Below are 57,671 nucleotides of genomic sequence, written 5' to 3' on the forward strand. Positions count from 1 at the left end.
CGCGGCCAGAAATAGAATATATCATGTATGGGTCAGCATTGCAAGCATTTTTTTAAATTAGGTTGGATACACCGCTTCCCGCATACCCCGTAATCCATTACACCAATTCTAAGCCATCATTCTAAACCCACAGAGCCAAGGAACTGCTGTACAATACAGCGCCCCTTGGCTCTGTGAAATAGAACATTTGAAATTATTCTGTCTTGTTGCGCATATGCGGGAACAGCAGAACATCACGAATTGAGGCAGCATTGGTCAGCAGCATGATCAGACGGTCTACACCGATTCCCAGTCCGCCTGTAGGAGGCATACCATATTCCAGAGCACGGATGAAGTCATCGTCCATCTCATGGGCTTCATCATTGCCCTGCTCCTTCTCCTGAATCTGTGCTTCAAAGCGCTGACGCTGGTCAATCGGGTCGTTCAGCTCACTAAAGGCATTAGCGTGCTCGCGTGCGACGATAAACAGCTCAAAGCGATCGGTAAACCGCGGGTCTTGATCGTTCTTTTTGGCCAGCGGCGAGATTTCAACCGGGTGACCCATTACAAATGTAGGCTGAATCAATGTTTCCTCAACAAACTGCTCAAAGAAGGCATTCAGGATATGGCCGAAGGTCATATGCTTTTCAACCGGTACACGGTGCTCCTTGGCCAAACGCTGTGCTTCTTCATCCGTCATCTGAACGCCAAAGTCGACACCCGTCACTTCTTTGACGGCATCAACCATGGTCACACGGCGCCATCCTGGCGAGAGGTCCACTTCCTGGCCTTGATAGTTGATCTTCTGGCTGCCAAGAACCTCTTGGGCGATATGAGCAATCATGCTCTCGGTCAAATGCATAATATCCTTGTAGTCGGCATAAGCCTCATACAGCTCAATCATGGTGAACTCAGGATTATGACGCGTCGAAATGCCCTCATTGCGGTATACACGGCCGATTTCATAAACTTTTTCGAGTCCGCCGACAATCAGACGTTTCAGATGCAGTTCAATCGCAATCCGCATATACAGCTGCATATCCAGCGTATTGTGGTATGTGATGAACGGACGTGCAGCGGCTCCACCGGCAATCGCATGAAGTGTTGGAGTTTCAACCTCAAGGTAGCCAAGGGAGTCCAGGTAACGGCGCATCGACTGGATGATCCGTGAACGGGCAATAAAGGTCTGCTGTACTTCAGGGTTAATGATCAGATCTACATAACGCTGGCGGTAGCGCAGTTCAACATCCTTCAGGCCATGGTACTTCTCAGGCAGCGGCAGCAGAGATTTGGACAAAACCTCAAGATTGGACACTTTAATAGAGGTTTCGCCAGTTTTTGTTTTAAATACGATACCGCGCACTCCGATAATATCGCCCAAATCGAGAACATTAAAGGCTGCGTATTGCGCCTCAGGGATGCTGTCCTGACGCACATAAATTTGGATTTTGCCGCTAAGATCCTGGATGTGGGCAAAACTTGCCTTACCCATGACACGTTTAGCCATAATCCGACCGGCAATGCTGACTTCCAGAGCCAGCTCGTCCAATTCCTCTTTTGTTTGTCCGTCATACTTAGCCAGAAGGTCCCCGGCACCTGCTGTGCGGTCATATTTTTTGCCAAACGGGTCAATTCCCAGTGCCCGCAGCTCGTCCAATTTAGCACGGCGAATCTGCAACAGCTCACTAAGCTCTTTTTCCGTGGTTTCCACGGTATTCATTTCCTCAGTCATGTTCCTCATCCTCTCTAATGCCTCATGTCATATACACAAGAAGAAACGGCTCCACCCTCATAATTGAGGGCAGTCCGTTCCAGTACAAAATATAAGCTATATGTGTTCAGCCATATTTTTCGGGCGATATCTCTTCTTTATTTAGAAAAAAGCTTCCCTAAGGAAGCTTTCCGGGCCCTGTTCCTTCTTCTGCCAGTGCAGTGCAGTTCTCTGTGCGAGGGCAGCATGTCTATTCACAGGCGCAAAGCGCCTGTAGATTACTTCATTCGGATATCAAGAATTTTATATTGAATGACTCCTGCAGGTACACTAACATCTACAACAGTGCCGATTTTCTTACCGATAATAGCTCTGCCTACCGGGCTTTCATTGGAGATTTTATTGTTAAGCGGATCGGATTCGGCTGTACCAACGATTGTATATTCCATCACATCGCCATATTCCATATCTTCAACGCTTACAGTAACCCCGATACTTACCACATCGGTAACGATCTCATCGCTATTGATGATGCGCGCGTTGCGGAGCATTTTTTCCAAAGTGATAATACGCCCTTCGATAAAGGCCTGTTCATTCTTCGCGTCCTCATATTCGGAGTTCTCGCTGATATCTCCGTAGCCAATCGCCACTTTAATCCGTTCGGCCACTTCGCGGCGTTTCACGGATTTGAGGGTCTCCAGTTCTTCTTCCAGACGCTTAAGTCCGTCCGGCGTAAGGATGACTTCTTTATCGCTCATCTCAACCGATTCTCCTGTCGTATACATTTATTGAAAACACCATACTATATGCGAATCCAGAGGGATAAGAACCCTCCATGCTGCATTGCCCTTGCTGTAACGGCGATTTTATACTGTGAAATTATATTGGAACCGCTACAAAATGTCAATGACGCCCCATATAATGTTCCGGTGTTATCTCTTAAAGCCAGTGGAGACGGTAATTAAACTGCCGAGAGAGACGGATTACGGCCCTCTTGTTCTTCTTCATCTTTAAGCTGTACGACAAAATCATTCAAGATCCGCACCATTTCATCGCGTTTGGTTTCTTCCATAATGACATCCTTTACGCGGGCAGCAGCCTTAAGACCTTTTAAATACCAGGCCAAATGCTTACGCATTTCACGAACCGCTACCGCCTCGCCTTTAAGGGCAACCAAACGGTCCATATGAAGAATCGCCACTTTAATCTTCTCTTCCGCTCCGGGTTCAGGCGTCAGCTCACCTGTGCTCAAATATTGAATGGTCCGGTAAAGCATCCATGGATTGCCCAGCGCGCCGCGTCCAATCATAACCCCGTCGCAGCCGGTCTGATCCAGCATCGCCCGGGCATCCTCAGGTGTGTTAACGTCACCGTTGCCGATGACAGGAATCGAAACAGCCTCTTTAGCCATTTTAATATACTTCCAGTCGGCATGGCCGGTGTAGAGCTGCTCACGGGTACGCCCATGCACACTGACAGCCTGGCCTCCGGCACGTTCCACTGCGCGGGCATTCTCTTCTACAAAGATATGCTCGCTGTCCCAGCCGATCCGCATTTTTACGGTAACCGGCTTGTCAACGGCTTCTACAACCGCCGAGACCATCTCGTAGATCTTGTCCGGATTCAGCAGCCAGCGGGCCCCGGCATCACATTTTGTTACTTTCGGTACGGGACACCCCATATTAATGTCGATAATATCGGCATTGGTCTCCTTATCCACAACTTTGGCCGCCTCAACGAGCGACTTACGGTCTCCGCCAAAAATCTGCAGGCTAAGCGGCTTCTCCCGTTCATCCACGAACAGCATCTCACGCGTACGCGAATTGCCGTGCAGAATAGCTTTGTCACTGACCATTTCCGCACATACCAAGCCGGTGCCGAATTCTTTTGCAATCAGCCGGAACGCTGGATTACATACACCGGCCATAGGCGCCAGAACGACCTGGTTCTTCATCTCAATGCCGCCAATTTTCAGCACATTTCTTCACTTCCTTTAGTTCTATTTTTAATGAATGGACGTCTTCCTAAGTAGAGGGATTGGCCAACTCCTCGACTGAAACCTCAAGAACATCCGCAATTTTATTTAAAATTTTATCTTCCAAATGTCGGTTTCCCCTCTCGACTGCGCCTAGCACAGCCAGTGAAATTCCGACAGAATCCGCCAACTCTTGCTGGGTGTATCCTTTCAGCTTTCGGAATGCTCTGACCCGCGTTCCCATACGTTTGATGTCCACAAGCGCATTCCTTCCTTTCCGTCTATATCCTGCAGCGCTGCTGTAATGATTCCCCGGAGTCCGGAAGAATCCTCATCCAGCAGTACGATGTCACTGAGCGGAAACAGCACAAACGCCCGTTCCAGCATCCGGGGATGCGGAAGCGTTAAATCTGCCGTATCATAGCTCTGTCCTTCTACCCACAATAAATCAAGATCCACTGTTCTCGGGCCATAACGGATATCACGAACCCGGCCTAGCTGCGCTTCAATGTCGAGCATCACATGAAGCAAGTTCTCCGGCGCAAGCGTGGTGCGGAGGGCGGCTGCCATATTCAAAAACTGCGGCTGGTCGAGATAGCCGACAGGCTCTGTCTCATATACATTGGAGCAGCGTACAACTTCAATCCCGTCATAATGATCCAGCCTGTTCAAAGCTTCCTTCAAGGTGCCTTCGCGGTCACCCAAATTGGCCCCTAAAGCAATATAAGCCTCTGATACCTCAGAGGTGGAGTGTATAGTCATGGGCCTTGTCTCACTTTCTCGTTCTATGCAGTTCTACAGTCACTCCCTGAAAATGAATGTCGAACGGCGGATGCGGCTTGGTTACTTTGACTGTTACTGCATTGATAATAGTATAAGTGTCCAGTACTGAGGATGCAATATGTTCCGCCAAAGCTTCAATCAGCTTAAAGGACTTTGTTTCGACAATTTTTTTGACGAGCGCATGCACTTCGGCGTAATTTACGGTTTGATCCAGATCATCCTGAAGACCAGCCCCCCGCAGATCAAGCTCCAGCTCCAGGTCAATATAGTAACGTTGTCCAAGCTTGCGTTCCTCTTCGAACACACCATGATATCCATAATACTCCATGCGGTGCAGCTTCATTTTATCCATCCTGATACCTGCTTTCTAAGACAAAATAGTTCGTTCAGCAATAGCCATCTATTCATGCAACCGCGGAGAGGCGGCATAGAGCATCGCATCACACATAAGTACGGTACGTTTCATCGTGGCCACATCATGCACCCGCACAATCTGGCAGCCTTGGGCAATGCCGAATGCAACGGTAGCGGCGGTTCCCTCCATCACATCATCAGACGGGAGGTCCAGCACGGTACGGATGAATTTTTTGCGGGAAGTGGCAAGCAACATGGGATAACCCAGCATCGCCAGTTCATCCAGTACCATCATCGCCTGCAAATTCTCCGCATAATCCTTGGCAAAACCAATGCCTGGATCAAGGATGATATTATGCGGCTTCACCCCGGCCTCCAGCGCCAGGTTGATGCTGCCATTGAGGTCAGCCGCCATATCCGTGGCCAAATTCTGATAATTCCGGTCGTGGCGGTTGTGCATCAAAATAATCGGACAGTCCGCCTCAGCAGCCACAGCTGCCATATCAGGATCGGCTTTGCACCCCCAAATATCGTTGATGATATGCGCCCCTGCCCGAATCGCCTGACGTGCCACCTCCGCCTTATAGGTATCTATGGATAATATCAACTGAGGTGCAGCGCGGTGGATACTCTCGATAACAGGCAGTACACGGGCCAGCTCCTCTTCCAGACTCACCGGTTGATGGCCGGGACGGGTTGACTCTCCGCCTATATCGATAATATCGGCACCTTCAGCAGCCATTTGCAGCGCATGTTCTACCGCTTGATCCGGTTCATTCCATAGTCCGCCATCAGAGAAGGAATCCGGGGTTACATTTAAAATGCCCATAATTAACGTTCGGTCACCAAGGATCAGCTCGCTGTTGTTCCAGCGGTAGGTCCGCTTATAGATTACGGGTCTCATACCGGCTCTCCCGTCCTTTCCCTGTATAAAGCAATCAATTGCGCCGTGTGTGGCCCGCAGCGCCCTGTGCCTACAGTCAGCGCCTCATCACCGTGCCACAGTGTGGTAACCGGGACAATCTCCTGCACCGAATTGGTGAGAAACACCTCATCGGCAGCCTGAAGCTGTTCCCAGCGGTACAATCCCTCTTCCACGCGGAGTCCGGCGGCAGGAGCCAGCTTCAGGACCATTTCCCGGGTAATTCCCGGAAGGATGCCTGTGGCCAGGTCAGGCGTGTGCAGCACCTTATTGCTGATGAAAAAAATATTGCTCACAATTCCCTCAGCAATGTTCCCTTCTGCAGTCAGCATAAGCCCTTCCGTGCCGCCGGCCGCAGAGGCATATCCGGCAAGCTCCCGCTTGGCCAGTATATTGTTCATATAGTGGAGTGACTTGAGCCTTACCGGTCCTTCGGGGGTATTACGCCGCAGCTGCAACAGCTGCAGCCCTTTGCCTTCACTGTAGAGAGCGGCTGGCTGGCGCGGCAATTCTTTGATATAGAGCAAATGATTCGGGCGGCTATAGTCACCAGCCGGAAGGCCAAGAATGTCCTCACCGGCTGTAACTGTGTACCGTATATAGGCATCCTTCAGTTCGTTTTTGTCCATCACCCGTGTAATCCAGTCCCGCAAGGACGCTTCATCCGGTTCAAACGGAATGCCTAGCTGCCTGCAGCCCTCAGCCAGTCTGTCCAGATGACGGCGCAGCAGGAAGGGCACGCCGTTATAGGTGCGAAAGGTTTCAAACAAGCCCATACCGTATAAAAAACCGTGATCCAAGGTGGAGACCACGGCGTCTTTAGCCTCAACTACGCTTTTGTTGAGCCCTATATATTTCATGCCGTTTCCCCGGTTCTCCGTTTCAGGAAGTTGCGCAGCATGATGTGCCCATGATCCGTAATAATCGATTCAGGGTGGAACTGCACGCCTTCAATCGGGTACTCTTTATGGCGCAGCGCCATAATTTCGCCTTCCGCAGTCTCGGCTGTAATCTCCAGACAATCCGGCAGACTCTCACGCTCTACAATCAGGGAATGATAGCGGGTTGCGGTAAAGGGAGATTCCAGTCCTTCAAATACGGATGTGCCGTGATGGTGAATCGGCGATGTTTTGCCATGCATCAGACGCTCCGCACGGATAACATTGCCGCCAAAGGCCTGTCCAATAGCCTGATGTCCGAGACAGACTCCAAAGATCGGTATGACCCCCTTGAAATGCTGCAGCACTTCCAGACTGATGCCGGCTTCGTTCGGTGTACAAGGTCCGGGAGAGATCAAAATATGGTCCGGAGCCAGCGCCTCTATCTCCTGAATACTGATTTCATCGTTGCGGAATACTTTCACTTCTTCCCCCAGCTCACCCAGGTATTGCACCAGATTGTACGTAAAGGAATCATAATTATCGATGACCAAGATCATTGTATTGCTCCCCCTTCGGCGCCGCCGGTCGTCCGCAATTCCTGCTGATGTTCACTGCAGAGAACCGCCTTCACAACCGCTTTGGCTTTATTATGGCATTCCCGGTATTCGCGGTACGGATCGGAATCAATCACAATGCCCGCGCCCGTCTGAATATACCCGACTCCGTCCTTCACCGCCAGTGTTCTTATAATAATATTTAATTCCATATTGCCGTTATAGTCAATCCAGCCCAGTGATCCAGTATATGGACCACGCCGTACCGGCTCCAGCTCCTCGATGATTTCCATTGTCCGCACCTTGGGAGCGCCGGTAATGGTGCCGCCGGGGAACAAGGCGGCCATGACATCATAAGCATCCTTGCCGGGGGCGATGCTGCCCTCGACCTGCGAGACGAGATGCATGACATGCGAGTATCGCTCCACGGTCAGCAGCTCCGGCACGCTGACCGATCCATAGGCCGCGACCCGGCCGATGTCGTTTCTCTCCAGATCGACAAGCATAATATGCTCGGCGATCTCCTTCTCGCTCCCGCGCAGCTCCGCCTCCATGGCGGCATCCTCCGCGGGAGTCAGGCCCCTGCGCCGGGTACCGGCAATGGGGCGTGCGCTGACCTTGTCCCCGTGCAGCTTGACCAGCAGCTCCGGCGAAGCGCTGGAGAGTGCGAAGCCGGGCGAACGCATTAGCCCCATGTACGGGGACGGGTTGAGCTTGCGCAGCCATTCATACACATCCTCCGGCGAGGAATTCAGCTGCGCCTCCTGACGCAGCGACAGGTTGACCTGGAATACATCGCCCTGGCGGATGTATTCCTGAACGTCAAGCACAGCCTGCTGGAATTGCCCGGGCGAGAAAGCAGAGGTCATGCCTGGCCATTCACCGGACAGGTCGGCGCTTGATTCAACAGCAGCGATAATTCCACGTTCCTCTTCGCGGTCTTCCTCCAGGCCGGGAGCAGAGCATATCCCATGCCACTGTTCCACCATGCCTTCTGCCCGGACGATTGCGTCTTGATACAGTGACTTCAGAGCGCCCAGCTCAGACGAGCTGGCAGCAGCAACCGGCACATGCACGATGGAATAGAGCGTGTTCTCAAGATGATCATAGATCCACAGCTCTTCCAGCCGCATGAAGAGATAGTCCGGAAATCCGGGATCATCCTGGGCAAGCACAGCGAGTTGCTCCAGAGAGCGGACTACATCATAGCCGAGGAACCCCGCACAGCCTCCACGGAACGGGGGCAGGCCGGCAACCTGCAGTTTGGGCGAGGTGAAGCCGCTCATCCAGTTTTGCAGCACTTTCAGCGGCTCTCCCTGCAGCTCCACAGCTTGCGGCACAGGTTCATTCGTTCCCGCTGCCTCAGGGGACAAGCTGAGCACCTCGGCATCCCCGCCTTTTCCTTTTAGTATTGAAACGGGCTGCAACCCCAAGTATGTGTATCGTCCGCCTTTCCCGCTCTCCAGCACCACTGAATAGGGGGAGGCCAGCTGCCAGGCCTTCATCCAGGAAGAGGGCAAGCCCTCCTTGTCCTGCGTTGATTTTATGATTAAAGGGAGGAGGCTCCAGTCCTCTTGTGCCCACTGCTCCCAATCCTGCCAAGCCGTTATGATTTCCAAAGCCATCCTCCTAAAAGTTTTGTGAAGCCTGCGCTTCTTGAAATTGCTTCGTAACAAAACTTGCTTCGTAAGCATTCGCTTAAGTTCTATGAAGCTACGCTTCTTGGCATTAAGCAATCTAAAGTTTATTGCCTGTCAGTATACTGTACTTCGTGCTGCTTTGAAAAGCCTGAACCTTGGATTTTCTGAAAAAATCTGCTTCATCTGACCCCAGCCTCATCTGCTGTGGAAGCACAGGGAGGATTATATCTTTCATCATGCACAAAAAAGAGCCTTCGTTATCCCTGTCTTAGCGGATGCGAGGACTCTTAGTCATTTGCTTTGTCAGCAATTATGCTTCGAAGTTATACAGCGGTGTGCTCAAGTAGCGTTCGCCGTTACTTGGGATGATCACAACTACTTTTTTGCCTGCGCCCAGTTCCTTAGCTACTTTAAGAGCCGCGAATACAGCTGCACCGGAAGAAATACCGGACAACACGCCTTCCTCTTTAGCAACACGACGAGCAGTTTCAAATGCTTCATCGTTCTCTACGTGAATGATCTCATCGTAAATGTCCTGGTTGAGGATTTCAGGAATGAAGTTTGCGCCAATCCCCTGAATTTTGTGAGGTCCCGGTTTGCCGCCGGCCAGAATTGGCGAAGCAGCTGGTTCTACCGCATAAATCTTCACATCAGGATATTGACCCTTCAACACTTCACCTGCACCGGAGATAGTTCCACCTGTACCCACGCCAGCGATGAAAGCATCCAGCGGTCCACCAATGGATTCAATGGCTTCCACGATTTCCGGGCCGGTTGTTTCAAGGTGGATTTTCAAGTTGGCTTTGTTCTTGAATTGTTCAGCCAGGAAGAAGCTTGGGTTCTCGCTTAAGATCTGCTCCGCTTTCTTAACCGCACCGTTCATACCTTCCGATCCTGGAGTCAGCACCAGCTCTGCGCCGTAAGCACGCAGCAGATTGCGGCGCTCAAGGCTCATCGTTTCCGGCATAACAATAATAGCCTTATAACCTTTGGCTGCAGCTACAAGCGCAAGGCCAATACCTGTATTGCCGCTGGTTGCTTCTACAATCGTGCCGCCTGGTTTCAGAAGACCTTCCTTCTCAGCCTCTTCTACAATACTGAGGGCAATGCGGTCTTTAACGCTGGAGCCCGGGTTTTGGTATTCCAGCTTCAAATAAATTTCCGCTGATCCTTCAGGAACAATACGATTGAGACGAACGAGCGGTGTGCCTCCGATCAAATCTGTTACACTGTTGACGACTTTAGCCATGAGTAAAAACCTCCTTGGAATGATAAATGATATATATGGGTGCATAACTTGTGACATAGATAAGTCTTCAGCTTGTAATTCCGGGTGTGCACCAGGAGATTCAACACCGCAGCACCAAGTTATAGCGCTGTTCCACGGCCAAATATGATCCGCCGCTATCTATTTCCGACTAAAACAGTAGGTTTTCCATTTAATTTCATATTATCAATCTTGCAGGCTGTTGTCAATATATATCGCTGTATCATATTTAGCGCGCAAATCACTCTCCACCTGCTGTAATGGAGCCGCCTGCTCCAGTGCCAGCTCCCGGCGAACCTGCTCACGGATTTCCGTCTGATCCTGGCTTTTGGGATCAATCATTTTCTCCAGCCGGATAATAGCATAATCATCGCCCGTCTGCAGAGGACCTGCGATATCCCCTTCGTCAAGCTGCGCTGCCGTCTTCAGCAGGTCCTCCGGCCAAAAGGGATCCTCCTCCTCCACCGTTCCGATGCTGCCGCCGCGCCCCCGGCTTTCCTCATCTATGGATAATTCCTTGGCAAGTGCAGCAAAGTCCTCTCCTTGCTCCAGCCGGTCCATTACACGCTCAGCTTCGCTGTAGGTGGCCACCTTGATTATCGAGAGCTGCATTTCTTTCCTCGGTGTGAACCGCTCGGAATTCTCCGCTAAATAATTATCAATTTCCGCATCAGTAATTGTAATGCCTGCAGTTGCAACTGCCTGAAGAGTCAGACGATACACCGCTTCTTCACGCACTTCCTGACGGGAAAGCCCCAGCTCCGACTGCATCTGGGCATAGTATTGCTCTTCCGAACCGTAACCGGTCATGCTGCGCTTCAATTCCTGCTCAATCTCCACATCTGTCACAGCAACACCAAGAGCCTTGGCTTCTTTGTCGACTACAATATGATTAAGCATGCCCAGCAGCACATCATTACCGTACTTTTTTTTGAGTTCCTCCACCCAGGCTTGATCCGTTACCGGTTGGCCTCCCGCAGAGGCGATGTCCGAGGACTCGCCGTCCGCCGGCTCTCCTTTAAGAATGGACATCGCCCGCAAACTCCAGAATAAAAGACCTCCGAGCATCAAAGTCGCGACAGCCAGTAGAATAACGGCATTGCGCAGCGCGCGCTCCTGTCTTGTCATCATCCCCAGCCCTACGATTTCGCTTGATCCAGGATAACCTGCAATTCATCCTTATTAAAAACATAGGCCTCGTTGCAAAAATGGCAGACAACCTCAGCCTGATCATCTTCTTCAATCAAACGTTCCAGCTCTTTCTCACCCAAGCTGACCAGGGTCTGCTCCACCCGTTCACGCGAGCATTGGCAGACAAAATTGATATCCAGCTCATCCATAATCACTGCATCCGGTAAAAGATAACGGAGCATCTCTTCGGGTTCCAGCCCCTCCTCCAGTAAAGCGGTTACTGAAGGCAGCGACCCTACCGCCCGCTCAATCTCGGTGATCTCTTCATCCGTAAGCCCTGGAAGCAGTTGTACGATAAATCCTCCGGCTACGCGCACGGAATTATCGGTTTCAACCAGCACACCAAGACCCACCGCAGCCGGCGTTTGTTCGGAAACTGCAAAATAATATGTGAAATCATCGCCGAGCTCACCGGAAATAATCGGTACACTTCCCCGGTAGGGCTCCTTCATGCCTAAATCCTTACTGATATCAATAAACCCTTCCGTACCCACGGCGCCTGCGACATCCAGCTTGCCAAGACTATTGCTCGGCAGATGAACATGCGGGTTGGTCACATAACCGCGTACCTCTCCAAAAGCATTTGATTCTGCAGTAATCTGTCCGATCGGTCCATTGCCCTTGACCATCACGGCGAGTTTCTCCTGACCTTTGAGCATTGCGCCCATCATGGCTGCAGCGGTAACTGTACGGCCCAGTGCGGCTGTAGCCGTTGGATACGTATCATGTCTGCGCCGCAATTCATCAACCAGCGCTGTCGTGCGCACAGCAAAAGCTCTGACTCTGCCATCCAGCGCCGTTCCCCGGACCAGCCGGTCCCTTTTGTTATCCATCGGGTGCATACTCCTCCTATCTCTTGCCCTTTAAGGCTTCTTTATTTTATTTGTTGCGGTCATAAATAATACGCAGACCTTCCAGCGTCAGCATTGGATTCACTTCATCAATACAATCCGTTTCACCGGCAATGAGCGGGGCAAGTCCACCCGTAGCGATGACCTTCAGCACCGGCGCATTCATTTCCAGCTTAATGCGCCTTACAATTCCTTCAACCTGCCCGGCATAGCCGAAAATAATCCCTGCCTGCATAGCGTGGACCGTGTTCCGTCCGATTACCTTCTTCGGCTTCTCCAGCTCAATTCGCGGCAGTTTGGAAGCCCGCTGATATAAAGCCTCCGTAGAAATGCCGAGTCCCGGCACAATCGCCCCGCCAAGATAATTGGCACCTGCGTCAATGCAATCGAAGGTAGTCGCAGTTCCGAAATCAACAACAACGAGCGGACATTTATATTGCTCAATGGCAGCAACCGCATTAACAATCCGGTCAGCGCCTACCTCACGAGGATTCTCATAGCGCAGGTTAAGCCCAGTCTTGATTCCTGGACCTACCAGCAGCGGATCCTTGCCAATATATTTCACACACATCTCCACGATGACCTGAACAAGCGGCGGAACTACCGAGGAGATAATAACCCCTTCGATATCCTTCACCGAAAGTCCCGACATGCTGAATAGATTATGGATCAGAACTCCATACTCATCCACAGTGGACTGGCGTGCAGTATTAAGCCTGAAGTGGTGCAGCAGCTCACGCTGCCGGTACACACCGAGAACAATATTGGTATTGCCGATATCGACGGCGAGCATCATGACAGCGGGCCCTCCTTCTTCGCATTCAGATCCAGACTGATATCCAGACTGGAGAAAGAATAGGTGAGCCGGCCCACTGAAATTACATCAACGCCGGACTCTGCGATACGGCGAACCGTTTCCAAAGATACATTACCCGATGCTTCAGTCTTGACATGAGGCGATTTCGCCTTAATTCTTCTCACAGCTTCCTTCATCAGTTCAGGAGACATATTATCAAGCATGATGATATCGGCTCCGGCAACAAGTGCTTCCTCCACCTGCTCAAGGTTTTCCGTCTCTACTTCAATCGTCATTGTATGCGGAATATTAGCCCGTGCACGTCCTACAGCCTGACGGATTCCGCCAGCGCCTTTGATATGGTTGTCCTTAATCATTACCGCATCATATAATCCGAATCGGTGATTCGCTCCACCACCTACCCGTACTGCGTATTTCTCCAGCATCCGGTGACCGGGTGTTGTCTTGCGCGTATCCACCAGACGTGTCGGCAAGCCATGAAGCTCCTGAACGAAGGAGGCGGTACGTGAAGCCACCCCGGACAACCGCTGCATCAAATTAAGTGCCAGCCGTTCCCCGGTGAGGATCGCATGCGTGCTGCCTTCAACTTCTGCGATAACCGTTCCCTTGGACACACTCTGGCCTTCTTGCACCAGTGCCGTGAACACAAGTGACGGATCCACAATTTCAAACACAAGCTCCGCTACAGGGATTCCGCAGATAATGCCGTCCTCTTTGGCATGAATAATGCCCTTGGACTCATGGCCTGCAGGTATCGTCGTACGGGTCGTTATATCCCCGGAGCCCACATCCTCCTGCAGCCAGCCTTTAATTGCCTGTACCAGCTCTTCATTATATCCATTAAACATCATCACTTAATTCCTCCACTATTCCCAGTTCGCGAATCTGTAGCAGATGTTTCTGCCACTCTGCATCATTCCGCAGCGGATAGTCTTCACGGTAATGTGCTCCGCGGCTCTCCTCCCGCGCCAAAGCCGATTCCGTAATCAGCAGGCAGCAGGTCAGCATATTGGCGAACTCGTACTCCTCACGTTTGGTCAGCGCCGAAGCAAAAATCGGCAGCTGCCGTTTCAATTCCTCCAGCCCCTTGGACAACATCTCCTCATTCCGCCGCAATCCGGCGTAACGGACCATTACCTTCTGCAGCTTAAGCCGCCGCTCCACAATAGCTTGTGTAGGAGACTCAACACGGCCTTGCTGACTGACTGCCGAAATCGTCTCCCGCGGGAGCGGAGGAAGCTGGCGAATGCGTTCAATAATCCGCCGCCCGAACACAATGGCCTCGGACAAAGAATTGCTAGCCAAGCGGTTGGCACCATGCACCCCGGTGGAAGACACCTCACCGCAGGCGAATAAACGGGAGATATTGCTCTCTCCGTTGAGATCGGTCTTAATGCCCCCCATCATATAATGCGCAGCAGGAGCCACGGGAATCCAGTCCGTTGTAATATCCAGTCCGTAGCCCATACATGTCTCGTATATCGTGGGAAAACGATGTTTGACCATATCGGCCGATTCATGCGTAATATCCAAATAGACAAAGGTCGACTTGGTCAGCTCCATCTCACTGACAATGGCCCTGGCCACGATATCGCGGGGTGCCAGTTCCAGCAGCTCGTGATATCGTTCCATGAACCGCTCTCCATTGATATTGCGCAGCACGGCGCCCTCGCCGCGTACCGCTTCCGAGATCAGAAACCTCGGGGCTCCCGGATAACTAAGCGCCGTCGGATGGAATTGGATAAATTCCATGTCGCGCACATGGGCTCCGGCCCGGTAAGCGATGGCTACGCCGTCTCCGGTCGCAACTTCCGGATTAGTAGTATAGCGGTACAATTGTCCCGCCCCCCCGGAGCATAGAATCGTTGCATCGGCCTGCAGGAACAATCTGCCTCCGCCCGGCCGCTGTACCAGCGCCCCAAGGCATTCGCCGCCCTCGGTAACGAGATCAATGACATAATGATCATCCCATACCTCTATATTGTCATGTTCAGTAACCTGTTCAGAGAGTGCACGCACAATTTCAAAGCCCGTAGCATCCCCGTTGGCATGCAGAATCCGGCGGTGGCTGTGTGCTCCTTCTTGAGTCAAAGCTAATATGCCATCTTCCTTGTCAAATACGGTGCCGAGCCGGATCAGCTCATGCACCCCGCCCGGTCCTTCATTCACCAATACATCAACAGCAGCCGAGGAGCAGAGCCCTGCACCAGCCATTAGTGTATCCTGGCGGTGATATGCCGGAGAGTCATCTTCGGCTATTACAGCGGCAATTCCTCCCTGAGCATATCTAGTATTGCTCTCCATCAGCGTTTTTTTAGTAATCATAATGACATGCCGGTCTTCACTCGCTTTAATAGCCGTGAACAATCCGGCGATACCTGAACCGATAACAATGCAATCCGTCTTTATTGTAGGAAGCTCGCGAAGGTCGAAATCAACCAAATACTGTGGAATCATGACCGCTTTTCACCTGTTTCAACGAAAGAGTAGCGCATGCTACCGGACTTGTAGCATGCGCTCTAGGGAAGTTCTGGCTTTGTCGGCGACAGCGGGCGGTACGTAAATCTGCGGCTTCATCGTCTCCAGGCATTTGACCAGTTTCTTTAAATTATTGACTTTCATATTAGGGCATACAAGAAATTTTGTTGCAAAATGGAATTCCTTATCCGGACTATCCAAGCGGAGCTGGTATCCGGTACCGTCTTCTGTTCCAACAATGAACTGCCGGCGGTCCGATTTCCGGCAATATTCAAGAATCGAGGTGGTGCTGCCTACATAATCGCCCATGGCAACTACTTCAGGACGGCATTCCGGATGCACCACAAACTCGGCTTCCGGATATTTCGCTTTCATTTCCACTACATCTTTAACGGTAAGCATATCATGAGTGTTGCAATAGCCTTCCCAGATAATCAGCTTCTTGCCCGTCTGATCCTGGACATATTGGCCCAGATTCTTATCCGGCACCCAGATAATTTCTTCCGCATCGAGTGATTCAATGACCTTCACAGCATTGGCAGAGGTACAGCAAATATCAGTCTCTGCTTTAATTTCAGCCGACGAGTTGATATAAGTCACCACTTTAGCATTCGGATGCTGTGCTTTCAGCTTGCGCAAGCCATCCACATTGACCATATCGGCCATTGGACAACCGGCGCGTTCATCAGGAATAAGCACAGTTTTGTTAGGCGCCAGAATCTTAGCGCTTTCCCCCATGAAATGAACACCGCAGAAGACAATCACTTCCGCATCGGTCTCCGCTGCTTTTTGAGCGAGTAAAAAAGAGTCCCCCCGAAAATCGGCAACCTCCTGAATTTCATCACGCTGATAATAATGAGCCAAAATGATTGCATTCCGTTCTTTTTTCAGCTGTTCGAGGCGCACACGAAGTTCGCGATTTTGTTCCTGCTTGCGCTCAAGCGCCAGAGCTTCCACGGTTAGTTCTCCCCCTTATTTCTTCACGGCGTAAGCCGGCTCTACATTCGAATAGATTATATGTTCCTTGCGGATCTGCACAGCCACTCAGCTCTGCTATAGATAGTTATCCATTATTTAATATTTAATCACTAATGTACACAAGGTTCCACCCTCTGTCAATGTAACCGGGAGTCGATCAAGCTGTACGGTAGGAAGCCTAAAGGCGAAAAAAATCCGGAGAACTTTAAGGTTCTCCGGACGAGCTTGCGTAGCTTCATTCAGTTAAGGGGCTCTTTAGACGAGGCCTCCGCCGCCGTCTTTATTGCCGTCGTTAGAATCATTTCCATCCCCGGACTCCGGATTATTCGGAATATCCTTGGTCAGATCAGGAATTGTGGAAGAGGTGTCGTCCTTGCCTTGAATGCGGACACGCACATCACCGATAGAATCAATAACTGGTTCGCCGGCTTCGTGTGTCACACCCGGAGTCTCTTCCGGTTTACCGTCTTCAGTCAGATAGCCTTGCTCGATCAATTCTCTAATCTGATCCAGTTCCAGCGTTTCTTTCTCAAGCAAGGTGTTGGCAATGAGGTGCATTTCCTTGGAGTGCTTGGTAAGCAGCTCACGGCAGCGTTCATAGCTGCTGCGGATAAAGTTCTGCATCTCCTGGTCGATTTCATAAGCGATGGAATCACTGTAGTTCTGCTCATGCCCGATATCGCGGCCCAGGAAGACCTGGCCTTGGGATGTACCGAACTGCATAGGTCCCAGCTTATCACTCATACCGTATTCCATAATCATGCTGCGGACAATACGCGTAGCCTGCTGGAAGTCGCTGTATGCGCCTGTGCCGATTTCACCGATGAACATCTCTTCGGCAACACGTCCGCCGAGGAGTCCGGTTACTTTATCAAGCAATTCCTGCTTCGTAACAAGCATGCGGTCTTCTTTAGGAAGCATAATGACATATCCGCCTGCGCGTCCGCGCGGGATGATCGTAACTTTGTGAACCATGTCTGCATGCTCCAGGAAGTAACCGACAATCGTATGACCGGCTTCGTGGTAAGCTACAATACGCTTCTCACGGTCGCTGATCACGCGGCTGCGCTTCTCGGTACCTACAATTACACGGTCAATCGCTTCATCTACTTCACGCATGGTAATATCCTTGCGGTTGCGGCGTGCAGCGAGCAGAGCCGCTTCATTCAGCAGGTTCTCCAGATCGGCACCGGTAAATCCGGTAGTGCGTTTGGCGATAACATCAAGTCTTACGTCTTTCGTAAGCGGCTTGTTGCGGGAGTGAACTTTAAGTACAGCTTCACGGCCTTTAACATCTGGGCGGTCAACCGTAATTTGACGGTCGAAACGTCCCGGACGAAGCAATGCCGGGTCAAGTATATCTGCACGGTTGGTAGCTGCGACAATAATAATGCCTTCGTTGCCGCCGAAACCGTCCATTTCTACAAGCAATTGGTTAAGTGTCTGTTCGCGTTCATCATGTCCGCCACCAAGTCCGGCGCCGCGCTGACGTCCCACTGCATCGATCTCATCAATAAAGATGATACATGGTGCATTCTTCTTGGCATTTTCGAACAAGTCACGTACACGGGAAGCACCGACACCTACGAACATTTCCACAAAGTCGGAACCGGAAATACTGAAGAACGGAACTCCTGCTTCACCGGCAACTGCACGGGCCAGCAAGGTTTTACCGGTCCCTGGAGGACCTACAAGGAGAACCCCTTTAGGAATACGTGCGCCTACAGCTGCGAATTTACGCGGATCCTTGAGGAATTCCACGACTTCCACCAGCTCTTGCTTCTCTTCATCAGCCCCTGCAACATCCTCAAAGCTGATTTTCTTCTTCTCTTCATTATATAACCGGGCCTTGCTTTTGCCGAAATTCATTACTTTGCCGCCGCCACCCTGTGCCTGATTGAACAGGAAGAAGAACAGGATGAACATAATAACCAGCGGAATGATGGAAGAAAGGAATGTCAGCCAAATGCTGTCACCTTCCATTTTTTTGGTAACCAGCTCTACACCGTTGACTTCGCTGGCTCCAATAAGCTCATCAAGGGTCTTGTCTGTAGGAGGAACAAATGTGGAGAAATTTTTCGATTTGGCATCTGACGGCTGCTCTCTATATTCACCAGTAACGGCAAAAGCATTGCCTTCAAACTGAATCGTCATACTCTTCACATTATTGTCTTTCAATTCCTGCCTTAATTCATCGTATCTAGGGAAATCGGCGGATTCATTTCCATTGCTCACAAACTGGACAATGCCCACCACGACTAAAAATAAAATCAAATAAAAACCAGAATTCCGGATGAACCGATTCATCCCCTACCTCCTCTCACAACGCTCAAGTTATTGTACCATAGCCTGCCCAGAGTCCTCAAATGCTCAGAGGTCCGGAAATCTGATCCGTGGATCTAAGGCTGTCAATTAGCTCATTTGGAATAAATTTCAGGCTTCAGTACACCGACGTAAGGGAGGTTCCGATACAGTTCGGCATAGTCGAGTCCGTAGCCGACTACAAAAGCATCAGGAATCACAAAGCCGGTATAGGCAGCTTCGAGATTAACAGTGCGTCCTGTCGGTTTATCAAACAGGGTAACCACAGAAATGGAAGCAGCGTTGCGTCCTTGAAGCATTTCAATTAAATAACTGAGTGTAAGACCGCTGTCGATGATGTCTTCGACGATCAGTACATCGCGTCCTTCAACTGACGCATCCAAATCTTTGATGATTTTGACCACACCGGAAGATTTGGTGGATGCTCCATAGCTGGATACAGCCATGAAATCCATCTCAACAGGTACTGTGATGACTTTAACCAAATCTGCCATAAAGATAAACGCGCCTTTCAGCACACAAATTACCAATGGCGTACGTCCTGCATATTCTGCGCTCAGCTGGGCGCCGAGCTCCCTGATTCTTTGTTGGATTTCTTCTTCGCTGATCAAGATTTCTTGAATATCGTTCTGCAACTTGCGAACCTCCTAAGTTATACTATGAAAGACTTACTTCGACCATTACGCTTCTTCGTGCTGCTCCATGTCCTCCAGAGACAAGAGAAGAACCGAGGCCGTGTGCCGCCCTACTGCGGCATGCATCGAGCGCCTTACGCCCGGAATCCAGACGATATTGCCCAAACCATCACAAACGAGGGGAATCTCAGAGCGTTCGGAAGAAGGTATTTTATCATCAATGTAAATATCTTTTACCTTTTTGCTTCCGTTTAATCCCATAACCCTTATGGTATCTCCAGGCAATCGGGAACGAATGGTCAGCGGCAGGACCAGCTCATCACTGTCAAACCAAGCCGACATCTTCCCATAGTCCTCCCCCTGTACTAAAAAAGTTTCTTTCTCCAGCACCGTCATCGTCATTACTTTTCCTATTTCCGTCAGCAAAAGCCGGGAATGAGGCAAAGACAGGCGATATGTATAACTTACCTTCCGCTGCGGAGGCTTGGACGAGAACAAAATTGTATCATATTGCCGCACACAGATCAGACCTCCACCCAAATCCAAACTCCATACGGTGGGGTGTTCCTGCAGCGTCCCCCGGCGTACAGCCTCGATCTTGGAAAAATCCAGGGTCGATGAATCCGCCGACAGATAATTTAATATTAGTTTAATCAAACGCCGTTGTAAAGCGGAGGGTATGGCCGCGAACAAAGCTCTCTTAAAGGTGTATTTTCCATGCTTCATCAAAACCAGCTCATCGAAGCATTTTGCTGCGTTCGCCTCCATAAATTCATCTTCGGCTCCGACAATTTCGGACAATTGCAGAAGCGACTGTTTGACTTTCGGGTTGTACTTTTCCAGTGAAGGCAGCACCTCCAGCCGGATGACATTCCGCTTGTATTTAGTCAGCAGATTGCTGGCATCTTCGGCGTAGGGAAACCCTTCATCCCGGCATAACCCGACAAGAGCCGTTTTGTTAATACGCAGGAAGGGTCGGATGAGTTCCACCTTTTTTTCTGTCCTCTTCCAGCGCATTCCGGCCAGACCGGAAGGTCCGCTGCCCCGCAACAGACGCATAAGCACCGTCTCCGCCTGATCATCGGCATGATGTGCCAGCGCAACGGAGCGTGCGCCATAGCGGTGCGCGGTCTCGATCAGAAACTGATATCGTTTCTCGCGTGCCGTCCCCTCGGGGCCAAGCCCGCTCCCTTTGGCGAGGGAAGGGATATCAAATTCGGCCAGCTCAAAAGGCACCCCCAGCTCCCCGGCCATTTGCCGGACGAACTCCGCCTCCTCAACCGACTCGGCTCTGAACCCGTGGTTCACGTGGGCGCATACCAGGTTTAGCGGTATCCGGTTCACGGATATTTCATGCAGAATACGCAAAAGAGCCACAGAGTCCGGCCCTCCGGAAACTGCGACTACTATGGTGTCATGGGGCGCCCACAGCCCGTGCTCGTCTGCAGACTCCAATACGGATTCCACAAGCTCATTCATTTGCTCCATACGGTGCTCCCTTTCTTGCCCTATCATTTACACAATCTTTGACCGGTATGGCCAGCATTCCGGTATATGTATGAGATCAAAAACGCAATACCCAATAAATTGTAAAAGCCAGCACAAATAACGATAACCCAAACGCACTTTTTAGCCAGCGCGGGGTCGCCATGGCATCCTTCGGCTGTTTGCGCGTTCCGTATATATGAATCTTCCAGATCTCAGCAGCCTGCGCGGAACCGGGAAATCCGCCTTTCAGTGCAAGACACAGCCAAGAGGAGAGCTTCCTGTCGGGCAAACTTTTGGCCAGCTTAACCAGTTCATCGACGCTTCTTGTCTGCGGCAGCTGCTGGGCAGCGGCTTTCAGCCCGTCTTCATTATGCAAACGAAGGCAGAGAACGGCAAAAGCAAACAGATCATAATTCTCGTCGCCGGTACGGCTGCCTGCATTCCAGAATCCACGGTCATGCCATTCGGTAAATTGCTTCACACTGCGTCCCATGGGACTTGCGCCGCCATAGTCGATCAGTTCGGCTTCGCCGTAATCGGATACCATTACATTCTCGGGCTTGAGATCACCAAACACAAAACCGCATTCATGCAGCGTCTGCAGCTTCTCTAACAGCTTCAGTCCTACCAGACTCAGCCAGGAGATCCCGTTTTTGGCCAAAAAATGGTGCAGCTGTTTACCTTCAACGTAGCGCATCACATAAAAAGGGGTATGCTCTCCATCTTTGAAATCATCCGACTCCAGCAGGTAGGAGGACAGCGCGGATTCACGGCGGGCGCGAAACTCACTTCGCTTGCGGCAGGATTGCAGCGAGGTCAGCACGTTAATTTCCGACTGCAGCTCAAGCGTATCGTTTCCGATCTTGAGCGCATACCGCTCCCGTCTGCCTTCTCTTTGCACGAGATATACGGTTCCATTGGCCCCTCTTCCCAGCATCCGTTCAATGACATAACGGTTCCCCCGCCATTTGCCGCTAATAACAGTGCCTACAGGGTAGGGCGGATTAGACGACATACCCACCAATCATCCCTTCTCTTTCATCGTGATCCCTGCCCGGAAGGCGGTCACGGTGTTCATCCAGTGTATCACAACGGTAATGTTCGAGCACCTTGAAAATAGCCGGTCCTGTAGGCGTAGCTCCCCTCATTTTCAACTTGGAGAACAGCGAGCGGACCTCCGACACATTGCTCGTCCAGTCCATATCCAGCATGGCCTCCTCGCTGCTCGAGCGCCCGGGAAAATGGAACACGGAAACCTCACTGCTTCCTTCCCGCGCTTCCAGGCTGAGGGCCAAATCACGGATGGCATCCTCTACGGCACCCAGTTTAGGCTTCATACTTGCGCTTGCGTCAATCAGCAGTGCGATGCGCAGCGGCGAGGTTTCTGTCAACTCATCTACGACGGTAACGACCTGCGAACGTTTCAATGGCGGCAGCTCTTCCAGCGAGCCTTCGCCGAGTATTTTTTTTACCTCTTTATTAACCGCCTGCTGAATGGTCTGAACCACAGTTTTTCGGGTCATCATCTGGATGGTCTGCGCCAGCTGCGGCGTACCGACAATCCGGCTCAGTCCGCCCCCTGCTTTGGCAATATCGGAAATTTCCCGGCTTCCCAGCTCGCCAATGGTTCCGTAATCGACCACACCAACCACGTTAACGGTGATTCCCTCCTGCCGGGCATGCGCCGCAGCCATCACCGGACTCTCCCCCACATTAGAACATCCGTCCGTAATGAGCAGAATTTGCTTCATGACCGTTCACTCCCCTTTGCCTTGTTATCTGTTTCTAGCATATCCAAGGTTGAGAGATTTCAAACGCCTCTTAGCGGAGATATTCAGATAAAGACAATAGTGAACTCGGGGAACTACGAGGAACTTTTGGGCTTCCGATCGCTGTTGTCCCCGGATTTATTGAATTGGCCACATGGTGCAAATCCGGGGACAAAGGCGAACGCTAACGCTTCTCCAGCTCCAAAATTCCTCTCCGTCCCATAGATTCACGTTATGTTTGAAATCTGAAAAAGAACGCCGCTGAGCCAGCGGCTTTTGAAACGGGGCGGCGGTTAAATAAGGCCCCGCCGAATTAGGATACTCCATTGCTTCCATATATAGCTCACGAAAGAATAACGTGAGTTAGATGATAGATTACCTTACTAGCTGACCGTGCGCGGCCGCTCCATCCGGCCGATACCAGGCATATGCAGGCTGGACCACTCCGGATGATAATGATCGACCCGGCTGACGACAATGGTCATGTCATCATGGATTTCATTGCCTTGATAACGGATAACCTTTTCCAGCAGACTGTCGGCCATATCCTGAGGATCATCTCCCTCCAGCTCCTGGATTAACCGCTTCATCCATATCTCTTTATTAACGGCATATCCCGGCGCATCATAAATACCATCGGTCATCATAATGAGAATATCGCCCGGACGCAGCTGCATGCTGATCAGATCCACCTCAATGTCTTTTATGATTCCGATCGGAAGATTGCTCGAAGTAATCGGGATGACTTCGCTGCCCCGGCGGATAAAGGAAGGCGCAGACGCGATTTTCATAAAAGTGGTATGCGCCGAATACTGGTCGATCAGTGCCATATCCACCGTCGCATAGAACTCATCCGGAGAACGCAGCAGCAGAATAGAATTGACGGACTTTACCGCCAGCTTCTCGTCCATACCGGACTGCAGCAGCTTCTCCAGCATGGATAACGCGGCACTGCTCTCCATCCGGGCCCGCTCTCCGTTACCCATCCCGTCGCTGATGGACACAGCGAATGTGCCATTTCCAAGCTCTACGGTACTGAAGCTGTCGCCGGAGAACATATCGCCTCCTTTGGCCGCCCCTGCCACTCCGGTATTCACCTCATAAGCTTTGGCAGATCCAAAGGTGACCATCGACAATCCCTCGCGGGGATGCACCGCCGTTTCACTTACGACTGCAATATTCTCCTCCAAAATATCAGATAACAGCGGCGCAACCATCTTGCGGCACTCATCAAAACCGCGGGTATAAGCATGAACCACTTCTATTTCTACCCGACCGGGATCGAGGCTTAAAATCTCAATCGAATGAATGGACAACCCCAGTTTTTCCAGCGCCTCGCGGATCTGGGCCTCCTGCCGGTACATTGCCTGGCCTTCACGTTTGATCTCCTTCGCCAGGTCCTCCATCACCTGTGAGACGCCCGAAAGCTGCTCGGCAACAAATTGGCGGCTGTCGTATATTTGTCTTTTCCAGCGCATATCATGCTGGTATAGCTCATACTGGCCCTTCATCACTTCCAGCACCTCCCCTGTCTTGCCGCAGATCCGGCTCCACTCGGGCGGAAGCTGGGCTGCGGTGACATCCGGGCATTCTTCTACGGTCGTCATCATATCTGTCATATACCTGTACGTCTGATAAAACTTCGTGTCCCAGCAGTGCGAACGCCGGATACAGCCGGCGCAGGCGCCCTCAGTTACGGTACTCATGAAGTCTTCCATTTCACGTTCACTTTTACCGGCTTCCCCAGCCCGGGGAATCTGCCCGAAGCTGCTCGACAGCTGCTGGAATACCTGCGAGAACTGGGTTACCCGGTCTGCTGTAATATCTCTCACTCTTCGGGCATATTCATGCTGTGACCGGCTGTGATCCGGTGTGCCCGGCACATATTTGGCGATGGCAGAAATAATCCCCTTTGGTGTTAGAAGAAACAACAGCACTGCAGCGCAAGTCTCCCAAGTTGAGGCCATCACATCACCCGGGCCCAGAAAGTAGACTGAAAGTATAGTCGAGCCCAGCAGCATTCCGATCGAGACTGCTCCTTTGCGCCCGGACTGCATCATCCCGGCCAGCATTCCGGAGAAAGCCAGGAGACTCATCTGATAAATAGCTCCGATATCAGCTAGGCTGAGGATCAGTCCGGTGACTACCCCGACGGCAGCACCGAGCGGAGCTCCCCCGGCGAGAGCAAACAACAGAATAAGAAAGCGTGACAGAATATGTTCCAGCGACAAGCCGTTTATGGTCCAGCCCACAAGGCCGGTCATGACGGAAGCCAGCAGAATAATCAAGCATAGAACTTCTTCATTCCGCAGCGCCCGGCTCCTTTGCTTGTAAGTAAACAGAGGAAGCGCCTGCAAAAATACCAGTGTAAGCACAAAGCCAAGCAGCGCATCGAGTGTCGCCATCATCAGCGGGTACCAGGTAAGGGAGGGACCCATGATAATCCGGAACAGTCCGACCATAAATGAGGATACAAATACCATCAGCGGCGCGTAGGATAGATCAATCCGCTGGAAGCTCTCAAAACCTTTGTACAGCAGGTAAAAGATAATTAGCTCTGCGGCAATCACTATAGCTCCGGGGAACGGGGTGAACAGACTGCCAAGGATCGTGGCTGCAGCCACCGGAAGTATGGAGTCTTTACGCATAAACACAATGACAGCAAAGTAAGCTACAGCAAAGGGTGACAGCTCGTCCAAAATCATTGCCCGTCCCAGCATAAAGCCCATTAAGCTCAACAACAGCATCCATTTCTTCACTGTTAAAAACTGAAGCAGCGGTTGATTCATCCCCCAGCTCTTTACACGCATGCCCCAGGCTTCCTTCTGCTCCTTGTCTTTGCTTCCCGCTTTTGTCCACTCCGGCAAATTGACCACATTGCTTTTATTCATTCCTCAGCACCACCCGTTTAAGAATTTATGGTTCTCATTATATAGCGGGGGTCTTAAGAAAGTTTGTCAGAAACAGAGAGCGAACTGTAAAAAATTTCCGACAAAAAAGCCTGTCCCGACAAAGCACCCGCGAAGCCTCTCTATCCCATGCGGGGCATTGGATTGATAGACTCGACCATCGGATTGCCGCAAGACTGTGCAGAGGCCAGCAGCAGATTTTCGTCAGCGATTGCTCTGGTGTTATGTGAGAATGAGATAGATGCTGTCGGCAATTTGCCGGGCACCGACAAAAAAACCGCAAGGGCGAAAGCCCCTGCGGTTATTTATGATGTGCAAGTAGATTATACGCGTTTGGCTCCACGGCCTCCGCGCTTTCCTTCTGTGTTCTTCTTGATCGAAGATATCCGTTCTTCGCTGTCTTTCAGGAAGCGTGACATTTTATCCTCGAATGAAGGTTTACCGGCTGCAGGCTTGAATGGACGCCCTCCCCGTTCACGATTGAAACCACCACCACCGCCGCCGCCTCCACCACCACTGCCGCCACCGCCGCCGAAACGGTCTCCACCGCTTGGACGTTCTGGTCTTGGAGCTCTAGGGGGACGTACTTCCGATGCCGGCTTATCTACAGCCTGCTTGATGGAAAGCCCGATCTTGCCGTCCTTGTCAACGTTGATCACCTTGACAGTTACTACATCACCAATCTTTAAATGATCGTTAACATCCTTGACGTAGTTATCGGCGATTTCCGAAATGTGAACGAGACCTGTGACACCTCCTGACAGATCCACAAATGCTCCGAAATGCGTGATGCCTGTCACCTTGCCTTCTAACTTGGTGCCCACTTCAATTGCCATAGAATAAAATGATCCTCCCTTAAAAATATACAGACGAATATAAAGTCCATCCAGTCTGCGGTGATTTGATTATACAGTAAAGAGCAAAGCAAGGCAACACAGCGAAAGCCTCTTTTGGCCTGCTTTATTGCCCTGATTGCTCGGGACGAATAGGCTGTTCCCCTAACGGATACATATTGTACCATTTACGCGCCAATTGGCCGATATACTCGTCATCGTTAAGCCGCGACACTTCGTATTTCAGTTGATTGAGAGAAGCCGTAACTCCCTCGCTGCTCGCCTGCTTCTTGGCCAGCTGTTCACTCTTGTCCGCAATTGCCGCACTCTGGGCAAAGAAAATATAACCGGCCCAGCCAAAAAACACTGTAACCATGACCGCCCATATGAATCTTCTTCTCTTCGCGCCTGCAGCCAAACCTTTGTTATTGCTACTCTTCTCTTCTGCAGAAAATCTGTTCATGCAGCCTACCCCCAGTTCAATCTCAGCGTTTCCACCATGCGGTCAACCACTCAGACAATCTCACCATCCAGGCACTGTAATAGAGCCGGGACAAAGGCGGAGAGATCCATCTTACTGGAAGTACCCAAATTGGCTTCGTTAGACGCAGCAGCAGCTTCAGGATAAATAACAGGATCCGGCCCAAGAGCAGCAGCGTCCCCCTCAGGAGGCGCCAAAGCCAGCGAAGCGGCATGCCTATTATAATTTCTACAGCTCTCCATAGCAGCCTGCACGTATACTGAATCGACTGAATTAACATTACCACAAAATGCCGCACCGTAACACTGAAGAGTAAAAAATAAATCCATACTCCTAGAAAGAGGCCCAGAAAGACATAAAACCTCAATTGTCCCTGATTTCCGGCATAAAGCATCCGGAAGACGAGGAGTGCCGCCCACAGCCAATACAGCAAATCCAGCAGCGCATTCAGCCATTTGGGAAAGCTTAATTTCAGCGACAGCACCCGGTAGCTGTCATAGGCCAGTCCCATGGCTGTGCCGGCCAGCATCATGTAAAGCAGGGTGATCCACTGAATCGCGGGATTCATTTAAACAGTTTGCCGAGGATGCCTTTGTTTTTGCTCTGCGCTCCGGGATCAAGGTAAATCAGGGAATGGACGTTGCCCTCCAGAGACAAAAGCCCATTCTCCAGACTTAGATTCTTGATATGTAAATGATTTCCGCGAATGGTGAGATGGCCAAGTTCCGTGCGGAGCAGAAACTCCTCGCTGTCGAAGCTCTCCACATTCTGCACGCCTGTTAGCTCCAATTGCTTGCGACTGCGCATGTGCAGATCGTGCTGTTTATTGACTTTGACTGGCTCGATCATAGCATGTACCCCTCCTTCTTGTTTCTAATCTATGGTGGGAGGAGAGGTTATAGAACAGAGGCTTTTAGAATTTCAAATGACCGATAGAGCTCATGCACGAAGTCAACGGAGTTCTATTTTATTAAAAACAAAGAGGGTGTTCCGGCCATTTCTGGCTTCAGGAACACCCTCTTGCTTGTGATCTGCTTATCCTTACAGCGCTTTTACCAGTCGAGACCGCTGCTTTTGGCAACAGGCTCTTCACGGAGCAGCGTATACATGCCGGCGGCCTCGTCCTTGCGGGTCGTTTCCACCAGTTTCTCCACTTTGACCGTTACTAGCTTTTGACCGAATTGCACTGTAATCTCGTCGCCGATCTTTACCGTACTGCTCGGTTTCGATTCCTTCCCGTTAATCAGCACCCGGCCCTGTTCGGACACATCCTTGGCCACAGTGCGGCGCTTAATCAAACGGGATACCTTCAGGAATTTGTCCAGGCGCATTAGTTGACGGCTTCTTTAAGCTTGTTGCCAGCCTTGAAGGCCGGTACAGTGGATTCAGGAATTTCAATAGGTGTGCCCGATTGCGGGTTGCGGCCGGTGCGGCCGGAACGTTTGCGGGTTTCGAAAGTACCGAAGCCGATCAATTGGACCTTATCGCCTTTGGACAGAGCATCTGTAATTTCGCCCAGCACGCCGTTCAATACGGTTTCTACATCTTTCTTTGCCAATCCGCTTTTTTCGGAAATGTTGTTTACCAAATCTGTCTTGTTCATAATTTGAAGTTCCTCCTAGGATACAAAAAAATAAATGAAACGCGATAAGCTGCTAAGATATGCCGCGAATCGTCATTTCGTCTTTAAGATATTCTGGATGCCGCCCGAAATTCCTGCCGCAAACACTCGATTTTTTAAAAATTAAGAGAGCAGTACAGGCTCAGGCACTATTACATTATAAACCTCTCACCGGATTCCAAACCAGAGAGTTAAGCCCCATTCACATCATTGCCTCTTCTTACGGCCCCTATACTGCAAAAGGCGGAGAAAGCGCCCTCTCCTATATTAGAGGATGCTCAAAATCTATTGTTTTCGCTCCTTGACCTTAGCCTCCTGCCACAACGCTTCCATCTCTTCTAGACTGCTGTCCAATAGACGGGTGTTCCGGCTTAACAGCTGCTGCTCAATATATTGGAATCTAGATACAAACTTGCGGTTGGTGCGGGTCAACGCCTCTTCCGGATCTGCTCCGATGAAGCGTGCGGCATTGGTCGCGGCGAACAGCAGATCCCCCAGCTCCAGCATTTGCTCCTCCACCGGTGCGCCGGATTCGATAGCCTCCTGAAGCTCATCAACCTCTTCGCGGATTTTAGCCAGCACATCGCCAACGTTGTCCCAATCGAATCCTACTTTGGAGGCCTTTTTCTGCAGTTTGTAGGCCTTCATCAGCGCAGGCAGATCACGGGGAACACCGCTCAGCGCGGATTCTGCTTCCGGTTTTACACCCTTAAGCCGTTTTTCCTCGGCCTTCATGCCCTCCCAGTTCTGGAGCGCTTCCTCGGCATCTGCAGCATTCTTATCACCGAAGACATGCGGATGGCGGAAGATCAGCTTGTCATTCAATCCTTCAATGACATCATAGACATTAAAGGTGCCCTGCTCCTCCTCCATCTGGGAATGAAGCATGATCTGCAGAAGCAGGTCGCCCAGCTCTTCCTTCATATGGTCCGGATCATCCTCATCGATCGTTTCCAGAACCTCATAGGTTTCCTCAATCAGATTTTTGCGCAGTGATTCATGCGTCTGCTCCCGGTCCCATGGGCACCCTTCCGGACTGCGCAACGTATCGACAATTTCATGCAAGCGGGCAAATGTGCGTTTTCGTGCACTCTCCGCGCGGTTTGCCGGAACATAAATCAGCGAGAGATTGCCGTACCCTTCCAGGCGGTCCAGCTCATACAGCGGTACCCGGAGAATACGTTCTTCCTTATCCACTCCCAGAGCATGCCCTACGATTACCTCATACTCCGGCGGATAACAATCCATCAGACAGAGCTTGGTTTCGGAAGCCGTGAAGCTGTCGTAGACCTGGCCGATCAGCGTATGCAGCTCCGGCTGAAGCTGGGAACTGCGGATACCGGAAGCATCCAGAAGCTGAAACCCTTCAATCGGGTCGAAGCCAAGCCGTACAAATGCCTCATCGAGAAAGCTCTCCCCGCCGAGAATGTGCAGTTCTACTCCCGCGCCCGGGCAGCGCTCCCGCAGCAGGGATACCGCCGATTCTGCAACCATGGGATGCCCCGGGACGGCATAGACAATTTCCGTACCCTGCGGTGCGGAACGCGCTTCCTCGATTAATTTCGCCGTAATGGCTTCATACACCTCAGGAAACGAGGACAGCGATTCATACAGCCCGTCAAAGGACTGGGAAGCTATTTCAAGCTCTGTTAAAGCCGCCATCACCGGATGCTCTGCGGTCCGGACATAAACGGCGGATGCGGATTGCAGCTTCTTGATAATGCCCAGGGTCAGCCGGTCGGGATTGCCGGAACCGAGTCCAACCACGGTTAATGTTGCGCTCATACCTGTCTCCACTCCTTCTGCACTGCCTTGCCGCTGTGGCTAAGGCAGCTTTGTATGTACTGCAATATAGTAAGCTCATGCTTAAGAGATAACGGTTGGAACACCTAGCTGCGCCTTAAGGGAACAGGCGTAGCTTCTTCAGCTTGTCCGCGAGCCGGGGGCCAAAGCCCGGAAGCTGGCGCAACTCACTTTCGCTGAGCAGCCGCAGGGCAACAGCGCCGGCCGCGAAGACGGCGCAGCCTGCCAGCACGCCGAGCAGGCTCTGCGCCAGGGCTGCAGTTCGCCCGCCGCCGAAGCCAGCGGCTGCGGCCGCACTGCCAACGCCGAGGCTTACGACTGCGGCGGCCAGGCCAAGGCCCGCGAGCAGCAGCGCGGGCTTCACCAGGGCATCTGCGAAGCGCAGCCGCAGATGGCCCATACGGTGCAGCAGCAGCACATTCAGCGCTGCTGCGAAGAGATGCGCGGCCACGCTGGCGATGGCTGCGCCGGTAATGCCCTGCTGCGGAATCAGCAGCAGGTTAAGGGCCGCCTTGAGCACCGCGGCGGCCAAGAGATGTATCGCCGGCGCGCGCACGGCGCCTAGGCCCTGCAGCAGCGCGGCGGAGATGATGCTGACCGTACCGCCAGCGGCGGTAAAGGCCAGCCAGGTCATCGTGCCGCTGCCGGCAGCATCACCGTACAGAGCCACATTGATCGGCTCTGCAAGGACGGCCAGGCCAACCGAAGCGGCCAGGCCCAGCAGCCAGAACCAGCGCAGCGACAGGCTGCAGCGGGTCTGGATCAGCCCAAAATCTCCGCGGTGCTTTGCCTCCGCGAGTGCCGGGATGAAGACCACTGATAACGAAGTGGCCAGCATCGTTACCATCTGAACAAGCGGCAAGCCGCGATTGTAGATGCCGAACTGCGCCATCGCCGCCGCTTCACTGACAGTTGACGACAGCAAACGGGGGACGGTAAATACATCGACCAGCCCGATAAGCGGTATAGCCAGCGTTCCGAGCATGACTGGAATGCCATAGCCCAGCAGCTTGCGGGCCTTGGCTCCTGTCTGCTCCCGGACAATGTCCGCAGCAGAACTCCGGGTCCAGGCGGTTTCGGAGGCAGCTGATATGGCTAACTCAGTCGTCTGCTGCGCTGCGTTCACACGGCGGCGGTAATTCTGCCAATACAGCAGCATGACAACCAGACCGGCCGCTCCGCCGCCAGCCGAGCCAATCAGCGCACCTGCCGCGATGGTGGCCGCGTCTGCTCCCTTCCCGGTCAGATACAGCAGCAGTGCGATCATGACGGCTACCCGCACCGACTGCTCGACAACCTGCGACACCGCGGTAGGGACCATATTATGCAGTCCCTGAAAATAACCGCGCAATGCGGCCATAAGCGGAACAACAGCAAGCCCTAATGCGCTGCAGCGCAGCGCGGGAATCACATGCGAGTTGCCGACCCACCCGGCGATAACCGGAGCCCCAAGATAAGCAAGGGCCCCAATCACAAGACCGCTGATGACTGTAATGGCCGCTGACAGCAGCAGAACCCTCCGGCCTTCGCTTTCATCTCTGTCGGCCGAGGACTCGGCCACAAATCTGGCGATTGCAGACGGCAGACCCAGCATCGCTATCGTTATAAGCATCGTGTACAGGGGATTAACCGTGTTGTATATGCCGAACACGGCGTCTCCACCCAGATTTTGCAGCGGAATTTTCTGCAGCGTACCAATCAGTTTGGAGAGAATGGCTGCTGCGCTGAGAATAAATGCGCCTTGCAGTAATTTAGAGCCTTGCGTACCAGATTTCATAAAAGTACCTGCTTCTACAGCGATAACTGCCATAATGGGATGAATTTCTATATTATAACGCATGGAGGCGCGTAAGTAGAAACGGTTTTGCCTGCATTTATACGGACAGCCGCATTTTTCTGCAATCCGCATCTTCTTATCTTTTCCAAAATAGAACGCTAAAACCCCGCCCTCCCTTTGTATCATACCAAAAGGAAAGCGGGGTCCATAGTATCAAAGTTGTTACTGCTCCATCTGCTTGCCCAGAAAAGCGGCTGCCGTTTCGGCCATCTTAATTTCCATTTGCGCCATTTTTACCGACTCATCCTTGTTCAGAAGCACTACACAACCGATGGGGTCCCCGCCGGAGATGATGGGAGCGGCTACATAGCTCGATATTAATTCTGCATGATCTTTACCGATGTCATAGCTGCCTGCATTCGTTTCGAGCACAGTCTTGCGGCTGTCCATTACCTTCTCCAGGAGCACACCCACCTGTTTCTCGAGATAATCCTTTTTGGAGCCTCCGGCAAGGGCGATAAAAGTGTCCCTGTCAGTAATCATTGTAATATGCCCTGTGCCTTCATAAAGCGACTCTGCATATTCCTTGGCGAAATCACCCAGCTCACCAATCGGGGAATACTTCTTCAGTATGACTTCACCGTCGCGATCGACGAAAATTTCCAACGGATCCCCTTCACGAATACGTAGTGTGCGTCTGATCTCTTTAGGGATAACAACTCGACCGAGGTCATCAATACGGCGTACAATTCCAGTAGCTTTCATTTCACATGTTGCCCCGCTTTCTTAAGAAGTATGGTCCAACTACTGTCCATTATGGGAATGGATAATCCCAGTGATTTATCGTAATATCTGACCATAGTATTCATCTCTTCCCAGTTCCTTATACATCCTCTGGAAGGTATAACATTAAATATCCTTAATCCTCAGACTTCCGGCGCACCCCTCCCCGTTATGTGCTATTTTTAACATAATTATACATTATAATTTACAAAATAAAGCCATCCCTCGCTTTGAAGCGTCAGGATGGCTTGTCCGTGCAAATGGTTTATTTGGCTTCTTGTGTAGCCGCCGGTGAGGCGCTTGGAGCCTCTGTAGCAGCTGGTGAGGCGCCTGGAGCTTCTGTAGCTTTAGTTCCACTGTTTGTTCCGGACTCAGCGGCAGCAGCGGAGCTTTTCGGCAGATTGATTTTGATCTCAAGAGGTCCTAGATCATTCTCCAGGAAGGATTCCAGTTTCTGGGATGTCGTCGAGCTTTTCACAGCCTCTTTCTGTTCATCGGTCAGCTTATCAAAGGTTGCTTCCGTACGGGACTCCACCTTCAAAATATGATACCCGAATACGGTAAGAACCGGCTCACTAACTGTATTCAGCGGCAGCGTTTGCGCTGCTACCTTGAACTCTTCAACATAATTGCCCAGCAATACGTCCTTCAGCTGGCCGCCAGCTTCCTTTGACGCGGTATCATCGGTGTATTGCTTGGCGATTTCCGCAAAGTCCGCTCCACCGTCAAGTTTAACCTTTACTTCATTGGCAAGCTTTAGTGCGTCTTCCTTTGTACGCTCCTTACCGTCAGCACCGGTCAAACCAATCAATACATGACGCAGCGTAGCCGTGGTGAAATCGCCCTTTACCGTTTCGAAGTGCGTCTTCACTTCGTCATCAGTTGTTTTTAGCAGCATATCCTGATAAACCGTAAGCACACGTACCATATAATCATGGACATCGTCTTCCTTCAGACTCTGCTCCTTTAGTGAGCTTTCATAGGTGTCACCCAAACGGCTCTTAAGATCAGCTAATTGCACATCGGCTTCCTTCTCGGCCTGCTTCTTAGCCTCATCTGTTGCCTTGCCGGCCTGATATTCAAATGCCGCTTGCTGGTTCAGAATCGACTCCTTGAAGGTATCAAGCTCCATGAACTGGGCCTGCTGCGGGGAAAGGAACTTCATGACACGGGTATCCATATCATACTCCTTCTCAGTAACGGTTCCCCCTTTATAGGTAGCGTACGCTGTACTGCTATCATCAGCTGCATTTTTATTATTATTATTATTGTTATTACTGCAAGCAGAAAGCATAGAGAAGGAAAGAGCCGCTGCCAGTGAGACCAGCAGCACTTTCCAGGATTTTGTTTTATTTAACGACATCATGTAGTTCTCCCTTCAATTTTAGAGACTGTTTGGCCGCAGCCAGAAACTGCTCCAACAGATCAAGCAGCGCCTTATCGTCAAGATCCTTCGACTTGATGCGGACACTGGCTTTAGCATCCCTATCAAATTGTACACGTCTTTCGAAGCTATTTCCAACTTTAGCAAGCTTGGCCGTATCAAAGGCCCCGGTGCTGCCTTCATGGAAGTTCAACGAAACATCGTCGCCACGACGGATCATCGATTCCAATCCGTAGAGCTTTCCGTATACCTTGAGACGGGCTACGGACAGCAGATTGACTACGGCCTCCGGCAATTCTCCGAAGCGGTCAAGCAGCTCATCCTCCAGTTCCACAGCGTCCTCAAAAGTGGAAACCGCCGCAACCTTCTTGTAAATTTCGATCTTCTGGATGCTGTCGTAAATATACTCGGATGGAAGATACGCGTCAATTGACAAATCAATGACCGTATTGCCCTGCTTCAGCGAAGTATCCTCTTCTCCCAGTACAGTAACCTTACGCTTGCGGATTTCTTCCGCCAGCATTTGCGAATACAGATCGAAACCGACGGAAGCGATAAACCCGTGCTGCTCCGCACCAAGCAGATTGCCCGCTCCGCGAATGGAAAGGTCGCGCATGGCAATTTTGAAGCCGGAGCCAAGCTCCGTAAATTCCTTGATAGATTGCAGGCGCTTCTCCGCGACCTCAGTCAGCACCTTGTCCCGCTGGTACGTGAAATAGGCATAGGCAATCCGGTTGGAGCGTCCTACACGTCCACGCAGCTGATAGAGCTGCGATAGCCCCATTTTGTCGGCATCATGGACAATAAGCGTATTGACGTTCGGAATATCTACCCCGGTTTCAATGATACTTGTGCTCACCAGTACATCGTATTCTCCATCAAGGAAATCGAGTATGGTCTTCTCCAGCTCCGACTCCGACATCTGGCCGTGGCCAATGCCGACCCTTGCTTCCGGAACGAGCATGGAGATTTGTGCGGCCATTTCCTGAATGCCTTGAACGCGGTTGTAGAGATAATAGACCTGTCCTCCACGGGCCAGCTCACGTTCCACCGCTTCCCGGGTAAGCGTCTGACTATGTTCAACAACATACGTCTGCACGGGAAAGCGGTTCTCCGGTGGTGTCTCAATGACTGACAAATCCCGCACGCCAAGCATCGACATATGCAAGGTCCGTGGAATAGGTGTTGCAGTCAAGGTGAGCACATCGACATTGGTCTTGAGCTTCTTGAGTTTTTCTTTATGGGTTACACCAAAGCGCTGCTCTTCATCAACAATCAAAAGACCCAGATCCTTAAAGACCATATCCTGCGACAACAGCCTGTGTGTGCCGATTACTACATCTACCGTTCCCTGCCGGACACCCTTAATGGTCTCATTCTGCTCTTTGCGGCTGCGGAAGCGGCTCAGCACCTGAATGTTCAGCGGATAATTGGCAAACCGCTCACGGAAGGTTTCATAATGCTGCTGTGCGAGGATTGTGGTCGGCACCAGCACGGCAACCTGCTTGCCTTCAATCGCTGATTTAAAAGCTGCCCGGATCGCCACTTCCGTCTTGCCATAGCCTACGTCTCCGCATAGCAGCCGGTCCATCGGACGGTTCTGCTCCATATCCTTCTTGATCTCTTCGATCGCGCGCAGCTGATCGCGGGTTTCGTCATACGGGAACATTTCCTCGAATTCACGCTGCTCCTGCGTATCCTTCTCAAAACCATAACCCAGAGCACTTTGGCGCTCGGCGTACAGCTTAATCAGATCATCCGCGATATCCTGAACAGAAGAACGCACTTTATTGGTGACTCGCGTCCACTCGTTTCCGCCAAGCTTGTATACCTTCGGTTCTTTATCTTCCGATCCGACATATTTCTGAATCAGATCTATCTGGTCAATCGGTACGGACAGCTTATCGCCACCGGCATATAGAATATGCATATAATCCCGGTGAATTCCGCTGACCTCAAGCGTACCAATTCCCATATATTTGCCGATACCGTGATTCTGGTGTACCACGTAATCGCCGATTTTGAGCTCGGTATAGCTCTTGATCCGTTCTGCATTGTCAATTCCTTTGGAAACCTTGCGCGCCTTACGCTGCTTCTGGGAGAACATCTCTCCTTCAGTGATCACAGCAAGATGAATGGAAGGCAGCTCAAAACCGGAGCCCAGATTCCCGTGGACAATAGTAGGCTCTTCGATGCCATAATCGTACAGCACCCGGCGGACCCGCTCCATCCGCTCCTCGCTGCTCGCCAGCATCACAACCTGCACACCCGACTTATGCCAGCGCTCCATCTCCGATTTCAGCACATTCATCTGGCCGTGGAAATCCTGCATGCCGCGGCTGATAAATCCAAGGATGTTCTGCGGCTGGATATGTGGAACCTGGCGCAGGAAAATCGACATGAACAGGCTCTGAAATGGGCGGCGGTACATGATAGCTTCATTATCTACGGAAAGATGAAGATCAGGCAGGTTTTTGCCGTTCTGCAGCAAATGCAGGTTCCATTCCGACTCGTCCCGCTCCAGTTGTTTCGACGTTTCCAGCAGTCTGGCCGGCTCATCCATAATAAGGAGGGTGTCCTGTGCCATATAATCATATAAATGGCAGCGTTCAGGATATAAGAGACTGATATATTTATAGACTTCAGGGAAATAGGTTCCCTGCCGCAGCATCTCCAGCTCCCGGCCCATTTCCTCACGCAAACGCAGCTTTGCCTGCCGGTCGGTCATTTTCTCCAGCTGGCGTTCCAGCATCGCAGCCGCTTCAGAGGCTGCCGAATCCTGGCGGGACTGGTCTGCGATGATCTCCTTAGCCGGTGTGATCTTCACACTGCGCACCTTGTCGATGGATCGCTGGTCTGCAGGATCAAAGGTTCGAATCGAATCGATTTCATCATCAAACAGCTCTACCCGGTAAGCCAGCGAAGAGGTCATTGGATAGAAATCGACAATGCCCCCCCGCACACTAAGCTCACCACGGTTCTCTACCCGTTCAACCCGTTCATAACCCATCATAATCATAGACATCAGAAAATCATCCAGAGAGAGGGTTCCATCCTGTGAAACGGTTAATTGTGCCTCTGCCATCACATGGGGCGACGGAAGCAGACGCCGGACGCCAGAATAAGGCACAACCACAACGCCACGGAAGCCCTGGGCACATTTGGTCAGGACATCTATCCGCTGAGCAAGCGTCTCAGGGCTGGAGACAGCTGCTTCAGCGGCAACCAGCTCATTGGCAGGGTAAAGCAGCACGCGATCCGGAGAAAGCGCTTCCTGCAAATCCTCAGCCATCTTCTGCGCCGAGAACATATTATGGGTGACTATAAGCAGCGGCCGTTCGGTTTCTTCATGCAGCGCCGCCAGCATAATTTGTCTGGCCGAACCGGACAAACCTGATATTAGCTGCTCCTTCATCCCTGCGGCAACACCACGGGTGACAGACTGAAAATCAGGATCTTTGGAAAAAGCTTCTATAAGACCTTGTAACAACAAAGGACACCTCTCTTACTGAACAGGCTGACGGCAGCCTAAGCTGCCGCACCTATTATGATTAGAATCGAAAACAAGCCTCAGCGATAAGGCCAAGGCTTGCGGATGACGATAGAGACAGGCGCTTCCACCTTACTGAAGCGGACTGGCCAGCAGGCTGAGCTCAGGGTTGTTCTCCAAGGCCTGCTTGCAGTAATCGCAAGTAACCTTTACCGTGATCTCACCTTCTGAATCATACGCTATGATATCTCTGCGCTCCGCAGGGGTCAAAGAATGCAGACCAAGCTGCGCTTCTGTGATATTACTTCTATTGATGCTTCCCAGAAATGTCCGGCAGTGCCTGCATACGTAGTGTATTGCCATCTATATGCCTCCTGAAGGTAGTATATACCCTTCAGTATGCCCCGGCCCGGTCGTATTTAGCCTTAAGATGCGGGCGGGAGCGGGCTGTTAGCCATTGAATTTGGCCATGGTCTGTTCAAAGGTATGCTGCAGGCTGAACTCCAGGGCATCACAGGTATCTAGGATCATGGTCTTCAGCCTGTCTCCGTCTTTCTTGGGAAAGGTAGAAAGTACATAATCTACAATAGCAAAGCCCGGTTCAGGACGGGAGATCCCCATCCGCACACGGTTGAAGCTTTGCGTGCCTGTATGCTGTATGATCGACTTGATTCCGTTATGGCCTCCGGCACTTCCCTGATAACGCAGCCGGATTTTTCCGATTTCCGTATCAAGATCATCATAAACAACGATCATATCCTCTAAATTCACTTTATAATATTCCATATATGCACGAACCGCTTCTCCGGACAGGTTCATAAAGGTCATGGGTTTGATCAGAACTGTCTTGACTCCCCCGATGACGCCCTCACCGATTACGGACTTGCACTTATTCTGGTTAAAGGTGATCCCGTTTCTGGCCGCTAGCTCGTCAAGCGCCATAAAACCGACATTATGCCTGGTTTTGGCGTACTGCGGTCCCGGATTTCCGAGTCCAACAATCCATTTCATGATGGCCTATCCTTTCCATCCGGTTCTCTTAAGCAGAAGAGTTCCGTTTTTGGTACAATGAATTTTATTAGGCTTACTTCTAGAGCAGCCGAGGGCCACTTTACTCCAAAGACAGGTGATGAACGATGCCACATCAGGGCGACATCTTAACGCTTCAACGCCATTTCCAGTACCACATCCAATATGCTGTGCCTGTCGAAATTTATAGAGACAATGTGCACGTAGCCATCGGTGTAGTTACAGCGGCAGATGAAGGCTTTGTTGAGCTGCAGGGTACTCTTTACAACCGCAGCCTGTTCACCTTTATCTCCCGGCCAGGGTATTGATGCTGCCGCAAAGCTGGGGGTCATCACGCCGACAAGGGTTACATCTTCCGTTACGGAGGTGTAACCCTTTTTGAATACAGGCGGGAAAGGCAGTCATATCTCTACAAGAGCACTACCCGAATACTATTCGATTTCGAACAATTTGCTGATGGACAGCTCCTCATGAACACGAATAATCGCCTCACCCATAAGTGGAGCCACGGACAACACTTTGAGCTTCGAGGTCGGATTGCTGCTGCGGATTGGAATGGTATCCGTCACGATAATTTCTTTGATTGGTGAATTTTCCAGACGTTCATGCGCAGGTCCGGACAATACCGGGTGGGTACAGCAAGCATAAACTTCCTTCACGCCGCCTTCCATCAAGGCATTGGCTCCCAGTACAATCGTTCCGGCCGTGTCGATAATATCATCGATCAGAATCGCTGTTTTACCTTCGATGTTACCGATAATATTCATGACTTCGCTGACATTGGGTTCCGGACGGCGTTTGTCGATGATCGCCAGAGGTGCGTTAAGGAAATCGGCAAGCTTTCTAGCCCGCACAACACCGCCATGGTCTGGGGAGACCACAACCGGATTCTGGATCTGCTTCGAACGGAAATACTGGGCAAGAATCGGAACACCCAGCAGATGATCCACCGGAATATCAAAAAAGCCTTGAATTTGCATCGCATGAAGGTCCATCGTGATAACACGGTGAGCTCCTGCTTTTTCGATCAGGTTCGCTACCAGCTTGGCCGTAATTGGATCACGGGAACGCGCCTTGCGGTCTTGACGAGCGTATCCGTAATAAGGAATAACCACATTGATGCTTTTCGCGGAAGCGCGTTTGAGCGCGTCTACCATAACCAGAAGCTCCATCAAATTGTCGTTAACCGGACCACAAGTCGACTGTACGATATAGACATGGCAGCCCCGGACACTCTCAGACAGCTTGACCTGAATCTCCCCGTCGCTGAAGCTTGTGGTATGTGATTCACCCATCGGAATTCCGATATAATCGGCAATTTGACTGGCCAGCTTAGGATTGGAGTTACAGGTGAAAATCTTTAATTTGGAATCGCAATAAGTCATAAAATATAAACCCTCCGTGACGGAATTTAGCTTCCAAGCAGCGCCGGTAAAGAGATCTCAGCTCGATCCGGCGCTTTGGCAGTGGCCCTTACGATTGACTCGACTGGTCTTTCTTTGCTTTGGCCCGGGAGCGGATCTTCTCGGCATACCCCGGCTTGTTCTCCTGTCTTACTCTGGCAATGGCCAAATCATTCTCCGAAACAGATCTTGTGATTGTCGATCCTGCAACAACAAAAGCGCCTTTGCCTACGGTGACCGGTGCAATCAGATTCACATTGCTGCCGATGAAGGCATCATCTTCAATTGTCGTCTTGGATTTATTAAATCCGTCATAATTGGCAGTAATTGCACCACAGCCAACATTTACATTCTTACCTACAGAGGCATCGCCGACATAGCTCAAATGCGATACTTTGGAGCCGTCACCGATCACTGCATTCTTAATTTCCACGAAATCGCCGATTTTGACTTCTTCACCGAGTACAGTGCCCGGACGCAAATAGGCAAAAGGCCCAACGGTAGTCCGTGCGCCGACTTGTGCCTGATTTAGTACGGAATGCTTCACCTCAGCGCCGTCCATAATCACGCAGTCTTCGATTTCACTGGAAGGCCCGATCACGCAATCTTCACCAATGACGGTTTTGCCTTTCAGCTGGGTACCCGGATATAGCACGGTATCTGATCCAATGATGACATCGGCTCCTATATAGGTGGAAGCCGGATCAATGATGGTTACACCGTTCAGCATATGCTGGCGGTTGATGCGCTGGCGCATATAACCTTCCGCTTCGGATAAAGCCAAACGGTCGTTAACGCCGATAGACTCCGCAGCGTCATGAGCCTGATATCCCAGAACGATATCCCCCTGTGCCCGGAGTATGCCGATTACATCGGTTAAATAATATTCCTGCTGGTTATTGCTGTTGGTGACCTTCTCCAGCGCCGCGAACAGCTTGGCATTATCAAAGCAGTAGGTACCTGTATTAATTTCGCCTACAGCTGCTTCCTCAGCGGTGCAATCCTTCTGCTCCACAATCTTCAGTACACCGCCGTCTTCCCCGCGGATAACCCGTCCATAGCCTGCCGGCTGATCCATCACAGCAGTCAGTACAGTTGCTGCCGCATGCTGCCCTTCGTGCAGTGCCATAAGCCCTTCCAGCGTTTCCGCCATGACCAGCGGTGTATCGCCGCAAATCACGATGGTTGTGCCTTCCTCGCCGCCGATAAGATCCTTAGCCTGTTTGACGGCGTGGCCGGTACCCAGTTGGGTTTCCTGCAGCACATATTCCGCATCCTGGCCTATATGGGCTTTTACTTGCTCTGCGCCATGTCCGACAATAACGACGGTACGCTGGCTTCCGGTCGCTTTAACTGTATCAAGTACGTGCCCTACCATCGGTTTGCCACAGACGGGGTGCAGCACTTTATATAATTTAGATTTCATGCGCTTGCCTTGACCTGCGGCAAGTACAACAGCCATTCTTTTCAAGAATGCCAACCTCCCACTTCTTGAGCTCACTACTGAATATATCTCATATCGGGAAAAAAGAAAAGAGAACCATGTAGCATGGTTCCCTTTTCTTCGAACCCCAATTAAAAAACGGCTTGACCTTACGCCGCCCTGGGAGGGCAGCTGGACATCAGAGTCAGCTTAAGGCTTAAGCTCCCTCTTCGATGACCTCTTCTTCTTCCGTAGCGGCGCGATCGTACTCGGCCAGAACCGCAGATTGAATCTTCTCGCGTGTTCCCGAAGAAATCGGGTGTGCGATATCGCGGAATTCGCCGTCCGGTGTACGCTTGCTGGGCATAGCAACGAACATCCCGTTATTACCGTCGATGACTCGAATGTCATGAACAACAAACTCGTTGTCGATTGTAATGGATGCGATTGCTTTCATTCTCCCCTCAGAGTTGACGCGGCGGAGTCTGACATCCGTAATTTGCATGTGTGTGTTCACCACCTTTTTCCATCAGAGACTTGGTGTATAATTCCACACAGCAAAGCGAATTCCTTCTTTTTGATTCCAAAAAATGCCTGATAATGAAGATTATTTTTGCGCAACCATTGATTTCGACACCATTCGCGGGGTTTTCTAATAATCCCTTACGATTTCGACATTTTACTGTTCTTTAGCGCAAAGTGACTGTCCAGCTCAGGAGGAGAAATAATTACCCGGATACGCTGAAATCCGCCGCACCTTGGAATCCACCTCATTCAGCTTCACCAGAGATACATAGTCATGCAGCAGACGCTCTTCCGTCTCCACCGCACCTGATTCCACGAGTACACCTACACCGGCCACTTCGGCATTAAACTCGCCAAGCAGATCGACCATACCGCGTACGGTACCCCCAGCCTTCATGAAATCATCCACGATCAGCACCCGCGACTTCTCACGCAGCGCCCTTCTCGACAGCGACATCGTATGTATGCTCTTGTGCGAGCCCGACACATAGTTGATGCTAACCGCAGAGCCCTCAGTCACCTGATGGTCACGGCGCACCAGCACCACCGGCAGCCCGAGCTGTGCAGCTGTGGCATAAGCCAGCGGAATGCCTTTGGTCTCCACGGTCATCACTACATCAATCTCTACCCCGTAGAAAGCCGTTGCAATGATTTTTCCGGCCTGTTCCATCAGAGAAGGCAGCCCCAGCAGGTCAGACATATATAAATAACCGCCGGGCAGAATCCGGTCGCTCTGCTCCAGCTGTCCGCACAAACGGTTAACGAAGGCCAGCGCCATCTCGGTTGGCATTCTAGGAATATAACGCACCCCGCCTGCCGCACCGGCCAGTGTCTGCAGCTCACCCATGCCTTCGCCTTCAAATACTTCTTTTATAATAGCCAAATCTTCGCTGATGGATGACTTTGCCGCGCCATACCGGTCTGCAAATGTTGACAGCGACAGCAGGTCATGGGGTTTCTCAAGCAAAAATTGGGTCATGTCTACCAAACGTTGGCTTCTTTTAAGTTTTTTCACGGAATGCTCCTCGCCAAAACCGAATATTATTATAAAATAATATCACTTTTGTACGGATTTACACAAGAAGAAACGGCTGCTCTGCCTCTGACAGGGCTAGCCGTTTCTCTGGAAGCTCTTCAGCTCAGCGAACGTACTGCGTAAACTTCCTTACAGAATCCGCGCAGTCCATTGTAAATTCTGGCTACCTTCGACTGCTTGGATACCAGACCGAAGACGGTCGGTCCGCTGCCGGACATCAGCACTCCATCTGCACCCAGCTTCATCATGGCTTCCTTCAGCTGCTGCACCTCGGGATGGAGCTTTAGCGTCACATCCTCCAGCACGTTGCCTAGCCCCGCACAGACTGCGTTGAAGTCGCCCGCTGCAATGGCCTCCTGCATCCGCATTGCCGACGGATGCACCGCAATGTCATTCGCTCGTACGCGTCCATACACCTCAGCCGTCGATACATTAATCGGCGGCTTCGCCAGGACGACCCAGCACTGCGGCGGATTCTCGATCGGAGTCAGCCGCTCGCCTCTGCCCGTAGCCAGGGCAGTGCCTCCTGTGACGCAGAACGGCACGTCCGAGCCCAGCTCGGCGCCCAGTTCCTGCAGCTCCTGCGCCGGGATACCGAGGCGCCAGAGCCTGTTCAGGCCGCGCAGCGTAGCTGCGGCATCGCTGCTGCCGCCGGCAAGGCCGGCAGCGACCGGAATTCTTTTGTCCAGATGGATATGTACACCGCTCTTCACGTTATAACGGTCTTTAATAAGCCTCGCCGCCTGAAAGGCAAGGTTCTTCTCGTCAAGCGGAATATATCCCGCCTGGCTTGATATAATAATCGAGTCTCTCTTCATCTCTGATAGCTCCAAACGGTCCGCCAGATCCACCATGGTCATAATCATTTCCACTTCGTGAAATCCGTCAGGCCGCTTGTGAAGCACATCCAGCATCAAATTGATCTTGGCCGGCGCTTTCTCATACATTTTCAAGGCGTTCACCCACCTTCAGCTTTTCCCGTAAAAACAACTTAACATATTATATGAGAAACTTGTAACGAAGTCCATTATCAAAAGTTTGGACAGGCCGAAAAGGGGACCGCCGCAAGGACGGTTCCCCTTTTTTATGACCGTTTTTCAGCACAAAAGCGGTTAAGACTTCCGGGCAGCCTGCTCGGCAAGCTGAATGGCCCTCTTCACCATATTCCCTGCATCCTGGGCCCGGATTCCACCCCAGCCGTCCCGCTCTACCGTTTCGTAGAATCCAAGCTCCTTGGCCAATTCCGTCTTCAGTTCCTCCGACATCATGCCTCGTTTTCTGCGGCTCATTAGCGGAATTCCTCCTTAGGGTAGTAGATGATAAGCTTATTGCTCCTTTAGTATGCTGTACCGGGGCAATGATCATTCAACCCACGAAGAAACCGTCCACACCGTTGTTATATATAAAAAACAAAAAACAGCCCCCATAGGAGACTGTCTGTAACACTTAAGCCTTAATATACATAATCCGCATTTGCCCATCGTCTTCGCAGACTGTGATCTCCACAGACTCCGTAAGAATATCGGCATAGCTATAGGAGACACGCTTGAAGGTTTGCTGCTCCTGATCCAGTTTGACAATAAATACAGAAGGGTACGTTTCTTCCAGGACACCGGTGCGTTCAACGGTCTTACGACGTCCACCGTTTGCACGCAACGTGATCTTATGACCGACGTGAGCTTCGAGACTGCGTTTAATTTCTAACAGCGCGTTATTAGCCATTACCTGACGACCACCTCTTTCCTTGTCCATTATACAACTTTTCACAAACATTGTCAAAGCAAATAAATAATTATAGATGATGCCAAAATAGTTGTCAACGGAATTTTTTTGGAACGAAAGGGTGCCGACCGAGGTGCCTTGTTATCGGTAATAATATACCGGAGGCTGTCGCCGCTTATACGGCTTCCACAACAAAAAAAGGAAAAGAAAAGCGTTATGCTTATCCTTTCCTTTTTTTATTCCTGCCATTCTGGAAAATTATTGCGTACGGCCTTTCCGGGCCCACGATACTATATCGCCGACGGGGTAACTTTCAGCGCGGAAAGATTCTGCAGGCGAGGCATTCCGATCCGGAAGCTGCCGCGTGTCTCTATCCCGCCCATTCCCTGGTTGCCGCTGATGGTATGATTCAGTACATCGCCTAGACTCACAGTGTCACGGATCGAGGTAAAAGAGGCTTTGGCCGCTATATAGACCGGATCCAGCGCATGAATCAGGATTCTCCCCGGCGAACTGGCAAAATTGGCCCCCGCCCCCAGCAGTGCCTCAAAATGCGACTGACAGGCTCCCGCCACAATAGTCAGGGCATCAAAATTCCGTTCATATTCCCTTGCAACCCCAATAGCTGCCACAAAGTTCTGCGAATTTTTGTAGCTGCTGAGACTGTAGAGATCATAAGTATGCGGCTGTTTCAGCACCCCGTCGTGGCCAGTAATAACTACGATATCCGGACGCACACGGGGCAGAAGCCGGTATAACGTCTCCGCCATTTTGGACTCATGAACATGATGTCCTTCTGCGGGAATCCGCAGCTGTTCATACAAGCTAAGACTTTTGTTCAAATAAAGCGCATCGCCGTCCAAATGCAGCACTTTTCCCGGCACCTCGAAATAAGCCGCCTCCTTGGGGGATTGCGGCCAGCCTCCGGCAACAGTCTCTCCGCTGCGCTGGCTCTGTTCCTGACGGTCCTTACGCAACCTTGTCAATGATTCCTTCGCTTTGATCTGTGCCTGCTGTCCCCGTTCTGTAATACGGGTAGGCGGCACTTGAACCAAGTCGTCCAGGGGAGCATCCGCCAACAGGCGGAATTCTGTGCCTTTGATTACGGCTCCACTCTGCACGATGTTCTCCACCCGGAAAGTTACATCTCCACCATAAGATTTGCGAACGACCAAGTCTCCTAAATTCATGACAACACCACCTCTACCCCCATCGTATGGGCAAAGGTCATGGTTGGTTCTTAAACAGCCACATTTTCAAAAGATAAAGCGCGATGTTTCACGCTACATACTCTAGGCGATTCCTGCCGCCAGCAGCACAGCGCTAAGCCGGGCGTACTCCGCAATACTCAGCGTCTCCCCGCGGCGGGTTGGTTCTATGCCAGCCTCAGCCAGCAGCGCCTCCAGGCGCTCACGGCCTTCTCCCGGGAAGAAGCGGGCCTTGAGATTGTTCGCTATTGTCTTGCGCCGCTGGGTGAAGGAAGCCTGGACCACTTCAAAGAAATGCTTCTCATCAGCCACATCAACCGGAGGACGTTCTCTGACCTTCAGCCGGATTACAGCAGATTCCACATTCGGCTGCGGGATGAAGACCGTACGCGGCACAATACAGACCAGCTCAGGCTCACTGTAGTACTGCACGGCTATGCTGAGGCTTCCATATTCTTTGCCGCCCGGAGAGGCCGCCATACGCTCAGCAACCTCCTTCTGGATCATTACCACGATATTATCCAGCGGAAGTTTCTCCTCCAGCAGTTTCATCAGTATAGGGGTTGTCACATAATACGGCAGGTTGGCAACCACACTTACTTTGTCGACGGTTGCAAAATCCTCTGTGAACAGTTCCTGCAAGTTTACCTTCAGCACATCATCATTGCGGATTTTGACATGCGGGTATGGAGACAATACATCCCGAAGAATTGGGATCAGTCTGCGGTCGATCTCTACAGCAGTCACCGCACCCGCAGCCATGGCCAGCCGTTCAGTAAGCGCTCCGATACCCGGACCAATCTCCAGGGCGCCCGCAGAGTCGGTTAATTCTGCTGCGTCCACAATTTTATCAAGGATATTCTGGTCGATCAGAAAGTTCTGTCCCAGGCTTTTTTTGAACGAAAAACCGTAGCGCTGAATAATTTCTTTGGTCCGTACTGGCGATGAGATCTTGTTATTGCCACTCATGAAGTAATGCCTCCCTGATCAATTTGTGCGAGAGCTCCGGAGAATTCTTCCCGCGTGATGCCAAACATAGCCAGCCGCTTGTACAGCTGTTTGCCGTTGCAATACCCGATGCCGAGCACGTTGCCCAGCGCCATCCTGCGCTCAGCCGCTCTCGGATGCACCAGCATGCCAGCCGCCATAAGATCCTCCAGCCCAATTAGGGCAGGGGCCCCTTCAAAGGAGGTATGTACATGCTGCAGCGCATGACGGATCGCTTCCGGTGATGCATTCTCAACACCGATATCCCCTTTGCGTGTAGCATCCTTCTCCGGGATGAATGCATGCTTGCAGCCTGGCACCTTGGAGGAGACAATCTTGCGGATGCGTTCGCCGGCATGATCGGGATCCGTAAGGATGATCACGCCTCTGCGTTCCATTGCTAGGGCTATCTTGGTGATAACCTTGCGGTCTACCGCTGAACCGCCAGTCTCTATCGTATCGGCCTCCACCGCCCGCTTGACGGCAACCGTATCACTCTTGCCTTCCACCACAATTAATTCCTTAATCATACACGTTGCTCCTTCCTGTAAAACACAAAAAGAAGAGGATTCGCTCCCCTTCTTTTTGGCTAAAGAATGTATAAGTGATGAGCGGCAGCCCGTTCTGTCAGTGCTACCCTCACTATAGCTTATAAACCGTTAATTTGCAAAAACGGACCACGTTAATTCAGCTCCGGCTTCACTGGACCGATCACATAAATGGTCCGGGACTTGCGGCCGAAATTACGGGCATGGCTCAGTGAATCGTAATAAACATCCAACTTGTTGCCTTTGATGGCACCGCCGGTATCCTCTGCTCGGCGAAACCCTAATCCCTCAATGTACACCCACCAGCCGATAGGAATTACATTCGGGTCCACAGCTATTGTCCGGCCTTCTGTTACACGTGTGCCAGAAGCCGTGCGGGTCCCAATGCCTGGTTCTTCTGAAGAATAGGCTGTCATCGACACATTTTTGATCATCTTCTTGTATTGGAAATCTACGCCTGCCTTGTGCACGACGTTACTGCTTTTTGCGGAAACTTTGGTTGTTTTGGATGCCGTACTTTTTTTGGAAGTTGTCACAGCAGCTACAACGGGCTTTGGCAGGGGTTTCGTACCAACATAAACAATTTTATGTTTGGTAACCGTCTGTACTTCCTTGCCAATCATGCGCATAGAGACCAGTTCTCCATCTTGGTAGACCTTCTCGATATGCTGGACCATGACGCCTGGTGCGCCTAACTGTGCCACTTTTACGGTTCCCTTGTTCAGGGAAGGATCTGAGGTCTTAATGACCTGGAATGGCAAATTTTGCTTCCGCTCTACAACCTGCTTGTTGATGCGGACAATTTTAATTCCCATGCCAGCCGATACTGTGGTGTCAAGCGAAGGATATATCTTGTCATTGCTCTCCAGGCTTAAACCCAGTTTGCTAATGGCGTCACCGATAGTGTCTTCGGTGGTGTACAGCGTTTTTGTTGCTCCATCCGCAGTGAGACTAAACTTCTGCGCACGATTGATCACGACACGGTCGCCGTCCTGTATCTCATCACTAAGGCCAATAGATAATTCATCATGCGGCTGCAGCGAAATTTGTTCCTTAGCCAGCACATCACTGAGCAGCGCTTCGCGCGTTTCCAGCGTCTGTGCTTTCCCGTCTATTACTAAAAATATCTCTTTCTTGCTCTGACCGTGTACGTACAGCAGAATGAGCAGCGCGATAACGATTGATACCGCACCTGCAAGCGAAAGTAAGCGAGGATTCACTTGCTTCCACCGTAATGCGAAAGACCTGCTGGATGATTGCGAATCATGGGATACTTCTGGTTGGAATACGCCCACTCTCTCCATCCTCCTTACATAGCCCCGTCGTCAAGTTGTATATCAAGGTGACTGTATCATTGCTGACGAAACTAGGTTTGAGATTGCAACAGGATACGCCCGCATTGCTTCAGCGTTTCCTGCTCATGGATCGCCTGCCCGGCATAATTACTCCAGATACCTGTTATATAACAGTATGCTGGGAACATTCGCATTATTCAAAACAAAAAAAGCCCAAAAAAGAGTTCACAGAGGACTCTTTCGTGGCTTCTCCGGATGTCAGAATACGCGGGAATGTTTATGCACGAGGTTTCCTCTCTTACTTGCGCTTACGGGGTTAGCTGTCGGGTTCGGGCATAAGAGAGACGCCCTATCTTAGGTCACCCGCTCACGGCGGTTGCCCTCAAATTCACCCCAAAGACCACGTGAAGAAATCAAATAAATTCTGCGGCATTTCTGTGTTGTACTCTATGTACGGACATGCGGCAGGCATTATTGGTTCCCCCGTTCTCCATACGGAGACTCAGCGAGACGATCCATGATTCAGTGACTGTCACAGTAACAACAGCTCACTGCACTGAAAAGATGATATCCTGTTTTGATGCATGTTGTAAAGGACGATTCAACCACGTTTACGCAAAAAAATGATTAAAATATTGTAATATTCAGCCGTTTTTAAATTAAAAAAGTTTAATATATCGGCTATACTTCATTTTTCACCGCTTTTACTCCCGATTTCAGACAATCCCAAATCGTTCCAGTGCGTTCGCATACGTAATTTCCGCCAATTCCTGTAAATCAATCCCTTTTATTTCCGCAGCAGCCTCTGCTACTAATCTCACATGTGCGCTCTCATTTCGCTTGCCCCGGAAAGGGTGCGGTGTCAAATAAGGCGAGTCCGTTTCAATCAGCAGCCGGTCCAGCGGAGTCTGGGCCAGCACCTCTTTTGGCACTCTGGCATTCTTGAATGTAATCGGTCCGCCGAAGGACAGGTGAAAGCCTAAATCCAGGCACATTTTGGCTATTTCCCAGCTGCCGGAGAAGGAGTGCATCACCCCGCCTATTTCATCAGCCTTCTCTTCACGGAGAATCCGCACCACATCTTCATGAGCATCACGGTTATGAATGCAAATCGGCATTTTCAGCTCACGGGCTAGTCCGATTTGTTTGCGGAACACTTCATGCTGTACCTCTTTGGGAGAGGTATCCCAATAGTAATCCAACCCAATTTCTCCGATGGCGACTACTTTTTTATGACTGCACAGTGAGGCGATCCACTCGAGATCACCGTCCCTCATGTCAATGGCATCCTGCGGATGCCAGCCTACGGCTGCATAGATATAATCATAGGTTTCAGCAAGCTTCATGGTTGTTGGGATTGTTTCCCTGTTAAAGCCAATATTAATCATTTTGGTAACTCCTGCCTCGAGCGCATTGGCGATTACCTTTTCGCGGTCCTCGTCGAATTGTGGAGCATCCAGATGGGTGTGAGTGTCGAACAATTGCATGTTACATCCCCTTTTCTGTCATAATTTCTATGATGAATTCCAAGTATTTTTGGATTACTTTGCAAAGATTTCTGCGATTGAAGAAGGCAGCATTGGAAGGGCTTTCTGCAGCTTATCCTGTGGAAAATACAGGTGATAACGGCCGCGGTGAATTCCGCTGATGGAGCGTACGATATCTGAAACTTCAGAGATCTCCCTCAGTTTGTCATGGCGGTCAAGCAGCAGAATTTGCTTGCTGTCAAAGCCTTGTCCCGCACGAAACACATCATAGGGCAAATCTGTCGGAAAATCAATTTCCAGATCATAATCAGCATCTAGCCCTGCCACGGCAAAGCTGCGGCGTATTTCGTCAATCGTCTCGGAATCAAGGTTCTCCATCTCTACATATTTATACAGTTTACGATGAATAAACCGGCTGCACAAGTCGCTTAACAATTCATCCTTCTCCAAAGTCCACTGCATGAAGGCGGTCTGGATCATAGCTTCGTCCAGCAGCAGATATTGCTCCACCGTAACCTCTCCGCGGAACAAATCACCTAAAGGATCAATCATGAACCGGAATTCATAACCGCTCTGGTACAGCTCTTTGGCTCTGCGGAAAATTTGCCGCAAAATGATTTCAGAACTGCGTGTGACCGGGTGAAAATATACCTGCCAGTACATTTGATACCGCGACATTAAGTAATCCTCGATGGCGTGCATCCCTGACTCCTTAACCACTACCCTTCCATGGTACGGGCGCAGCATTCTTAGGATCCTGTCAATATCAATCGTCCCATAGTTTACTCCCGTGTAGTATGCATCGCGGAGCAGATAATCCATGCGGTCAGCATCCAGAGGCCCGGACACCAAATTGACTACAATTTCATGCTCATAAGTTTTGGAGATTACCGAAGCTACCTTGCCGGGAAAATCCTCTGCCACATCCCGCAGAATCGCGGTGATCTCCGTGTTCTCCAGAATGATCCGGCAGGTCCAATCTTCATGGTTCATTTCAAAGGCTTCTTCTATAGAATGGGAGAACGGGCCATGCCCCAAATCATGCAGCAGCGCTGCACATAGAGTGAGCAGGCTCTCCTCCGGCATCCAATCCTTATACCCGCTTCGCTCGAACTGCGAAATGATGCGGCGTGTAATTTCGTAGACACCAAGGGAATGTGAAAATCGGCTATGCTCTGCACCATGGAAGGTTAGATAGGAGGTGCCAAGCTGACGGATGCGCCGCAGACGCTGAAACTCCTTGGTATTGATCAATCGCCAGATAATTGTGTCCTGCACGTGAATATAGTTATGAACCGGATCTTTGAAAACCTTCTCTTCTGTCAGCGGTTGCTTCATGTGTTCAACTCCTTCGAATAATATAATTAGAAATTAGAGGTAATAGGTAGTATAATAATGAATTATGTCGTACTTTGTCGAACTGTGTCATTTTAACTTTTTACAAATCGACAATTTAAATTTATCTGCATTTGTATGAATTTATGTGTAATGTAGGCGATATAAAAGTTTTATTTAAAAATTCCTTAAAATTAGCCTCAAAAAAGGTTGACTGTTTTGGGAATGGTTGGTATTATAAATATCATAAAACGGTGAACAATGTCGAATAATGACGCTTTTGAACATTGAGAGGAGCAACGATTGTAATGATGAAATCAACAGGAATTGTAAGAAAAGTAGATGAGCTTGGACGGGTTGTTATTCCGATCGAATTGCGCCGTACACTGGGCATTGGAGAAAAAGATGCGCTCGAAATTTACGTGGACGGTGAGCGGATCATGCTTAAAAAATACGAGCCAGCTTGCATTTTCTGCGGCAATGCTGAGAATGTAACCTATTTCAAAGGAAAAATTGTTTGTCATGAATGCATTTCTGCTATCCCTACCCCTGTGACAAACTAGAACAAATAGGTTATAATAGGAACTAATCAATTTGTTAATTCTAACCTTTTTATATCTCCTTGGCCTCCCGTTGATGCGGGAGGTATTTTTTATGTTTTTTTACCCTCCCAAACCCTCCCTACAGGGAGGGCCCCAAGGGCCCCGGCCCTCTGGACACCCGGAAGCTTGTCTAATTTGTGGCCGCGCGTAAAGGAGTAACTGTGACGGTGGACCGGCCCTCTTTCGGGCACGCCCTCAGGGCCTTGCCATGCGAGGGATTTCGCCATAGGCCGTGCGCCTATGGCGGCTGTGCGAAGGCGCTCCTATGCAACGTTTGGGCGATAAAGCCGCTCTCCCTGCGGGAATTGCTTTACGGTGGCACGGCTCAGTGACTTTAGCGGTTGCTGGCTGCTGGCTGATGAGCTGCTTTTTCTGCTTTTCCCGCTCTCCCTACGGGAATCGCTTTACGGCGGTACGGGCCAATGACTTTAGCGGTTGCTGGTTGCTGGCTGGTGAGCTGCTTTTTCTGCTTTTGCCCGCTCTCCCTGCGGGAATCGCTTTACGGTGTATGGGCCAGTGACTTTAGCGGTTGCTGATTGCTGGCTGGTGAGTAGCTTTTTGCTTTTGCCGCTCTCCCTGCGGGAATTGCTTTACGGTGGTGCGGGCCGGTGACTTTAGCGGTTGCCGGTTATGGCTGGTGAGTAGCTTTTTCTGCTTTTGCCCGCTCTCCCTACGGGAATCGCTTTACGGTGACACGGGCCAGTGACTTTAGCGCTTGCTGGTTACTGGCTGGTGAGCTGCTTTTTCTGCTTTTGCCTGCTCTCCCTACGGGAATCGCTTTACGAAGATAAACGCCCTTTACTCCCTGTCCAACAATGCATTGTAAATATCGCGTTTGGCCAAGCCACGGTCTGCGGCGGCTTTTTTCATAGCTTCCTTCCGTGCCATTCCTGCGTTTTCATAGTGAGAGACATGCAGCTCAATGCTGAGTTCGCGCCACCAGGAGGATTCAGCAATCTCAGCTTCTTCTTTGCTTTCCCCTTCAACAACGATTACATATTCGCCAAGCGGCGGATGTTCGGCCAGCCAAGCAGAACATTCCTCAATCGTGCCGCGCAGAAACTCCTCATAACGTTTTGTCAGTTCACGGGCCAGCACCACCCGGCGGTTGCCGAATGCCTCCTGCAGATGAACCAAGGTTTTGGCTACCCGGTGCGGAGATTCATAGAACAGCAAAGTTCCCTGCACAGAACGAACAGCGGATAATACATTACGGATATCCTTACGCTCCCTGGGCAGGAACCCGACAAAGGTAAAGCTTGTGGTCGGCAAGCCGGAGGCGATCAAAGCTGACAAAGCCGCGTTAGCTCCGGGGATCGGAATGACCGGAATATGGTGGCTGACGGCCAGTGCTACAAGATCAGCTCCAGGGTCGGAAATCGCCGGCAGACCGGCGTCGCTGACGAGCGCCAAATTTTTACCTTCTATTATATAGCGGATCAGTTCCGGTCCACTGGCAGCCTTATTATGCTCATGATAACTGAACAGCATGGAGGGCGTAATTTCAAAATGGCTCAGTAACTTACGCGTCTGTCTTGTATCCTCGGCGGCAATAATATCACATTCTTTTAAAGTGCGGACTGCACGGTAAGTCATATCCTCCAGATTGCCGATTGGCGTAGCGACCAGATAAAGACAACCGCATCCTGGCGGTTTAATTCCATCATTGTTGTTTTGAAAGCTGCTTTGGCATGTTATAGTCATTATTTACCCTCTTTGTTTCCATAATAAATATCCATAATTTCCGGACAGTATTGATTGTCCTCATTATATACGATCAGCGGCGGTTGTAAACGCACCTCAGGCTTTCCATCGCGTGCAGCTTCAATCAATACCATATTGGCTTCCAAATGCGCTCTTGGATGCACGAAACGAATCAGCTTTGGCTCCAGTCTGTTTTGTCTCATCAGGCTGATAATATCCACCAGACGCTGTGGTTTGTGTACCATACTTACCTTGCCTCCGGTGCGAACCAGTCTTACACATGCCTGAATCACCTCTTCCAGCGTGCAGCCAAGCTCATGGCGGGCCATCGCTTGATGTGTATTCAGCTTGAGATCGCTTCCGTTAAGCGGCATGTACGGCGGATTAACGGTAATCGCATCGTATACACCGTATCCTGCCTCATTATGCAGTTCGCGTAAATCCCCCTCATGTATCTTGATGCGCTCCTGCAGGCCGTTTAAGGCTACACTACGGCGGGCCATATCCGCCAAACGCGGCTGAATTTCAATACCTTCTATAGAAGCTTTGGTTCGTGTAGTGAGCAGTATCGGAATAACTCCATTGCCAGTACAAAGATCAAGTACTCTGCCGCGTGGCGGTATACCCGCAAACCGGGCCAGCAGTACGGCATCCATCGAGAAGCTGAACACTTCATCACTCTGAATAATCCGCAGATCATGAGTCAATAAATCATCCACCCGCTCCGTTGGCAGTAAGGGAACAGATATTTCGTTAGAAAAATTCGTCATTGTAATCTCCTAAATGTTTTGTTGAGCATATGCTTCAATGAAATTCTTCGAAACAAAACTTGCTTCGAAAGCATACACTTAGTTTTGCCTGAGCAACACTTCAATGAAATTCTCCGAAACAAACTTGCTTCGGAAGCATACGCTTAGTTTTGCCTGAACCTATGCACGCTTTCATCAGTCTACGCCCATAAATTCAAAAAAAACCGTAGGCGTAAATCTCCTACGGCTGGATATCCTCATTTATTAAGAAAAGAAAGGCAGAACAGACAATCACCTTCTGTGCGCAAATGACCGAAATAGACATTGCAGATGTGAAAGCCTTCATGATACAGCCGGGCCAGATTGTCATAACCTTCCCCAACTACCTCTTCTGTTCCCTCTCTGGCAGCCAAAAGAGCTTCCGCCTCCGCAGTATCAACGGCAGGGTCCAAAGGTGCGTCCCTCTTCAATATTTTGCGGAGCTGTTCATTCTCCAGACTAAGCCTTTGATTGGTTTCCATCAGTTCCTTAACCGTCTGTTTCCAATCTCCGAGACTTGCGCGCATGCTTTCCATCTGCGCTTCCATCTCCTGCATGTGTGCAAATATATTTATCTTCTCCAAGTTTCCACCCCGAAAGTAACCTTATATGGTTTACTTGACGACAACATCATCCATTGGAAGTTCCTTAACTTTGCCCACTTCAAACAGCTGTACATGAACCGTGCGGGTTCCGGCATTAATTCCTACCACCTTGCCGTCACCGAGTGAGGTTACGACAATCTTGCCTACCGCCGGCATTTCTTCCTTCGTGCTTTCGTAATTATCATGCTCAAACTTCAGGCAACACATCAGCCGTCCGCACAGACCCGAGATCTTTGTCGGATTAAGCGAAAGGTTCTGATCCTTAGCCATCTTGATCGATACCGGCTCGAAATCTCCAAGCCAGGAAGAGCAGCACAACACTCGTCCGCAAGGCCCCAGACCACCCAGCATCTTAGCCTCATCACGCACACCAATCTGCCGCAGCTCGATCCGGGTACGGAAAATACTTGCCAGGTCCTTGACCAATTCGCGGAAATCGACGCGGCCCTCGGCAGTGAAATAAAATATAATCTTATTGCGGTCAAACGTGAATTCCACATCCACAAGCTTCATTTTGAGGCCATGATCGCGAATTTTATTTAAACAGGTGGTAAAAGCGTCCTTGGCTGCACCTTTGTTCTCTTCAACCACACGTGCGTCGGTTTCTCCGGCAATACGCATGACCTTCTTGAGAGGCAATACAACATCCGCTTCCTGCACCTCTTTTTTGCCAACGACAACTCTACCGTATTCGACCCCTCTTGCCGTCTCAACAATAACGCATTGATCGCGTTCAATCGGGAAATCAAGCGGATCAAAATAATATATTTTACCCGCTTTTTTGAAGCGGACACCTACTACGCTGTACAAAAATTAACCCCCTTGTTTGCCGGTAAAGGAACCCTTAAGCAAGTCCGCTCTCTGATGATCCATGCTTGTCCTTCCTTATCCGTTAAACCCATACTTCCAGGCTGAAGCGACATATAGAGGATATATCATAACTAACCCTTTAACTTTCCAGTCGGATTAAGAACTGCTCCAGACACAGTTGGGCATTGGCATTGGACCGGAGCCTCCGCTTGCTCTCCGCCGCGAATTCCATATAAGCCACCCATTGTTCCGTACTCCGCTGACGGGCATGTCTGGAAATAAAGTCTAACTGATCTATGAAAACGATGCTTTCGTGTCTTCGGTACAGGAAGTAAAGCATATCTTTAAACCAAAGGTGGAACATGCTGAAAAGAATATCCAAATGTTCACCGAGCCCGGCCTTGAACAGCTTCTGCCCTACGGTTGCTACCGCAGTGCTGCCTTTGCCCAAAGACTCCTTAGCTAATTGTAACACTAGATTTCTCATTTCTGCAAACCAATTCTGTGCCAAAAGTTCCCTGCAGCCATCAAGACCTGAAGTCAGCGATACTGCACACCGGGCCAGCGGCACGGGAACCCCCTCGCCGGATAACGCCTGGAGCATAATATCCGGATGCAGCGGACTAAACGGAATCCGCTGAGTCCTTGACTGGATCGTTGGAAGCAGGGAACTGCTATTGTCGGAGATTAAAATGCCTACTGCCGGAGCAGGTGGCTCCTCCAAAAATTTGAGCAGACTGTTGGCGGCTTGCACCGTCATTTTATCCGCTCCTTCTATAATATAAACCTTCGGGTTAATTCCTTCCGAGCGGTAAGAAAAAACACGCTGCAGCTCACGAATCTGATCGATCTTAAGGCTCGCCCCTTCGGGCTTCAGCAGGGTTAAATCCGGATGGTTGCCATGCTCAACCTTGCGGCATTCCAGGCATTCCCCACAGGCATCGTCCTTGAGCGCGGTGCAAAAAATGGCTTGCGCAAACATCAGCGCTGTCTTCATTTGTCCGCTCCCGGAAGGTCCGGTGAACAGATAGGCATGACTAACCGCTTCTTTGCGCAATGCATTTTGCAGCAGGCGTTTGGCATCCTCCTGGCCTAATATATCATGAAAAGGCATAAATTCCTCCAACTCTTTTAAAAAGCAAGATTAATCAGCATTCCGCGGATCTCTCCAACCCGTCCCAGCAGATCAATACGGCCATGCTCACTTTCCAGCAAGTCATCCGCCAAGTTCAGCAGCGCGGCATCGATCTCCTCCAACAGTTTATACCTTTTACTCCTGCCGCGACGGTCCCAGCCCTTCGTATCCTTCAGAATGACTCCGCGGCGCGCAGTCTCCTCCAGAAACTTTTTGATCATATTGCGGTAAATCGCCAGCTCACGGACCGTCATGGATTTGGATAGCCGATCGCCCTGCTGCTGGATATCTTTAATCTGGCGGTTAAGCTCATCTATCGTTTTCTGTTCACCCTGCTGATGGAATACATCAGT

Annotated in this window: 57 protein-coding genes and 1 riboswitch (1 of these 58 running past the window's edge); of the genes, 2 read left to right on the plus strand and 55 right to left on the minus strand. The window is 50.7% G+C overall.

Annotation, left to right across the window (positions count from 1 at the left end; translation table 11 throughout):
• Window positions 1-193: 193 nt before the first annotated feature.
• From lysS to pth, 36 genes are all read right to left on the minus strand, one after another.
• Entirely contained in the window at window positions 194-1,711 is a 1,518-nt protein-coding gene (gene lysS / locus ACQ76X_RS30050) for a lysine--tRNA ligase (protein ID WP_156130789.1), read from the minus strand.
• Between the two features lie 257 nt (window positions 1,712-1,968).
• On the minus strand, window positions 1,969-2,448 hold the full coding sequence (gene greA / locus ACQ76X_RS30055) for a transcription elongation factor GreA (protein ID WP_038584463.1): 480 nt from the start codon (window positions 2,446-2,448) through the stop codon (window positions 1,969-1,971).
• A gap of 203 nt (window positions 2,449-2,651) precedes the next feature.
• Window positions 2,652-3,668, minus strand: coding sequence for a tRNA dihydrouridine synthase DusB (gene dusB, locus ACQ76X_RS30060; RefSeq protein ID WP_438497440.1), 1,017 nt, complete (start codon window positions 3,666-3,668; stop codon window positions 2,652-2,654).
• 46 nt (window positions 3,669-3,714) lie between these two features.
• Entirely contained in the window at window positions 3,715-3,924 is a 210-nt protein-coding gene (locus ACQ76X_RS30065; RefSeq protein WP_038584458.1) for a helix-turn-helix domain-containing protein, read from the minus strand.
• Window positions 3,876-4,427, minus strand: a complete 552-nt coding sequence (gene folK, locus ACQ76X_RS30070; RefSeq protein ID WP_342437869.1) for a 2-amino-4-hydroxy-6-hydroxymethyldihydropteridine diphosphokinase — start codon at window positions 4,425-4,427, stop codon at window positions 3,876-3,878. Before folK ends, ACQ76X_RS30065 begins: the two co-directional genes overlap by 49 nt.
• A gap of 10 nt (window positions 4,428-4,437) precedes the next feature.
• The gene (folB, locus tag ACQ76X_RS30075; protein ID WP_076113651.1) at window positions 4,438-4,800 is read right to left on the minus strand and encodes a dihydroneopterin aldolase; all 363 of its coding nucleotides are present in this window, start codon (window positions 4,798-4,800) and stop codon (window positions 4,438-4,440) included.
• Between the two features lie 48 nt (window positions 4,801-4,848).
• Window positions 4,849-5,706, minus strand: a complete 858-nt coding sequence (gene folP, locus ACQ76X_RS30080; RefSeq protein WP_438497441.1) for a dihydropteroate synthase — start codon at window positions 5,704-5,706, stop codon at window positions 4,849-4,851.
• The gene (locus ACQ76X_RS30085) at window positions 5,703-6,584 is read right to left on the minus strand and encodes an aminotransferase class IV (protein WP_438497442.1); all 882 of its coding nucleotides are present in this window, start codon (window positions 6,582-6,584) and stop codon (window positions 5,703-5,705) included. Before ACQ76X_RS30085 ends, folP begins: the two co-directional genes overlap by 4 nt.
• Window positions 6,581-7,162 (minus strand): aminodeoxychorismate/anthranilate synthase component II, encoded by a 582-nt coding sequence (gene pabA / locus ACQ76X_RS30090; RefSeq protein ID WP_438497443.1) that lies wholly within the window; start codon window positions 7,160-7,162, stop codon window positions 6,581-6,583. Before pabA ends, ACQ76X_RS30085 begins: the two co-directional genes overlap by 4 nt.
• Complete coding sequence (locus ACQ76X_RS30095; protein ID WP_438497444.1) at window positions 7,159-8,778, minus strand: anthranilate synthase component I family protein; 1,620 nt, start codon at window positions 8,776-8,778, stop codon at window positions 7,159-7,161. The genes pabA and ACQ76X_RS30095 overlap by 4 nt, the downstream gene beginning before the upstream one ends.
• Window positions 8,779-9,109: 331 nt before the next feature.
• Window positions 9,110-10,048 carry a cysteine synthase A gene (gene cysK / locus ACQ76X_RS30100; protein ID WP_038584437.1) on the minus strand — a complete coding sequence of 313 codons (939 nt, stop codon included), beginning with the start codon at window positions 10,046-10,048 and terminating at the stop codon, window positions 9,110-9,112.
• Between the two features lie 204 nt (window positions 10,049-10,252).
• Window positions 10,253-11,197 carry a peptidyl-prolyl cis-trans isomerase gene (locus ACQ76X_RS30105; RefSeq protein ID WP_438497445.1) on the minus strand — a complete coding sequence of 315 codons (945 nt, stop codon included), beginning with the start codon at window positions 11,195-11,197 and terminating at the stop codon, window positions 10,253-10,255.
• 8 nt (window positions 11,198-11,205) lie between these two features.
• Window positions 11,206-12,090 carry an Hsp33 family molecular chaperone HslO gene (gene hslO / locus ACQ76X_RS30110; protein ID WP_438497446.1) on the minus strand — a complete coding sequence of 295 codons (885 nt, stop codon included), beginning with the start codon at window positions 12,088-12,090 and terminating at the stop codon, window positions 11,206-11,208.
• A 46-nt stretch (window positions 12,091-12,136) separates the two neighbouring features.
• The gene (locus tag ACQ76X_RS30115) at window positions 12,137-12,904 is read right to left on the minus strand and encodes a type III pantothenate kinase (RefSeq protein WP_038584431.1); all 768 of its coding nucleotides are present in this window, start codon (window positions 12,902-12,904) and stop codon (window positions 12,137-12,139) included.
• A complete protein-coding gene (gene nadC, locus ACQ76X_RS30120) occupies window positions 12,901-13,776 on the minus strand; it encodes a carboxylating nicotinate-nucleotide diphosphorylase (protein WP_038584428.1) in 876 nt (291 codons plus the stop codon). The genes ACQ76X_RS30115 and nadC overlap by 4 nt, the downstream gene beginning before the upstream one ends.
• Window positions 13,766-15,382, minus strand: a complete 1,617-nt coding sequence (nadB, locus tag ACQ76X_RS30125; RefSeq protein ID WP_438497447.1) for an L-aspartate oxidase — start codon at window positions 15,380-15,382, stop codon at window positions 13,766-13,768. Before nadB ends, nadC begins: the two co-directional genes overlap by 11 nt.
• Before the next feature lie 39 nt (window positions 15,383-15,421).
• Complete coding sequence (gene nadA / locus ACQ76X_RS30130; protein ID WP_038584425.1) at window positions 15,422-16,360, minus strand: quinolinate synthase NadA; 939 nt, start codon at window positions 16,358-16,360, stop codon at window positions 15,422-15,424.
• Between the two features lie 276 nt (window positions 16,361-16,636).
• Window positions 16,637-18,688, minus strand: coding sequence for an ATP-dependent zinc metalloprotease FtsH (gene ftsH, locus ACQ76X_RS30135; RefSeq protein ID WP_438497449.1), 2,052 nt, complete (start codon window positions 18,686-18,688; stop codon window positions 16,637-16,639).
• A 110-nt stretch (window positions 18,689-18,798) separates the two neighbouring features.
• Complete coding sequence (hpt, locus tag ACQ76X_RS30140) at window positions 18,799-19,338, minus strand: hypoxanthine phosphoribosyltransferase (RefSeq protein ID WP_038584418.1); 540 nt, start codon at window positions 19,336-19,338, stop codon at window positions 18,799-18,801.
• A gap of 45 nt (window positions 19,339-19,383) precedes the next feature.
• Complete coding sequence (gene tilS / locus ACQ76X_RS30145; protein ID WP_438497450.1) at window positions 19,384-20,826, minus strand: tRNA lysidine(34) synthetase TilS; 1,443 nt, start codon at window positions 20,824-20,826, stop codon at window positions 19,384-19,386.
• 76 nt (window positions 20,827-20,902) lie between these two features.
• Window positions 20,903-21,841, minus strand: coding sequence for a serine/threonine protein kinase (locus ACQ76X_RS30150; RefSeq protein ID WP_438497451.1), 939 nt, complete (start codon window positions 21,839-21,841; stop codon window positions 20,903-20,905).
• Entirely contained in the window at window positions 21,831-22,577 is a 747-nt protein-coding gene (locus ACQ76X_RS30155; RefSeq protein WP_438497452.1) for a hypothetical protein, read from the minus strand. Before ACQ76X_RS30155 ends, ACQ76X_RS30150 begins: the two co-directional genes overlap by 11 nt.
• A 401-nt stretch (window positions 22,578-22,978) precedes the next feature.
• A complete protein-coding gene (gene spoIIE, locus ACQ76X_RS30160) occupies window positions 22,979-25,486 on the minus strand; it encodes a stage II sporulation protein E (RefSeq protein WP_438497453.1) in 2,508 nt (835 codons plus the stop codon).
• 341 nt (window positions 25,487-25,827) lie between these two features.
• Entirely contained in the window at window positions 25,828-26,340 is a 513-nt protein-coding gene (locus ACQ76X_RS30165) for a S1 domain-containing RNA-binding protein (RefSeq protein ID WP_038584404.1), read from the minus strand.
• Window positions 26,341-26,464: 124 nt separating this feature from the next.
• Complete coding sequence (locus ACQ76X_RS30170) at window positions 26,465-26,800, minus strand: FtsB family cell division protein (RefSeq protein ID WP_076113637.1); 336 nt, start codon at window positions 26,798-26,800, stop codon at window positions 26,465-26,467.
• A 22-nt stretch (window positions 26,801-26,822) separates the two neighbouring features.
• Window positions 26,823-27,386: a spore cortex biosynthesis protein YabQ gene (yabQ, locus tag ACQ76X_RS30175; protein ID WP_438497454.1), complete on the minus strand. Its 564-nt coding sequence runs from the start codon at window positions 27,384-27,386 to the stop codon at window positions 26,823-26,825.
• Window positions 27,383-27,667: a sporulation protein YabP gene (gene yabP, locus ACQ76X_RS30180; RefSeq protein WP_076113635.1), complete on the minus strand. Its 285-nt coding sequence runs from the start codon at window positions 27,665-27,667 to the stop codon at window positions 27,383-27,385. Before yabP ends, yabQ begins: the two co-directional genes overlap by 4 nt.
• 203 nt (window positions 27,668-27,870) lie before the next feature.
• The gene (locus ACQ76X_RS30185) at window positions 27,871-28,149 is read right to left on the minus strand and encodes an RNA-binding S4 domain-containing protein (protein ID WP_038584395.1); all 279 of its coding nucleotides are present in this window, start codon (window positions 28,147-28,149) and stop codon (window positions 27,871-27,873) included.
• On the minus strand, window positions 28,149-28,421 hold the full coding sequence (locus ACQ76X_RS30190) for an HU family DNA-binding protein (protein WP_038584392.1): 273 nt from the start codon (window positions 28,419-28,421) through the stop codon (window positions 28,149-28,151). Before ACQ76X_RS30190 ends, ACQ76X_RS30185 begins: the two co-directional genes overlap by 1 nt.
• 303 nt (window positions 28,422-28,724) lie before the next feature.
• Window positions 28,725-30,224 carry a nucleoside triphosphate pyrophosphohydrolase gene (gene mazG, locus ACQ76X_RS30195; RefSeq protein ID WP_438497455.1) on the minus strand — a complete coding sequence of 500 codons (1,500 nt, stop codon included), beginning with the start codon at window positions 30,222-30,224 and terminating at the stop codon, window positions 28,725-28,727.
• A 115-nt stretch (window positions 30,225-30,339) separates the two neighbouring features.
• The gene (locus ACQ76X_RS30200; RefSeq protein WP_438497456.1) at window positions 30,340-32,019 is read right to left on the minus strand and encodes a putative polysaccharide biosynthesis protein; all 1,680 of its coding nucleotides are present in this window, start codon (window positions 32,017-32,019) and stop codon (window positions 30,340-30,342) included.
• A gap of 222 nt (window positions 32,020-32,241) precedes the next feature.
• On the minus strand, window positions 32,242-32,784 hold the full coding sequence (gene spoVT, locus ACQ76X_RS30205; RefSeq protein WP_438497457.1) for a stage V sporulation protein T: 543 nt from the start codon (window positions 32,782-32,784) through the stop codon (window positions 32,242-32,244).
• Window positions 32,785-33,067: 283 nt separating this feature from the next.
• Window positions 33,068-34,168 carry a peptidylprolyl isomerase gene (locus ACQ76X_RS30210; protein ID WP_438497459.1) on the minus strand — a complete coding sequence of 367 codons (1,101 nt, stop codon included), beginning with the start codon at window positions 34,166-34,168 and terminating at the stop codon, window positions 33,068-33,070.
• The gene (mfd, locus tag ACQ76X_RS30215) at window positions 34,152-37,676 is read right to left on the minus strand and encodes a transcription-repair coupling factor (protein ID WP_438497475.1); all 3,525 of its coding nucleotides are present in this window, start codon (window positions 37,674-37,676) and stop codon (window positions 34,152-34,154) included. The genes ACQ76X_RS30210 and mfd overlap by 17 nt, the downstream gene beginning before the upstream one ends.
• A gap of 132 nt (window positions 37,677-37,808) precedes the next feature.
• The gene (locus ACQ76X_RS30220) at window positions 37,809-38,039 is read right to left on the minus strand and encodes an anti-sigma-F factor Fin family protein (RefSeq protein WP_038584380.1); all 231 of its coding nucleotides are present in this window, start codon (window positions 38,037-38,039) and stop codon (window positions 37,809-37,811) included.
• Between the two features lie 87 nt (window positions 38,040-38,126).
• Window positions 38,127-38,687: an aminoacyl-tRNA hydrolase gene (gene pth, locus ACQ76X_RS30225; RefSeq protein WP_341089024.1), complete on the minus strand. Its 561-nt coding sequence runs from the start codon at window positions 38,685-38,687 to the stop codon at window positions 38,127-38,129.
• A 125-nt stretch (window positions 38,688-38,812) separates the two neighbouring features.
• Here pth and ACQ76X_RS30230 point away from each other — a divergent pair, with 125 nt between their 5' ends.
• Entirely contained in the window at window positions 38,813-39,013 is a 201-nt protein-coding gene (locus tag ACQ76X_RS30230; protein ID WP_038584374.1) for a hypothetical protein, read from the plus strand.
• Between the two features lie 123 nt (window positions 39,014-39,136).
• Here ACQ76X_RS30230 and ACQ76X_RS30235 read toward each other — a convergent pair whose 3' ends face one another.
• From ACQ76X_RS30235 to ACQ76X_RS30295, 13 genes are all read right to left on the minus strand, one after another.
• A complete protein-coding gene (locus ACQ76X_RS30235; protein ID WP_019914487.1) occupies window positions 39,137-40,090 on the minus strand; it encodes a ribose-phosphate diphosphokinase in 954 nt (317 codons plus the stop codon).
• Between the two features lie 88 nt (window positions 40,091-40,178).
• On the minus strand, window positions 40,179-41,579 hold the full coding sequence (glmU, locus tag ACQ76X_RS30240; RefSeq protein WP_340895698.1) for a bifunctional UDP-N-acetylglucosamine diphosphorylase/glucosamine-1-phosphate N-acetyltransferase GlmU: 1,401 nt from the start codon (window positions 41,577-41,579) through the stop codon (window positions 40,179-40,181).
• A gap of 169 nt (window positions 41,580-41,748) precedes the next feature.
• A complete protein-coding gene (spoVG, locus tag ACQ76X_RS30245) occupies window positions 41,749-42,036 on the minus strand; it encodes a septation regulator SpoVG (protein WP_020425826.1) in 288 nt (95 codons plus the stop codon).
• Window positions 42,037-42,243: 207 nt separating this feature from the next.
• Window positions 42,244-43,071 carry a pur operon repressor gene (gene purR / locus ACQ76X_RS30250; protein ID WP_038584367.1) on the minus strand — a complete coding sequence of 276 codons (828 nt, stop codon included), beginning with the start codon at window positions 43,069-43,071 and terminating at the stop codon, window positions 42,244-42,246.
• A 119-nt stretch (window positions 43,072-43,190) separates the two neighbouring features.
• Window positions 43,191-44,045: a 4-(cytidine 5'-diphospho)-2-C-methyl-D-erythritol kinase gene (gene ispE, locus ACQ76X_RS30255; RefSeq protein ID WP_438497461.1), complete on the minus strand. Its 855-nt coding sequence runs from the start codon at window positions 44,043-44,045 to the stop codon at window positions 43,191-43,193.
• A 159-nt stretch (window positions 44,046-44,204) separates the two neighbouring features.
• Window positions 44,205-44,381, minus strand: a complete 177-nt coding sequence (locus ACQ76X_RS30260; protein WP_019914492.1) for a small, acid-soluble spore protein, alpha/beta type — start codon at window positions 44,379-44,381, stop codon at window positions 44,205-44,207.
• A gap of 157 nt (window positions 44,382-44,538) precedes the next feature.
• Window positions 44,539-44,814, minus strand: coding sequence for a biofilm formation stimulator Veg (veg, locus tag ACQ76X_RS30265; RefSeq protein ID WP_019914493.1), 276 nt, complete (start codon window positions 44,812-44,814; stop codon window positions 44,539-44,541).
• Window positions 44,815-45,104: 290 nt separating this feature from the next.
• A complete protein-coding gene (yabG, locus tag ACQ76X_RS30270) occupies window positions 45,105-46,004 on the minus strand; it encodes a sporulation peptidase YabG (protein ID WP_038584361.1) in 900 nt (299 codons plus the stop codon).
• 102 nt (window positions 46,005-46,106) lie between these two features.
• Complete coding sequence (gene rsmA, locus ACQ76X_RS30275; RefSeq protein ID WP_038584358.1) at window positions 46,107-46,991, minus strand: 16S rRNA (adenine(1518)-N(6)/adenine(1519)-N(6))-dimethyltransferase RsmA; 885 nt, start codon at window positions 46,989-46,991, stop codon at window positions 46,107-46,109.
• Entirely contained in the window at window positions 46,988-47,539 is a 552-nt protein-coding gene (gene rnmV / locus ACQ76X_RS30280) for a ribonuclease M5 (RefSeq protein WP_438497463.1), read from the minus strand. The genes rsmA and rnmV overlap by 4 nt, the downstream gene beginning before the upstream one ends.
• 152 nt (window positions 47,540-47,691) lie before the next feature.
• Complete coding sequence (locus ACQ76X_RS30285; protein WP_438497465.1) at window positions 47,692-48,852, minus strand: ubiquitin-like domain-containing protein; 1,161 nt, start codon at window positions 48,850-48,852, stop codon at window positions 47,692-47,694.
• Between the two features lie 290 nt (window positions 48,853-49,142).
• Window positions 49,143-49,370, minus strand: a riboswitch (cyclic di-AMP (ydaO/yuaA leader).
• Window positions 49,371-49,568: 198 nt separating this feature from the next.
• Window positions 49,569-50,339: a TatD family hydrolase gene (locus ACQ76X_RS30290; RefSeq protein ID WP_038584350.1), complete on the minus strand. Its 771-nt coding sequence runs from the start codon at window positions 50,337-50,339 to the stop codon at window positions 49,569-49,571.
• A gap of 54 nt (window positions 50,340-50,393) precedes the next feature.
• Complete coding sequence (locus tag ACQ76X_RS30295; RefSeq protein ID WP_438497468.1) at window positions 50,394-51,677, minus strand: HD domain-containing protein; 1,284 nt, start codon at window positions 51,675-51,677, stop codon at window positions 50,394-50,396.
• Window positions 51,678-51,982: 305 nt separating this feature from the next.
• Here ACQ76X_RS30295 and ACQ76X_RS30300 point away from each other — a divergent pair, with 305 nt between their 5' ends.
• Window positions 51,983-52,237: an AbrB/MazE/SpoVT family DNA-binding domain-containing protein gene (locus tag ACQ76X_RS30300; protein WP_019914502.1), complete on the plus strand. Its 255-nt coding sequence runs from the start codon at window positions 51,983-51,985 to the stop codon at window positions 52,235-52,237.
• A gap of 837 nt (window positions 52,238-53,074) precedes the next feature.
• Here the strand turns inward: ACQ76X_RS30300 and rsmI are convergent.
• The 6 genes from rsmI to ACQ76X_RS30330 form a co-directional block, all read right to left on the minus strand.
• Window positions 53,075-53,980 (minus strand): 16S rRNA (cytidine(1402)-2'-O)-methyltransferase, encoded by a 906-nt coding sequence (gene rsmI / locus ACQ76X_RS30305; RefSeq protein ID WP_438497469.1) that lies wholly within the window; start codon window positions 53,978-53,980, stop codon window positions 53,075-53,077.
• Complete coding sequence (locus ACQ76X_RS30310) at window positions 53,980-54,750, minus strand: tRNA1(Val) (adenine(37)-N6)-methyltransferase (RefSeq protein ID WP_076113621.1); 771 nt, start codon at window positions 54,748-54,750, stop codon at window positions 53,980-53,982. The genes rsmI and ACQ76X_RS30310 overlap by 1 nt, the downstream gene beginning before the upstream one ends.
• Before the next feature lie 236 nt (window positions 54,751-54,986).
• On the minus strand, window positions 54,987-55,352 hold the full coding sequence (locus ACQ76X_RS30315) for an initiation-control protein YabA (RefSeq protein WP_038584339.1): 366 nt from the start codon (window positions 55,350-55,352) through the stop codon (window positions 54,987-54,989).
• Between the two features lie 30 nt (window positions 55,353-55,382).
• A complete protein-coding gene (locus tag ACQ76X_RS30320) occupies window positions 55,383-56,183 on the minus strand; it encodes a PSP1 domain-containing protein (RefSeq protein WP_038584336.1) in 801 nt (266 codons plus the stop codon).
• A 139-nt stretch (window positions 56,184-56,322) separates the two neighbouring features.
• Window positions 56,323-57,297, minus strand: coding sequence for a DNA polymerase III subunit delta' (gene holB, locus ACQ76X_RS30325; RefSeq protein ID WP_038584334.1), 975 nt, complete (start codon window positions 57,295-57,297; stop codon window positions 56,323-56,325).
• 17 nt (window positions 57,298-57,314) lie between these two features.
• Window positions 57,315-57,671, minus strand: the 3' portion of a protein-coding gene (locus ACQ76X_RS30330) for a YaaR family protein (RefSeq protein WP_038584331.1). Its footprint extends 87 nt past the window's final position; only the last 357 of its 444 coding nucleotides appear in the window; its start codon lies off the right edge, out of view; the stop codon is at window positions 57,315-57,317.

Source organism: Paenibacillus sp. IHBB 3054 (assembly GCF_051594305.1).
Taxonomy (GTDB): domain Bacteria; phylum Bacillota; class Bacilli; order Paenibacillales; family Paenibacillaceae; genus Paenibacillus_AQ.

Coding starts and splice junctions, on each gene's coding strand:
- lysS (WP_156130789.1), bottom strand. CDS start 1,711: ATGACTGAGGAAATGAATACCGTGGAAACCACGGAAAAAGAGCTTAGT.
- greA (WP_038584463.1), bottom strand. CDS start 2,448: ATGAGCGATAAAGAAGTCATCCTTACGCCGGACGGACTTAAGCGTCTG.
- folK (WP_342437869.1), bottom strand. CDS start 4,427: ATGACTATACACTCCACCTCTGAGGTATCAGAGGCTTATATTGCTTTA.
- folB (WP_076113651.1), bottom strand. CDS start 4,800: ATGGATAAAATGAAGCTGCACCGCATGGAGTATTATGGATATCATGGT.
- folP (WP_438497441.1), bottom strand. CDS start 5,706: ATGAGACCCGTAATCTATAAGCGGACCTACCGCTGGAACAACAGCGAG.
- ACQ76X_RS30085 (WP_438497442.1), bottom strand. CDS start 6,584: ATGAAATATATAGGGCTCAACAAAAGCGTAGTTGAGGCTAAAGACGCC.
- pabA (WP_438497443.1), bottom strand. CDS start 7,162: ATGATCTTGGTCATCGATAATTATGATTCCTTTACGTACAATCTGGTG.
- cysK (WP_038584437.1), bottom strand. CDS start 10,048: ATGGCTAAAGTCGTCAACAGTGTAACAGATTTGATCGGAGGCACACCG.
- ACQ76X_RS30105 (WP_438497445.1), bottom strand. CDS start 11,197: ATGATGACAAGACAGGAGCGCGCGCTGCGCAATGCCGTTATTCTACTG.
- hslO (WP_438497446.1), bottom strand. CDS start 12,090: ATGGATAACAAAAGGGACCGGCTGGTCCGGGGAACGGCGCTGGATGGC.
- ACQ76X_RS30115 (WP_038584431.1), bottom strand. CDS start 12,904: ATGATGCTCGCCGTCGATATCGGCAATACCAATATTGTTCTCGGTGTG.
- nadC (WP_038584428.1), bottom strand. CDS start 13,776: ATGATGTTTAATGGATATAATGAAGAGCTGGTACAGGCAATTAAAGGC.
- nadB (WP_438497447.1), bottom strand. CDS start 15,382: ATGATTCCACAGTATTTGGTTGATTTCGACCTTCGCGAGCTTCCTACA.
- ftsH (WP_438497449.1), bottom strand. CDS start 18,688: ATGAATCGGTTCATCCGGAATTCTGGTTTTTATTTGATTTTATTTTTA.
- tilS (WP_438497450.1), bottom strand. CDS start 20,826: ATGGAGCAAATGAATGAGCTTGTGGAATCCGTATTGGAGTCTGCAGAC.
- ACQ76X_RS30150 (WP_438497451.1), bottom strand. CDS start 21,841: ATGTCGTCTAATCCGCCCTACCCTGTAGGCACTGTTATTAGCGGCAAA.
- ACQ76X_RS30155 (WP_438497452.1), bottom strand. CDS start 22,577: ATGAAGCAAATTCTGCTCATTACGGACGGATGTTCTAATGTGGGGGAG.
- spoIIE (WP_438497453.1), bottom strand. CDS start 25,486: ATGAATAAAAGCAATGTGGTCAATTTGCCGGAGTGGACAAAAGCGGGA.
- ACQ76X_RS30165 (WP_038584404.1), bottom strand. CDS start 26,340: ATGGCAATTGAAGTGGGCACCAAGTTAGAAGGCAAGGTGACAGGCATC.
- ACQ76X_RS30170 (WP_076113637.1), bottom strand. CDS start 26,800: ATGAACAGATTTTCTGCAGAAGAGAAGAGTAGCAATAACAAAGGTTTG.
- yabQ (WP_438497454.1), bottom strand. CDS start 27,386: ATGAATCCCGCGATTCAGTGGATCACCCTGCTTTACATGATGCTGGCC.
- yabP (WP_076113635.1), bottom strand. CDS start 27,667: ATGATCGAGCCAGTCAAAGTCAATAAACAGCACGATCTGCACATGCGC.
- ACQ76X_RS30185 (WP_038584395.1), bottom strand. CDS start 28,149: ATGCGCCTGGACAAATTCCTGAAGGTATCCCGTTTGATTAAGCGCCGC.
- ACQ76X_RS30190 (WP_038584392.1), bottom strand. CDS start 28,421: ATGAACAAGACAGATTTGGTAAACAACATTTCCGAAAAAAGCGGATTG.
- mazG (WP_438497455.1), bottom strand. CDS start 30,224: ATGAGCGCAACATTAACCGTGGTTGGACTCGGTTCCGGCAATCCCGAC.
- ACQ76X_RS30200 (WP_438497456.1), bottom strand. CDS start 32,019: ATGAAATCTGGTACGCAAGGCTCTAAATTACTGCAAGGCGCATTTATT.
- spoVT (WP_438497457.1), bottom strand. CDS start 32,784: ATGAAAGCTACTGGAATTGTACGCCGTATTGATGACCTCGGTCGAGTT.
- ACQ76X_RS30210 (WP_438497459.1), bottom strand. CDS start 34,168: ATGATGTCGTTAAATAAAACAAAATCCTGGAAAGTGCTGCTGGTCTCA.
- ACQ76X_RS30220 (WP_038584380.1), bottom strand. CDS start 38,039: ATGGCAATACACTACGTATGCAGGCACTGCCGGACATTTCTGGGAAGC.
- pth (WP_341089024.1), bottom strand. CDS start 38,687: ATGAAATGGATTGTTGGACTCGGAAATCCGGGACCGCAGTACGCCAAA.
- ACQ76X_RS30230 (WP_038584374.1), top strand. CDS start 38,813: ATGCCACATCAGGGCGACATCTTAACGCTTCAACGCCATTTCCAGTAC.
- ACQ76X_RS30235 (WP_019914487.1), bottom strand. CDS start 40,090: ATGACTTATTGCGATTCCAAATTAAAGATTTTCACCTGTAACTCCAAT.
- spoVG (WP_020425826.1), bottom strand. CDS start 42,036: ATGCAAATTACGGATGTCAGACTCCGCCGCGTCAACTCTGAGGGGAGA.
- ACQ76X_RS30260 (WP_019914492.1), bottom strand. CDS start 44,381: ATGAGCCGCAGAAAACGAGGCATGATGTCGGAGGAACTGAAGACGGAA.
- veg (WP_019914493.1), bottom strand. CDS start 44,814: ATGGCTAATAACGCGCTGTTAGAAATTAAACGCAGTCTCGAAGCTCAC.
- yabG (WP_038584361.1), bottom strand. CDS start 46,004: ATGAATTTAGGAGACTTGGTCGTTCGCAAATCTTATGGTGGAGATGTA.
- rsmA (WP_038584358.1), bottom strand. CDS start 46,991: ATGAGTGGCAATAACAAGATCTCATCGCCAGTACGGACCAAAGAAATT.
- rnmV (WP_438497463.1), bottom strand. CDS start 47,539: ATGATTAAGGAATTAATTGTGGTGGAAGGCAAGAGTGATACGGTTGCC.
- ACQ76X_RS30290 (WP_038584350.1), bottom strand. CDS start 50,339: ATGCAATTGTTCGACACTCACACCCATCTGGATGCTCCACAATTCGAC.
- ACQ76X_RS30295 (WP_438497468.1), bottom strand. CDS start 51,677: ATGAAGCAACCGCTGACAGAAGAGAAGGTTTTCAAAGATCCGGTTCAT.
- ACQ76X_RS30300 (WP_019914502.1), top strand. CDS start 51,983: ATGATGAAATCAACAGGAATTGTAAGAAAAGTAGATGAGCTTGGACGG.
- rsmI (WP_438497469.1), bottom strand. CDS start 53,980: ATGACTATAACATGCCAAAGCAGCTTTCAAAACAACAATGATGGAATT.
- ACQ76X_RS30310 (WP_076113621.1), bottom strand. CDS start 54,750: ATGACGAATTTTTCTAACGAAATATCTGTTCCCTTACTGCCAACGGAG.
- holB (WP_038584334.1), bottom strand. CDS start 57,297: ATGCCTTTTCATGATATATTAGGCCAGGAGGATGCCAAACGCCTGCTG.